Genomic DNA, 56,628 nt, shown 5'->3' with positions numbered 1-56,628 from the left:
TCCCGGAATAATAGAGTTCCGCCTCCTCCAAAGTTACCAATTTACAAATTTAATAAAAAATATACAAAATGACACTTCTAACCTTTATCTCAATTTTAGATAATAGACATGATCTGATCTAAAGGAGGGCAAGTGATGACAAAAAAAGCAAGGTTTCTGCCGCTCGTCTGTGTATTACTGATTTCCGGATGGTTTGCGCCCTCTGCTTCAGCAAGCGCGCAAACCGGATTGAACCTGAATGGCCGTGCAGCTACTTCTTCCGCAGCCTCCGGGGGCATTCTCTCATTAGTCTCTCCCGCTGCACCATACGCCGACACAGACACCTATTATGAAGGTGCTGAAGGAAAAAGCGGAGAGGCGTTAAAAAGCGCGCTGCACCGTATCATTAGCGGACATACGATGCTGTCTTACAGCGAGGTATGGAACGCGCTGAAAGAAACAGATGCAGATCCGGCCAATCCGAATAACGTCATCCTGCTCTATACGAATGAATCCCGTTCGAAAAACCTGAACGGCGGCAATGTCGGGGACTGGAACCGGGAGCATGTCTGGGCGAAATCCCATGGCGATTTTGGTACAAGCAAAGGGCCCGGCACTGATATTCATCACTTGCGTCCAGCAGACGTCCAAGTAAACAGCGCCAGAGGCAACATGGACTTTGACAACGGCGGCAACGAGTATGCGAAAGCGCCCGGAAATTATTATGACGGAGATTCTTGGGAGCCCCGCGATGATGTGAAAGGCGATGTCGCCCGCATGCTGTTTTACATGGCTGTCCGTTACGAAGGAGATGACGGCTACCCTGATCTTGAGCTCAATGATAGGACAGGAAACGGCTCTGCTCCTTATCACGGAAAACAATCCGCCTTGCTTGAATGGAATAGGCAGGACCCTGTTGATGCCCGCGAAAGAAAAAGAAATGAAATCATTTATGAAAAATATCAGCACAACCGAAATCCATTTATCGATCACCCTGAATGGGCAGACGACATTTGGCCGTAAGAAAAAGGTGCTCCCTTCGGGGGAGCACCTTTTCTAATACACAGCCTGTTCCGTTTCAGCATCGAAAAAGACGGCGTGATCCATTTTCACCGCCAGCTGAATTGTATCGCCCGCGGCGATTCGATTGCCGCCATCCAGGCGAACCGTGAGCCGCTCGTTCCCGGCGCTGACATGCACAATCAGCTCAGATCCCAAATTTTCATTCACTTCCACCGTCGCTTTAAACACGGAATCAAACAGCCGGTCATTTCCAGTCATTTGTGCGATGTGCTCCGGCCGTACACCGGCTGTCATCTGTTTTCCGGCATAGCCTTTTTCCTTCAGCCGTTTCGCCTTTTCTTCAGGGATATGAAGCCGGATCGAAGGGTTTGTGAAAAACAGCTCGCCATGGTGCTCTTCAATCATGCCTTTGAAAAAGTTCATTCCGGGAGAGCCAATAAACCCGGCCACGAACAGGTTTGCCGGATAATGATAGATATCATGAGGCTTGGCCACTTGCTGAATTTTACCTTCATTCATGACGACAATCCGATCGCCCATCGTCATCGCTTCAGTCTGATCATGGGTGACATAGATAATGGTTGCTTCCAGCCGCTGGTGAAGCTTGCTGATTTCTGTCCGCATCGTCACTCTCAGCTTCGCATCCAGATTAGAAAGCGGTTCATCCATTAAAAAGACCTTTGGTTCCCGCACAATTGATCTGCCAAGCGCCACCCTTTGCCGCTGGCCGCCGGAAAGTGCCTTCGGTTTTCTCTTCAGCAAATGCTCAATCTCCAAAATGTTTGCAGCTGCATGCACCCGCTCGGCAATTTCTTGTTTCGGCATTTTTCTGAGCTTCAGTCCAAATGCCATGTTATCGAAAACAGTCATATGCGGATACAGCGCATAGTTTTGAAACACCATCGCGATATCACGCTCCTTCGGCGGAAGATCATTGACCCGTTCCCCATCGATAAAGAGGCTTCCTTCCGAAATGCTTTCCAGCCCAGCCACCATCCGCAGGGTTGTCGATTTGCCGCAGCCTGACGGCCCCACCAGCACCAAAAGCTCTTTATCTTTTACATCTAAATCAAAATCCTTCACCGTTAATTGTGAATGATATGATTTTTTGACATGTTCAAATGTTAATGAAGCCATCAGAAAACTCCCCCCGTCTTTTTTTCTCCGTTATTTCGTCACTGGAAACAACTCGGTCTTTCTGTTATTTTTAGAGTAATCGATTCCCATATTTGCTATATTTCTAAAACAAAAAATGCAAATTTGTATTATAACGTCATAATACATTATAATATAAATAATAGCTTAAAAGGAGGCTACCCCTTGTTAAACAACGGAAGTTCAACACCTTTATACATTCAGCTAAAACAAATCATAACAGATGACATTAAAAAGGGCTTGTATTCCCCGGCTGCCAAGCTGCCCACAGAAAACGAGCTTTGCAGCAAGTATAATGTCAGCCGTATTACCGTCAGAAAAGCCATTCTCGATCTGGTCGAAGAAGGCTATCTGATCAGGCAGCAGGGAAAAGGAACGTTCGTTAAAAGCCCTAAATTGAAGAGAGAGCTGATCGCAGTAAACGGCTACTCGGAATTTATGGAATCAACCGGAAAAAAACCGAAGCACCAGGTTCTGTCCCATGAAATCATTCCAGCATCGAAACCGATCGCCGAAAAGCTTCAGATCAATCCCGAGAGCTCTGTCGTTGAATTAAAACGGATTTTATATAACGATGATCAGCCGCTCACCTTTGAGATCACGCATTACCCGCTGGACATGTTTCCTGCCATCAATACGTTTATTGCTGACGGTGTATCTATGCATGATATTTTGAAACAGCAATACCAAGTTGTTCCCACTCACAATACAAAACTATTAAATGTTGTCTATGCCCAGCAGGAGGAAAGCAAATACTTGGATTGCGATATCGGGGATGCGCTGTTTGAAATCGATAAAACCGCATTTACCTCAAACGATCAGCCGATCTACTGCTCACTGTTTTTGATGCACACAAACCGTGTCACATTTACAATCAACAGTCCCTACACATGACAGGCATAAAAAACGAGACACTGCTTATAGTATTCTCGTTTTTTCACTGCTTCCCCCTTCCTCCAGGCGATAGGGATAGCCGTAACCGAATGCCCCGTACACTCCGCATGTTTTCGCAGCTGTTTCCGCTCCTTGGCGCAAAGCGTTCATCATATCCTGCTTTTCACAAAACGCAGTCAAAAATCCCGCGATAAATGAATCTCCCGCTCCGAGTGTGTCTATTATATCAGCTTCCACAATCGGCTGATGATAGATTCGGTCCCCCGCAGACAGGATCGCCCCTTGCCCGCCGCGGGTCATGCAAACGATTTTTGCTCCGTACTCATGTGCCTTTTTGGCAAGCTGGCCGCACTCCGTCTCACTCAGATCGCTTCCTGAAAAGAACGCGTACGTCACATAAGGACAGACCTTTTTCAAATACTCATCCTCTCGATTTGTTGAAAAATCAAAAGAGACCGGGATCAGCCCGCACAGCTGCGGCAAATCGTTCTCAATCCTGCTGTACACACTGGTATGAAGCAGATCATGCCCGCTGATAAAAGATAAGTCCTTTTCCTGAAACGCAAGACGGAGACGCGACTGGATGCCGCCCTTATTCGATCGGACAAAGATCCGGTCCCCCTGTTCATCAAGGGTAACGATTGCCATTCCGTTTTCCCCATGCGCCTGGCGAATAAAATCAGCGTTGACCTTCTCCAATTTCAGCACATTCAGCAGATGAGCCGCGGCTTCGTCATTGCCGACGATTCCGATATAAGAAGACTCATGCCCGAGCCGTTTTGCAAGCACTGCGACATTTAAGGCATTTCCTCCCGGGTAGAATGTTTCTTGATCCTGATAGTAGTCTACAACATTGTCTCCAACAGCAATTAATTTCATTGTGCTTCCTCCTTTATCCTTTTACGCTTCCGCTTGCAATCCCGCGGACAAAATATTTCTGCATAAATAAAAATAGAATAATAATCGGCGCGGCAGAAATCGTTAATCCCGCCAGCAAGACGCCCCAATCCGTCTGCAGCGCATCTCGGAACTGCATCAGCCCCGCTGGAATGGTCCGCAAATTCTCGTCATCTATGAAAATAATCGCAAACATAAACTCATTCCACGTATGGTAAGCTGTCAGAATACCCGACGTCACTAAAATCGGCACACTCATTGGTAAGAAAATTCTGAAAAATACCCCGAAACTCGTACACCCATCTAAATAAGCCGCCTCTTCCAATTCTTTAGAAATAGAAAGAAAATAAGAGCGGATTAAAATGATGGTAAATGGAATCCGATAAGCCGCATAAGGCAAAATCAAAGCCCAATACGTATTGTAAAGCCCCAGCGACTGAATAATGGAATAAAGCGGCACAAGACTGACCTGAGGCGTCAGCATCAAACCGCCAAGACAAAGCACCAAGAAGAACCCTCTTCCTTTAAACTCGAACCTCGAAAGCCCGTACGCCGCCCATGCGCTGATAAAAACAGTAATCACACATGTCAGCGCCGTCACGATCACACTGTTCATAAAATAAGAAGAAATCCCCTGATTCCAGGCGGACACAAAGTTCTCCGGATGCCACGAAGACGGCAGCGACCAGCTGTTCTCAAAAATATCATCCGAGCTTTTAAAGGCGCTCATGACCATCCATAAAAGCGGATAAGCAATCGCGATTAGATAAAGAAACAGAAAAACCCACACAGACGTTTCTCCGATATACCATTTTCGCCTCGGCTTTCTTTTCACCTCGATGTGCCGGTCAGGCACAGGCTCTAATCTAAACGAATCTGTCTTCTTTTGAGGCAGCATCTGTTAATCCTCCTTTCCGGTTTTAAAGAACTTCATTTGCATGAGCGACAAAGCAAGTGTAATGAGTAACACAATAGTGGCAATCGCTGAAGCATAACCCATCATATCCTTTGTAAAGGCACTTTTATATAAGAATGTGCTTAATACCTCAGAAGCGTTTCCCGGTCCGCCGCCTGTCAAAATGTACGGCTCGTTAAACACTGTAAAAGCGCCTGTCAGCGTCATCACCACCGCAACAAAAGACATCTCTTTCGTCTGGGGAATGGTAATGTGAAAAAACTGCTGAATTTTCCCCGCACCGTCAAGCCGCGCTGCTTCATACAGTTCATCCGGTATTTTTTGAATCGACACAATATACAGCATCGCAATATAACCGACAGACTGCCACTGCGACACAAAGATGACAGAAAGCATAGCCGTGCTGTCCTCCCCGAGCCATGCCCTCGTCAGCTGATCCAGCCCGATTGCCTGAAGCAGCTGATTCAAAAGCCCCGTCTCAGGGTTGTAAATAAAATCAAATAAAAGCGCGATAACCGTCATTGAGATGACAACCGGCAAAAAGAAAACGGTACGAAAAAAAGGCGACCATTTTCTGACCAGCTTATCCTCAAGCACCGCCGCCAAAATCAAACCGCCAAACACCTGGCATACAATTGAGATCACTGCGTAGAGCACGTTATTCGTGAGGGCTTGATAAAAGACAGGATCACGAAATAATTCAACATAGTTCTTCAATCCGATAAACGTTTTTTCCGGAGAAAAAGAGCTCCATTGAAACAGACTGAGAAAGACATTCTCAAAAATCGGGATATAAACGAAAAGTAGAAAAACAAGAGCCGGCAGTAAAAACAAATAGGGGATTATTCTATTTTGGTTGACCAAGGATAACTCATCTCCTTTATAAAAAGAAAAGGTGCGTCGCTTCACCTTTTCTTGGATTTATTCAGCTGACGCCTTCACTTGCTTGGCTGCTTTTTGGACGGCTTTCATGACCTGCTCCGGTGTCATGTCGCCGCCAAGCATTTGCTGGACGCTTGTTAAGTACACATCTGCGATTTCAACATCTACATCCATATCGAACCACGGAACCATTGATTTGGCATCTACGATATGCTGAACGGCTTCACGCTGAATGGCTGTAGAATTTTCTTCGGTTGCCGTCCCTTTCACCGCACTGTATTTGCCGACGTCTTTAACGAGCTTTTCACCCATTTTTTTCGACGTCAGAAATTGCAAAAATTCTACTGCTTCCTTCGGATGTTTTGTTTTCGAGGAAATCATAAATCCTTCAGGCGCCCCCGTTAACGCTTCTGAAGATCCTTTTTGCCCGCTGATTTCAGGGAATGAGAACATCCCTAGATTCACTGGCTCGACCAGTTTGATTTCAGCCGTTTCCGCATATATCATCGCCGACTTTCCGCTCTTAAATTGCTGTCTCACATATTCATGGTCGACGGAATTTACATGTTTATTGAAGTAAGGCATCAGTTCCTGCAGCTTTTCAAGTGCTTTCACATAGCCTTCATCGGTAAATTCACCCGTTTTGGCGTTATAATCCTTTTCTCTTGTTTTTTCATCGACCATCCGCTGATTCAGCGTGCCGATATAATGTGAGATTGTCCAAGGCGCTTTTGTTCCGAAACTGATCGGCGTATAGCCATTTTCTTTCAGCTTCTTGGAGACATCGATGAGTTCATCCCAAGTCGCCGGCGGCTCTAGATTGAGCTTTTTAAAAATATCTTTATTATAGAAAAATGATTTAGCGTCCATTTGCCACGGCACGCCATATTGTTTGTTTTCATACGTAAATGGTGTAACTTGCGATTGAACGAGCTGCGATGACCAATCTGTATCATCTTTGTAGTAGGACGAGAGATCAAGTGCTTTATTTCCTCTGATAAATTTAAAAGCAAACTCGTCACTCCATGAGAAGTAAATATCAGGAGGGCTGCTGGTTCCCAGCATAACTTTAATTTTATCTTTATAGGAGTCATTCAAAACCGCTTCAGTTTGAATGTCGATATCCGGATGCTCTTTTTCAAATTCCTTTACAACCTCTTCAAAATACCTTTTTTCCGGCTCCTTCGGCCATCTGTGGAAAAATTTCAATGTCACCTTTCCATCCGCTGAACTGCCCTGGCTCGAACAGCCCGCAATGGTGAGCATACTGACAGCTGCAATGATCAAAAATAAAAACATTTTCTTCAAAGGGTTGGCCTCCTCTGGACATTAGACTATAATGTTATATAACATTATAGTCTAATGCATAATGGTTCCTCTTTTTCAGATCAATACTCAACTTTCCACATGTATCTTCTATGAGATAAAGGATGATTTCTTGCTTCTGCCAAAGCGTCCGCATAGCTTCTCAGCACACGGTTAAGAACGAGCGGAGCAAGGTAGCCTTTTACTGAATCGTCAATTGCAGTGAAGTCGTAAGATGCGGCATCAAGCACAGTCAGCTTTTTGCCATATTTTTTCGAGAAGGTAAGCGCCCGCTCTTCAAGAGGCCTTGTTTCATCTAAACCGAGCAGGATGATAAATGGCACGGATTCATCAATAATTTCAAACGGTCCGTGAAAATATTCTCCGGCATGAATGGCGTGGGAATGAATCCATTGCATTTCCATGAGAATGCAGATGCTGTAGGAGTAAGCGACACCGTAGTTTGCACCGCTTGCCATTGTATAAATGATGCTTTCTTTTTCATGCGCTTTCGCAAATTGCTGTGTGTTTTCAGCTTCCTGCTTAAGGGCTTCATCATACACAGCCTGCAATTGATCTAAACCTTCTATTGCTTGTTCAAATGTCGTATTGTTTTCTAATACCTGCAAAGCGCCGAAAACGATTTGATATAGAACGCCATAGTTCGTATTGATCGCCTGCGCCTCATCCCCCCAGTCATATTGGGCTACATATTGCGCTTCCTGTGCTAAAGGAGACTCCGGCTTATACGTCATTGCAATCGTAAGCGCGCCTTTGCTTCTCGCAAATGCAGCGGCTTTTACCGTTTCCGGGGTATTTCCCGAATGCGAGCACAAAATGACAAGAGACTTTTCACCGAGCTGCACAGGGTTTCGCTGAATAAATTCATTAGAGCTGTAAAGGTCAGAGCTGATTGATTTTGACTCCCTGTCAAACACATATTTACTCGGATACATGATGGCCGAAGACCCTCCGCATGCGACAAAGAATACATGGTCAATGGTTTTTCCTTTCAAATCCTGCAAGAAAGCTTGAACCTCACGATTAACTTTTGCTGTGACCTGACTCAAATCCTTCACTCCTCGTTTTTATTATATAACGTTATATAACATTATATATTGTTATATTAAAGTCCGCAGCTAGGATTGTCAATATCATTTTCTGAAATTTCTCAATAATTTAATCAAGTGATAGACAACAGGCCTACGTGTACAAAAATGCCAAATCAAAAAGCCAGAACTTAACATAAGCTCTGGCTTCACTGCTCAATCCGCAGACTGACTTCTTATTTAAAAAATACCTTGTCTATATTGTACTTCGAGTGCTGTGTATTGATGATGTAGGTTTCGTAAATTTCTCTTTCCATTGGATCTTCGACTACACATACTTCAATTTTATAAACTTCGTCCCTGTGATTTTTGATCGGTGAGACAGTGTCTTCAAAATGTTTCTTAATTCTCTGTCTTAACTTTCTGGCTTTACCGACAAATAGCAGTTCGTCATGAATGTTATAAAACATGAAGATGCCGCCTTTATCCCTAGGTATCTGGTGAAAGTCGATGAATCCGTAAATCGCCTTTATTTTCGGCTCGTTATCATTAGCTGACTGCTGTCGTTCAGTGATGGTGACATTCGGTGCGGGTATATCAATTTTTATCAAAATCAGTTCACGTCCTCTTTTTCATTAAAGATAAATGCTAACACAGACAGGAAAGAAAAGCTAGAACAGCTTTACTATATTTGTTTGTCATGCCTTTCATTATTATGCAAGCGCACAGGCAAGATCATAAGGGCTAAGGTCTATTTCTGTCTGCTTTCCGAGAACTAGCTTTGCGAGCTCTGAACCGAGAAACGGTCCCATCGTTAGTCCCGACGCGCCTAAACCGTTAGCGGCGTAAAGTCCTTGAACATTCGGCACGGCACCCACCACTGGCAGAAACCCCGGTGTAAACGGTCTGAAGCCCACTCTTGTTTCAATGACTGTGCTGTCAGCAAGCCCAGGGGCTGCGGCAAGTGCTTTGCTCAAGACTTCATGCTGTCCCCCTGCTGTCACACGCAGGTCTTTAAGATCGGCCTCATTTTCATGGGTGGCGCCTGCTACAATTCTGCCGTCATCAAAGGACAGAATATACTGGTCATTCGGCGGCATCACCACCGGCCATGATCCGGTATCTGCGCCAGGGATTTCAAAATGCATAATCTGCGCCTTCTGAAAGGACACTTGAAAATGAATGCCCAGAGGCTTCATCAATTCATTGGCCCATGCCCCTCCAGTCACGATCACATTATCTGCCTCAAACTGCTGCTTGTCTGTTTGGACACCGGTGACTCTTCCGTTCTCAAAAAGCAAGGACGCGTTTCCTTTTACAATGACTGCACCATGTTTCTCGGCAGCGTTTAAAAGCGACCGGCATAGCGCCCTCCCGTTCACACGAGCGGCGCCGCTGATATGAACCGATTCATAGCCATCAGCTAAAATCGGAAACAGCTTTTTCGTCTCACTCGCGGACAAGCGGGTAATCTCACCGATCTCCGGCGCGTCCTCCCGTCTCTTATACGCCCGCTCCTCCATCTTATCGAGCTTCACCGCATCAGTGTGAATGCTGATCGCACCGACACGCTTATATCCTGTATCCGTTTCTCCGTCCTCTTCCAACTGTTTGATTAAATCCGCATAGTATCGCGCTCCGCCCTTAGCGAGCTGATACCAATCCTGATTGCGGCGCTGCGACAGCCAAGGGCAGACGATCCCCGCCGCCGCATCCGTAGCTTGTCCCGGTTCCTTCCGGTCTATCACCGTAACCCGGGCTCCTGATTTTGCGAGATGATAAGCCGTCGATGCACCTAGTATGCCTGCGCCGACGATGATGTAAGACTTCATATGCAAACACCTTTTCTTTTATAATATCTATTCATTTTACCAAATAGAGTGCTTTCCTTCGACCTATAGACCCAATGTGGAAAAACCGCGAAGTTCGTCCAATCTCTTCACTCTCCTATTGAATATCCTGTCACTATCAATAGAGAAAGGATGATACCATGAGCGAAAATCGTCATGAAAATGAAGAAAACACAGACCGCAATGCGGCAATTGCCAAAGTTGTAAACAGCGGCAATTCAAGCGTCGTGGTCAACGTGAATTCAGATCAGGATCAGTCACAGGCGCAGTCACAAGACGGAGAAGAATAATGAACGAAAACATCATTCCTATCAACAGACATACTGCGGAAATGCCCAAAAATGGCTCTGTTATCGAAAACAGCGGCAATTCGGAAGTCCATATTGATATTCACATTGACACAATGCCGATTGCCTTTGCCATTTTATGCTCTGCATTAGCCGCAAAACAGATGACAAAAGATGAATTCGACACGGCCTATACTCAATTGCTAGAGATGAAAAAAGTTGATATTCCCTCAGCAGCATCCACCATCAATATTCATCCTAATGATATATCCGAAAGTTGAAATAGCAATCGCAGGCTTAAACATGCCTGCGGTTCTCATCATTTAAAGTATACATCATTGAGTTAATAACCATATCTTAACAAATTATACATATTAAGTAACAGGAACTAACCTTTCTTTATCCAAATTGTAAGGTGTAAGGAAAAATAAAAAAGGAGTGTTACAAATGAAATGTAAAAAAGCGATTATTTCTGCACTTTCAGTTTCAGCTTTGGCTTTAAGCTTAGGCGGTGTGGCCTCTGCTGAAGAAATGTCAGCTACTCCAACACCTTCAATTCAAAATGTATCAAACAGCCCTATTAAAGTCATGGATGCCTTTTACCAAATGAAAGTAAACAGTTACTTAAATATTGCTAGAGAAGGAGCCACTAGCTATGTTGTCACTTCCGGTCGTGATTATATCTCTGTAAGTCAAAGCGGAATGGTATACAGCAAGTCAATTCCTGGTTCTGCTCAAGTTACGATCTATAAGGGAACAAGCGTACTAGGAGTTGTCACGATTAGTGTTCGTCTGTAAACAAACAAAACCCGGCGGTATTCCGCCGGGTTTTATTTTTACATTAACCGATTGAACCTTCCATTTCGAACTTAATCAAACGGTTCATTTCAACTGCGTATTCCATTGGAAGCTCTTTTGTGAATGGCTCGATGAAGCCCATTACGATCATTTCAGTCGCTTCTTCTTCGGAAATGCCGCGGCTCATCAAGTAGAAGAGCTGTTCTTCAGATACTTTAGACACTTTCGCTTCGTGCTCCAATGAAATGTTATCATTTAAGATTTCATTGTAAGGAATTGTATCTGATGTTGATTTGTTATCCATAATGAGCGTATCACACTCGATGTTGGAACGGGCGCCTTCCGCTTTACGTCCGAAGTGGACAATTCCGCGGTAGGTTACTTTCCCGCCTTGTTTAGAGATCGATTTTGATACGATTGTGGAAGATGTGTTTGGCGCAAGGTGAATCATTTTCGCACCCGCATCCTGATGCTGGCCTTTACCCGCAAGAGCGATAGAAAGCGTCATACCGCGCGCGCCTTCGCCTTTTAGGATACAAGCCGGATATTTCATTGTCAGTTTAGATCCGATGTTGCCATCGATCCATTCCATAGTTGCGTTTTCTTCACAGATCGTACGCTTTGTTACAAGGTTGTAAACGTTGTTCGCCCAGTTTTGGATCGTTGTATAACGGCAGTAGCCGCCTTTTTTCACGATGATTTCAACAACCGCACTGTGAAGAGAGTTTGTTGTGTAAACAGGTGCCGTACAGCCCTCAACGTAATGCACGCTTGCTTCTTCGTCAACGATGATCAGTGTACGTTCGAACTGACCCATGTTTTCAGAGTTGATACGGAAGTAAGCTTGAAGCGGTGTTTCAACCTTCACGCCTTTTGGCACATAGATGAAAGATCCGCCGGACCAAACAGCTGAGTTCAGCGCCGCAAACTTGTTATCAGTCGGCGGAATCACTTTTGCCCAGTGCTCACGGAAAATATCTTCATTTTCTTTCAGCGCGCTGTCTGTGTCTTTAAAGACGATGCCTTGCGCTTCAAGATCTTCTTTCATGTTGTGGTATACAACCTCTGATTCGTACTGAGCAGAAACACCCGCAAGGTATTTTTGTTCAGCTTCAGGAATACCGAGCTTGTCGAAAGTTTGCTTAATTTCTTCAGGAACTTCATCCCAAGAACGCTCTGAACGCTCAGACGGTTTTACGTAGTACGTAATTTCGTCAAAGTTCAGTGAGTTTAGATCTCCGCCCCATTGAGGCATTGGCATGTTGTAGAAATGTTCAAGTGATTTCAAGCGGAAATCAAGCATCCATTGAGGCTCTTCTTTCATGCGAGAAATTTCTTCTACGATTTCTTTTGTCAATCCGCGCTCTGAACGGAAAATGGAAACGTCCTTGTCGTGAAAACCATATTTGTATTCACCAATATCAGGCATTTTTTTAGCCATCCATTTTCACTCCAATCCTTTTAATTGCCGCCTTCTTCTTTAGCGACTCCTTTTTCAAGTGCCTTCCATGACAGGGTTGCACATTTAATACGGGCCGGGAATTTTGAAACGCCTTGAAGGGCTTCAATATCACCCAGATCTATAGAATCATCATATTCTTTCCCTTGCATCATATCCGAGAAAATCTTAGACATAGAAAGGGCTGTTTCAATATCTTTCCCTTTAATCGCCTGAGTCATCATCGAAGCGGATGCCATTGAAATGGAACAGCCTTCCCCTTCAAATTTCGCATCTTCCACGATGTCTCCGTCAAGCTTCATTGTCAGCCTGATTCGGTCGCCGCATGTCGGATTGTTCATATCCACGACGATGCTGTCATTCAAAACCCCTTTGTTGCGCGGGTTTTTGTAATGATCCATAATCACCTGTCTGTACAATGTATCTAAGTTTGCATTAAAAGACATTTGTAAAATACTCCTTTGTCTTTTGAAGAGCTTCCACAAGCTTATCAATCTCTTCCTCTGTATTATACAGATAAAAGCTTGCTCTCGCAGTAGCAGTTACATCCAGCCATTTCATCAGCGGCTGGGCGCAATGGTGACCCGCTCTGACAGCGATCCCTTCCGCATCAAGTACGGTTGCCACATCGTGCGGATGAACATCATCAAGGTTAAATGTGATCAGCCCGGCACGCTCTTCTGGTCCGTAAACCGTCACGCCGTCAAGCTGACGGAAGCGTTCAAGCGCATAAGCTGCAAGCTTGTGCTCGTGGCGGGAAATCTCATCAAGGCCGATTTCTTCGAGAAAATCAATTGCGGCACCGAGACCGATTGCTCCAGCAATAATCGGAGTACCCGCTTCGAATTTCCACGGAAGCTCTTTCCAAGTTGATTCATAAAGCCCGACAAAGTCGATCATTTCACCGCCGAATTCGGCAGGCTCCATGTTTTCCAGCAGGGCTTTCTTTCCGTACAGCACGCCTACTCCGGTAGGACCGCACATTTTGTGGGAAGAAAGCGCAAAGAAGTCGCAATCGAGATCCTGCACGTCAATTTTCATGTGAGGCGTGCTTTGTGCACCGTCCACCACAATGACAGCCCCGTTGTCATGAGCGATGTTCGCCATTTCTTTTATCGGGTTGATCGTGCCGAGAACATTAGACACATGAGATACCGCAACAATCTTCGTATTGCTCGTGACTGTTGCTCTGACGTCATCTAATGAAATCGTGCCGTCTTCCTGCAGCGGAATATATTTTAATGTGGCGCCAGTCGCTTTGACAGCCTGCTGCCACGGAATGATATTCGCATGATGCTCCATATAGGTGATGACCACTTCATCACCCGGTTTCAGGTTGGCGCGCGCATAGCTTAACGCCACCATATTCAGTGATGTGGTCGTGCCTTTTGTGAAAATAATCTCAGCCATTGACTTCGCGTTAATAAACTTGCGGACTTTTTCACGCGCTCCTTCATAACCGTCTGTCGCTCTGGTTCCAAGCGTATGGACGCCCCGGTGAACATTGGAATTGTATTGGTTATAATACTTATCCAGTGTTTCAATGACAGCACGCGGCTTCTGGGAAGTCGCCGCGCTGTCGAGATAAACGAGATCATGTCCGTTCACTTGCTGATGAAGGATCGGGAACTGTTCACGAATATCTGTGATATTCATTACTTCACTTTCCTTTCGATAACAGAAACCAATTGTTTCTTAACGCCTTCAATCGGAAGTTCGTTAACTACCGGCGCAAGGAATCCGTAGATGACTAAGCGTTCTGCTTCTTCTTTCGCAATACCGCGGCTCATCAGGTAGTAAAGCTGAATAGGGTCCACACGGCCGACAGATGCCGCATGTCCTGCAGTTACATCGTCTTCTTCAATTAAAAGAATAGGGTTTGCATCTCCGCGCGCTTTTTCGCTGAGCATCAGCACACGGGATTCCTGTTCCGCATTTGCTTTAGAAGCGCCATGTTCGATTTTGCCGATTCCGTTAAAGATAGAAGAAGCGGAATCCTTCATCACACCGTGCTTCAAGATATATCCTTCAGAAGCTTTACCGAAATGAATGATTTGTGTCGTGAAGTTTTCTGTTTGCTCTCCTCTTCCAACAACAACCGTTTTCGTGTCGCCGTAGGTGCCGTCACCGTAAAGGTTTGTTGTGTTTTCGGAAATGGTGTCGCCATCGTTCATGAGGCCGAGAGCCCACTCGATTTTGCTGTCGCGGCCGCGTGCAGCACCGCGGCGGTTGACGTAAGTTGTCACGCCGGAAGACAGATTATCCACCGCACCGTATGTCACACTGGCATTATCACCTGTGATAACCTCACTGATAATATTGAATACAGCATCTTTCGGGTTGACCGTGCTGATGTAGTTTTCTACATACGTTACTGAGCTATGGTCTTCCGCCACAATCAATACGTGGTTGAATAGAGCTGTATCGTTGCTTTCGTGGACATAAACAGCCTGAACCGGCGTCTCCACCTGAACATTTTTCGGAACATAGAGGAATGCCCCTCCGTTAACAAGAGCTGCGTGAAGTGCAGTTAATTTATGCTCATCAACTTTCACGCCGTCTTTCATAAAGTATTTCTCCACTAAGTCGCTGTGCTCGCGTGCAGCAGTCAAAATATCAGTAAAGATAACGCCTTTGTCTTTCAATTCCTGAGAAAGAGAAAGGTATGCAGGCGTCTGATCACGCTGTACATATAACGTTTTATCTTCGTTTTCGACATCGATCAGCGCTTTTGCTTCATCAGTCAAATCTTCTAATGAAGAAAGCGGCTCATTATCAACTGTATGCTTCGCGAAGTTCGTGAAGTTCCAGTTTGTGATTTTTGTTTTGTCAGGCTTCGGCATCGGCAGATCCTCAGCTTGTTCAAGAGCCTGTAAGCGCAGGTTTTTCAGCCAGGCAGGTTCTTGATGCTTTTCGGAAAAGCTTTTGAGATACTCCTGATCTACGGATAGTTTTGTATCTAGTGTCATATTAATCCCCCTAACGCTTACGCTTCTTGGCCTACAGTTTCGTCTTCAATGCCAAGTTCTTTTTTAATCCAGTCATAACCTTCTGCTTCAAGACGCTGTGCAAGCTCTGCACCGCCGGATTTTACAACGCGGCCTTGCATCATAACGTGAACCACATCAGGAGTGATGTAGTTTAACAGACGCTGATAGTGAGTGATCATCAGGCAGCCGAAGCTTTCGCTGCGCATTTTGTTGATCCCTTTTGATACAACTTTCAAAGCGTCAATATCAAGACCTGAGTCGATTTCATCAAGGATGGCGATTTTCGGTTCAATCATCATCAGCTGAAGGATTTCGTTGCGTTTTTTCTCCCCGCCTGAGAAGCCTTCGTTGAGGTAGCGCTGAGCCATTTCAGGGTCCATTTCTAAGAACTCCATGTTTTCGTCCATTTTGCGGATGAATTTCATAAGAGAAATTTCGTCGCCTTCTTCTCTGCGCGCGTTGATCGCAGAACGAAGGAAGTCGGCATTTGTCACACCGCTGATTTCACTTGGGTACTGCATTGCAAGGAACAAACCTGCCTGCGCACGCTCGTCCACTTCCATTTCCAGTACATCTTTGCCGTCAAGCGTGATGCTGCCCTTCGTTACTTCATATTTAGGATGCCCCATAATAGCAGCTGACAGAGTTGATTTACCAGTACCGTTCGGTCCCATTACGGCGTGGAACTCTCCGCCTTTTATTTCAAGGTTTACACCTTTTAAGATCTCTTTCCCTTCGATTTCAACGTGAAGATCTTTGATCGTTAATGTTGAAGCAGCCATATCTATACCTCCAAAAATATATAATCATTATTCTCATTTTATTCTCATTCTAATTTTATAACAAATGAAAAGTAAATACAACTTTTTATCGTGCCTTGCACATTTCTCAAGTTTAACAAAGTTCAGCACTTTATTAAAGCAATTGAAAAAGAAAAAGAGTGGATTCCCACCCTTTTTTTAAAGACCGATTTTCTCATTAAGCTCCGCAGAATACCGCTTGCATTTTTTATATTCAAGCTCTCTCTGCCGCTCAACTTCCATTCTTGTATCCAGCCGGCGTCCGTATTCCTCGTACCCGATCCCATGCGACAGCTGCATCGCTTTTTCCATTTCTGACGTATAATCGAGGTCCAGTCTGTCCTGGCTGCTGCAAATAATGAATCAATCCCTTCATTTATTTACTGCTATTGTATCAGCTCTGCGACTGACGCTGCAAAATGGATATGGCTTGATATAACAACGGATGAGACGAAAGGACCCTTTGAGTTGAAATGAGAATCGTTTTTCGGAATATTCCTTCTTCTAATGCGTAGTGTTTCCAAATTCCTCTATGCACTGCTGGACAACTGTCACACCTTGGCTTAGGGCAGCTCCGCCTCCGAATGCCGCCGCCACACTGACCGCTTCAAGAATGTTTTCCTCCGTCGCTCCTTGGTCAAGACAGCCTTTTGTGTGATAGATCATGCAGTATTCGTCCTGAGCATTGATAGCGATCCCCAGTGCAATCAGCTGTTTTTCTCTTTCTGTTAGTGAATTAGCTGCAAAGCATTGTTCGGTGAATTCGTTAAACTTTCTTCCCATCATCGGCATCTTCTGTTCAAATGTGCCTAAACTTTGTTTATATTGTTTTAGCGCGTCCTGCATGCTTCCTCTATCTTGATTCAAAGAAAATCCCTCCATCTGTTTAACATTCCTTTTTATTATGAACAGCTTTAAGGAAAATACCCAAAAAACCCCGGATTTCTCATCCGGGGTTTCAGCGGGTCAGCAAACCCTCGCATTCGTTGTCAGACCTGCGCGTTGGTGCTCAATACGTAGTGGAACAACGGCTAAATTCTCAGGTGTCCTGCCTAAACACCGTTGTCATCACATCCTGTGAAAACCCGGTCCAATGCTCGGTCTTCCTAGACTTCAAGGGTGTTCAATCACGCCGAAAAGATGACAAAGCCCTAAAACCAATATCGTTTTAGGGCTTTGTCAATAATTGAACCCCGGATTTCTCATCCGGGGTTTCAGTCTTATTCAGATACAGGAAGCACAGCTCCGTCATATTTTTTATCGATGAAGTCTTTGATTTTTTTAGAGTGAAGAACTTCCATCAGCGCTTTGATTTTCGCAGAATCCTCTTCGCCATCTCTCACTGCAATGATATTGGCGTAAGGGTTATCTTTTGTTGATTCCACTTCAATCGCGTCTTTTTTAGGATTCAATTTATTTTGGATCGCGTAGTTCACATTGATAAAGGCCGCGTCTCCTTCTTTGTTTTCATATGCTTTTGCCGTTAATTCAGGCGCTACTTTTTTGAACTGAAGGTTTTTCGGGTTTTTCTTAATGTCTTTCAGTGTTGCATCGACTGTCTCCACTTTGGAATCAAGTGTAATTAATCCTGCATTCTCAAGCATTGCAAGCATACGGCCTTGTTCAGCGACGTTATTTGTCAGGATAATTGTCGCATCGTCGGGAAGATCTTTTAATGATTTGTATTTTTTAGAATAAATACCGAATGGCTCTAAGTGAATCGCACCGGCATTCGCAAGTTTATAATCTTTGTTTTCTTTCATTTCTTGCTCAAGGTAAGGAATGTGCTGGAAGAAGTTCGCATCCACTTCTTTATCAGCCAAGGCTTTGTTGTACATTTTGTAATCACTAAGCACTTTCACTTTCAGTGTGTAGCCTTTTTCTTTTAACAATGGTTCAGCTTCTTTTAAAATTTCTGCATGCGGTGTTTTTGTAGCTGCAACAACAATTTCTTTCTTGCCGGATTCAGCGTTATTAGAACCGCAGGCAGCCATAACTCCTGCAAATACAAGCAGTAATGCACCTAAAAATAGCTTTTTCAATGTAAATCCTCCCTTATCGTTTGTCTATTATATTTGTTATGACATCACCGATCATTTGAATAATGAAAACGATGATTAAAATAAATACAGTAGCAACGAAGGTAACATCAGTATTATTAGACTGATATCCTTCTACATATGCAAGGTTTCCAAGGCCTCCTGAACCGATGGCGCCTGCAATTGCCGTTGAGCCGATCAAAGCGATGGCCGTAACCGTGATCCCAGAAATAAGGGCCGGCATGGATTCCGGAAGCAGCACTTTGAAAATAATCGTTGATGTTTTGGCTCCCATTGATTTCGCAGCTTCGATGACGCCTTTATCCACCTCGCGCAGCGCAATTTCAGCAAGCCGCGCGTAAAACGGGGCTGAGCCGATGACTAACGCCGGCAGTGCCGCGTTCGGCCCTAAGATGGTGCCGACTAAAAACTTCGTAAAACCTAGTAATAAAATAATTAAAATGAGGAACGGAATAGACCTGAATACATTGACAATGGCCGCAATCACAGTGTTGACCGCTTTGTTCTGCCAGAGGCTCCCTTTGCTTGTGAGAAAGAGCAGCAGACCGAGGATCACCCCGATGACAAAGGCAAAAACCAAAGAGATCAGCGTCATATAAAGCGTCTCGTATGTCGCGTTCCATAATTCAGTTACATCAACGTTCGGGAAGTATTTTTCAAACATTCGTGATCACCTCTGCTTTCACCTGTTTGTCATTAATAAACCGGATCACGTTTTGCACTTCTTCCTCGTCACCGTCAATATGGATGAACAATGAACCGTATGCTCCGTCCTTCGTCTGCGAGATTTTCCCTTGCAGAATATTGACACTGACATTGAAGTTTCTGATCATCTCTGTAATCAGAGGCTGTTCAGCCGCTTCGCCGACAAATGTGAGCTGAACCGTTGTTCCTGACGCTTTTTCGTCAAAAAGATGCTGAAGCGTTTCTTTTGTTTCTTCAGGCTCAGTCACCTGCTGGACAAATCGTTTTGTCATTTCTTCCTTCGGATTCTTGAAGACATCGAGAACTTCTCCTTCTTCAACAACCTTTCCGTTTTCCATGACAGCGACTCTGTTGCAAATTTTGCGGATGACATGCATTTCGTGTGTGATCAGCACAATCGTCAAACCGAGTCTTTCATTAATATCGGACAAAAGATCCAAGATTGAATCAGTTGTTTGCGGATCTAAAGCTGATGTCGCTTCATCACAAAGGAGAACCTTTGGATTGTTTGCGAGCGCTCTGGCGATTCCGACCCGCTGCTTTTGTCCGCCGCTCAGCTGGGACGGGTAAGATTTTTCTTTTCCTTCTAAACCTACCAGTTTAATCAATTCATTGGCACGCTTGATCCGCTCGCTTTTTTTCACCCCGGCAATTTCTAAAGGAAACATGATGTTATCTCTGACAGTTCGCGACCAGAGCAAATTGAAATGCTGGAAAATCATACTGATTTCATGGCGTGCTTTTCTTAAGTTGCGTCCGTTTACTTCATTAATCTTTGTTCCCGCCACTTCCACGATTCCTGAGCTCGGTTTCTCAAGTCCGTTCAGCAGACGGATTAAGGAACTTTTACCAGCCCCGCTATATCCTATAATTCCAAAAATCTCACCTTTTTTTATGGAAAGCGAGACATTTTGGACAGCATTGACATCTCCATGTTTCGACTTATACACTTTTGAAACATCCTGAAGATTGATCAAAGCGATCACCTGCCTTAACACTATTCTAAGAAATCTTCCGGTTTTTTCTGCAAAAGAAAAGCCTTTCTGCACACTTGAGCAGAAAGGCTTATATAAAACTCGCCTTTCTCTCATCTTTCAAAGCTGAACGCTTCGTGTGAATTGGCACCATTTCAACAGTGTTGATGGTTGCCGGGCTTCATAGGGCACTTCCCTCCACCTCTCTTGATAAGAGAAATATATAGTCTTTTTCGTCCGGAAATTCTTAATGTAGAATAGCATGGCGAATGATAAAATGTCAATAAAATAAATAATGTCAACTTTTACTATTATAATAATTTACTATTTTTCAATTCTTTAGAATCCTCTGAAAAAAACCATTAGTCAGCCACAGAATGGCTTCCAGCTTTAACAGCGCTCTGAATGAACCCTTTACCTTTAGGCTTCCGCTCTGGATCAGGTGCTGAAGGGAAATGTCTCCATGCAAAAGATCAATGATTTCTGTTTGGTTTCCATAAAAGGTCAGGTTGGACGTGTGGGGCGGAGAAATCTTTTTCATTTCCCCTTGTTCGTTTATTGAGACGGTTAAGGCTTCTGTTTCTCCTTGGAAGGTAATGAGCAATGTTGAAGTGTTCAAAAGGGGTTTTAAAAACAGATGCTGGTAATCATCTTCTAAAACTTCCGCTTTCTCCATTTGTACAACCTCCTATTTGTTGGTCATACATACACATTTCTCTCTTCAGCGCAAGAACCCCTTTATAAAACGAACGACAATTTCATTGGAATGCGCCGAGAAAAATGTCATAAATGAGATGCAGAAGATGATTTTTGTTTGATCAGCTCATATAAGTAAGAAACGGAATGAAACGCATACCCTCTTTCAATTACTTTCCCGCCCTTAAACAGCAGAAAACAAGGGACGCTTTCAATTTGATATGCTTTAGCAAACGCCGGTGAATAGTTGAGATTATTTTTATAGAAGGCGACAGACGGAAGCATTTCTTCGACAACTGTCAGCATTTTGCTTGCCAGCTGGCAGGTCCCGCATAACGGAGTATATAAATATAGGAGATACACATCATCAGTAATGTGTTCAAGTTCTTGTTCTTGGAGTTCTTTCATGCTATAACACCTCAGGTCTTTCTTTCAAGAAAAATCGTATGGACATTCAGATTTGCGCTCAGCAAAACAGATGCTATATGGTGTCTGGGCGCCGCCTCCACTTCCTTATAGGCTCTGTCGATATGTAAATGGTAGGCTTCATTAAATTCCCTTTTCAGCTGTTTTCTCAATTTCTCGCCTGATTCATCGGCATCAACCAAAATATAGACGTCCTTCTCGTAAAGCTCGTCTGCCAATTCCTCCAGCTTCAGCTGGCTGATTGTTCCGTTTGTGCAGATAATGCGCACTGGCTCATCCAGGACGCTTTCAACCTTTTCTTTATCTGATTTCCCTTCAACAATCATGACTTTTTCCAGCTCGTCCATGTTCATCTGCTTCACCTGCCGCGTCAAATTTGAAACGTTCAGATTGTAAAAGAAGGCAGTGAAATTCACCGCCAACATTAACACCAGCCGCTTTCGTAGTCACAATCCACATATTTCTGATCGTCTCCTGAAACCACGTCGGCTGTCTTATAAAACTTTTCATTTTCGTAGGTAAAACCGGACTTAAGCTCATATTCATTCATGCCTGTCATTTGGCCGATCATCTCATCTTCATGATATAACGAGAGCCGGCCATTTTGAAAGCGGCCTGTCACATCATTGGTGACATCGAGCTTTTGTTTGCTGAAAGCCATATTGGACACCTCCCATAGCGTTAGCGTATCCAATTGCCTTCTCAGCTATCCGGTTTTAGTCTTGTTGTGTCATCTCTTCGTATTGCTCTGCTGTCATTAGTTTTTCAATTTCAGACGCGTCAGACGGTTCAACGACGATCATCCATGCTTTTTCATACGGAGATTCGTTGACGAACTCCGGGCTGTCATCAAGATCTTCGTTTACTTCCACTACAGTTCCGTTAATCGGTGCGTAAAGCTCAGATACCGTTTTTACGGATTCTACACTTCCGAAAGGCTCGTCCGCTTTGATTTCAGCGCCGACTTCAGGAAGCTCAACAAACACGATATCTCCGAGCTCGGATTGGGCAAAATGGGTAATGCCGATTTTGGCTTTTTCTCCTTCAACTTTTACCCACTCGTGTTCTTCTGAGTAACGCAAATCTTTAGGTATGCTCAATTGAATCCCTCCATTTTTTACAGCACTACAATAAGAAGATACCACACTTTTCGAAAAAAATTTACATCATGACCAGTTTTCTTCAAATTGATCTTCTTTAAAGCCGACTGTCACTTTTTCGCCGTCTGTTGTGAGCGGGCGCTTGATCAGCATTCCGTCCGAAGCCAGCAGTTCAAGCTGTTCGTCTTCTGACATGTGATACAGTTTTTCCTTCAGATTCAGTTCACGGTATTTCATGCCGCTTGTGTTGAAGAATTTCTTTAAATCCAGCCCGCTTTTTTCATAAAGCGATTTTAGCTCCTCTTTGCTTGGAGGCTGTTCTGCAATATGTATTTCGTTGATTTCTTTTCCGTGCTCTTCAAGCCATTTCTTCGCTTTGCGGCACGTTCCGCATTTAGGGTACCAGTAAAAAGTTAACGACATCTTCTTCCCCCTCAATAAAATAATCGAGGTTATTTTAACACAGTTTGTTTTAAAAACCTAAAACAGTGCTTCATAAAAAAAGAGCTCCGGATGAGCGGAGCTCCTTGGGACTCAGACAATATATTTTTCTGCCTCGAACACACCCGCTGCCGCTTCACGTTTTTTCCGAATGACATTTTTAGGCGTCACGCGTGTCAGCTTGCGGAGAGCCGAGAGCATCATACGGAGAGAATCTCCTTCTTCCATTGCAAGTAAAGATTCTTTCGCATGGGCTTCAATTTCGTTAAAGGCTTCTTGAACGAAAATTTCTGTGTACAGCAGCTTTTGCGCTGCTTTATCGCTTCCTTGCGCGGCAATGGCCTTTTCCGTTCTGAGCACGGCTGATTCCATTGCATATACATTGCTGACAATATCAGCAACGTTTACGAGAATTTCTTGTTCACGATCGATCGCTTTTCCGTATTTTTGCGCGGCAAGACCCGCGGCGAACAGGGCGATTTTTTTGGCTTGCTTGACAATATATTTCTCTTGCTCTAATACGCCGGTGCCCGGCTCCTCAGGCATAAGCATCATGAGTTCTTCTTGAAGCGCCTGTGCCTTTTCAAAAAGAGGTAGCTCGCCTTTCATCGCTTTCTTCAGAAACGTGCTTGGCACGATTAACCGGTTGATTTCATTTGTTCCTTCGAAAATCCGGTTGATCCTGGAATCCCGATAGGCTCTTTCCACCTCATACTCCTGCATAAATCCGTAGCCGCCGTGGATTTGCACGCCTTCATCGACAATATAATCAAGCGTTTCAGAGCCAAACACCTTGTTGAGAGAGCATTCAATGGCGTATTCGGCAATGGACTTCGCAATTTGTCTTCCGTCCTTTAGGTCTTCAGCTGTGAACTGGCTCATATTGTCTTCAAACAGCCCAACGGTTCTGTACACAGAGCTTTCCATCGCATACAGTCTTGATGCCATCGTCGCGATTTTTTCCTGGGTCAGCGAAAAGCCTGCGATCGGCGTTTTAAATTGGCGGCGCTGATTTGCGTAAGCTGCAGACAGCTCGATCACCCGTTTTGACGCGCCGATCGTTCCTACTGCCAGCTTGTAGCGGCCGATATTTAAAATATTAAAAGCGATGACATGCCCTTTGCCGATTTCTCCAAGAAGGTTTTCCTTCGGCACCTCAGCCTGATCCAAAATGAGGGTTCTTGTCGAGGACCCTTTAATTCCCATTTTCTTTTCTTCAGGTCCGGTTGATACGCCCGGAAAATCTTTTTCTACAATAAAAGCGGAAAACTTTTCGCCGTCCACTTTGGCGTAAACGACAAAGACATCGGCAAAAGCTGAGTTGGTAATCCACTGTTTTTCCCCGGTTAATACGTAATGCGTTCCTGCTTCATTCAGCACCGCTGTCGTTTTTGCGCCTAACGCATCAGATCCGGAACCCGGCTCAGTCAGTGCGTACGCAGCGATCTTTTCCCCTGAAGCCAGATCAGGGAGATATTTTTTCTTTTGCTCTTCCGTTCCGAAGAATACGATCGGCAAGGAACCGATGCCGACATGTGCACCGTAAGAAAGTGAAAAGCTTCCCGCACGCGAAAATTTTTCAGTGATCAGCGCCGAGCTGATTTTATCAAGGCCCAGCCCGCCGTATTCCTCGGGAACATCGGCTCCGAGAAGCCCCAGTTCTCCCGCTTTCTTCAAAAGCCGGACGGAATGTTCAAATTGATGGTTCTCAATTTCATCTATATGCGGCAGAACGTCCTGCTCAATGTAATCCTCCGTTGTTTTCGCAATCATTTTATGCTCGTCAGTGAAATCCTCCGGTGTATACATCTGATCATATGTGACATCCTCGATTAAGAAACCGCCGCCTTTTAGTACTTCAGCCGTTTTTTTCGTCATTTATTTTTCCCCCTTTAGCATAATTCAAATACACCGGCTGCTCCCATCCCGCCGCCGATACACATTGTGACGACACCAAATTGCTCGTTTCTTCGTTTCATTTCGTGAATCAGCGAGAGAGTAAGCTTTGTGCCCGTACAGCCAAGCGGGTGTCCGAGTGCGATAGCGCCCCCGTTGACATTCACTTTCTCCTCATCAATCCCCAGCTCCCTGATGACTTGGATGGCTTGTGATGCAAAAGCTTCGTTCAGTTCGAACAGCCCGATGTCCTGCAGTTGAAGCCCGGCAAGCTTCAGTGCGCGCGGAATGGCTTCCACGGGCCCGATGCCCATGACTTCCGGCGGCACCCCGCCAACTGCAAAGGAACGGAATTTGACAAGCGGCGCCAAACCAAGCGCATCCACTTTTTCGCGATCCATCAGCATGACAGCCGCCGCCCCGTCACTTGTTTGCGAGGAATTTCCGGCAGTAACTGTCCCGTCAATGGAAAAGGCCGGGCGTAATGTGCTTAAAATGTCTGTGGTCGTTTGCGGACGGACACCTTCATCCTGAGAAAAAACAGTATGTTTTTCCTGCGGCTTATGGTTTTCGCCGATTTCTGTCACCTTGACTTCGACTGGGACAATTTCATCTTTAAATTTCCCCTCTGCAAGGGCTTTGGCAGCTTTCTGGTGGCTGCGCACGGCAAAAGCATCCTGATCTTCACGGGAAACGCCGTATTTTTTCGCAACCTGTTCTGCCGTGTGTCCCATGCTCATGTAATACTCCGGCGCTTTCTCGGCTAATGCGAGGTTCGGACGGGTCACATGCCCCATCATCGGAACCTGTGACATAGATTCCGCTCCGCCTGCAATGGCCGTATCGTAGGCGCCAAGCATAATTTTTTCTGCCGCATATGCGATGGACTGAAGACCTGAGGAACAGTAGCGGTTGACCGTAATCGCCGGCACCGTATATGGCAGACCCGCAAGCGCGCCGATATTTCTCGCCATATTGAGCCCCTGTTCTGCTTCAGGTGTTGCACAGCCAATAATTAAATCGTCAATATTGCCCTCATAGCCGCCTGCTCGTTTCAGCGTTTCTTTCACGCAAATGGCTCCCAAATCATCCGGGCGAACGGTGGCCAATGAACCTTTTTTCGCTTTCCCTACCGGTGTTCTTGCTCCTGCCACAATGACTGCCTCTTTCATAAACTCCCTCCTAGTTCCGTAAAGGTTTGCCTTTCACCAGCATATGCTGCATTCTCGCTTGAGATTTCGCCTCGCCTGCCAGACTTAAAAACGCTTCTCTCTCAATTTCCAATAAATACTCTTCATCCACCTCTGTTCCGAACGGCACTTTTCCGCCGGCAATCACAAAAGCGAGTTTTTTAGCAATTTTCATATCATGCTCAGATAGGTAGCCGGACAGCTTCATTTGCTCTGCACCGAGCAGAAGCGCAGCATAACCTGTTTCCCCCGCCACCTTGACCTTTTCTTTTACAGGCGGCCGCCAGCCCGTATCGTATAAAGAGGCGGCTAACTGCTTTGCATCGTACAGGAGGTGATCCTGGTTAGTGCTGATACGGTCAGTCTCTTTTAAAATGTTCAGTTCCCGAGCCTCTTGGGCGGAAGTTGACACTTTAGCCATCGCGATCGTTTCAAATGTTTTCATGGCCGCATTCATCGGATCAAGACCGCGGCGAAGATGATTGATGTACAGCTCTTTATTGCCCCCTCCGCCAGGGATAAGGCCGACTCCTGATTCTACAAGTCCCATATAGGCTTCGCTTGCCGCTTGTATTCGTGCAGCAGGGAGACACACTTCCGTCCCTCCGCCGAGCGTCATGCCAAATGGAGCTGCAACAACAGGTTTCGCGCTGTATTTGATGTTCATCATTGTCTCTTGAAAATGCCGTATCACCAAATCAACTTCCATAAAGTTGTCATCCTGTACTTCCATTAAGATCATGGCGAGATTGGCGCCCACACAGAAATTTTTGCCTTGATTGCCGATGACAAGCCCTTTGTAATTCCGCTCTGTTTCTTCCAAAGCTCTGTTGATCATTTGAATGATGTCGAACCCGATGGCATTGCTTTTCGAGTGAAACTCGAGAAGTGCCACATCGTCTCCAAGGTCAATCAGGCTGGCTCCGCTGTTTTTGGCAATGACGCCGTTTGTTTCTTTGACCGATTGTAAATGGATTCGTTTCTTGTTTTCTTTTACAGCTCTGTATTCGCCGCTTTCGTAATAAAGCACTGTTCCGTTTTCTCTGATGTAGAAGGTCTCATTCCCTTTGTCCAGCATATCTTTTATCCAGCCGGGAATCTCCGCTCCAAGCTGTTCAAGCTTTTCCGCCGACTGTCTGAGACCGATTGCGTCCCAGATTTCGAATGGCCCCAGTTCCCAGCCGAATCCCCATTTCATGGCTTGGTCAATTGCATGAATATCGTCGGCAATTTCTCCGAGCAGCTGGGCTGAGTAAAGCAGCGTTTGCGACGTGATATTCCACAGCAGCTGGCCAGCCCTGTCTTCCGAATAAATAAGCGCTTTCATTTTGGCTTTTGTCTCTTTAGCTTGCTTTGCCGCTTCAAGAGCCGGCGTTTTCATCTTTGTCCGTTCTCCGTAAGTAAGCGTCATCGGGTCTAGCTCATAAATCGTTTTTCCTTCTTTTTTATAAAAGCCTTGACCGGATTTGCTTCCGATCCAGCCTTTTTGCAGCATGTCATTCATGAAGTCAGGCAGGCGAAACACTTCTTTTTCGTCTCCCTCTGCTTTGTCATATACGTTTCGGGCGACGTGGGCAAACGTATCAAGGCCGACAACATCCAGCGTTCTGAAGGTTGCGCTCTTCGGTCTGCCGATCAGCGGGCCTGTGATGGAATCGACTTCTCCGACCTGATAGCCGCCTTTCAGCATTTCTTGAACTGTAATGAGAAGTCCGTACGTCCCGATTCGGTTTGCGATAAAATTTGGTGTGTCCTTAGCTGTAACCACACCTTTGCCGAGAACATTTTCACCGAAGGATGTCATAAACGCCAGGATGTCAGGATCAGTTTCCTTAATCGGAATGATCTCCAGCAGCTTTAAATATCGCGCCGGGTTAAAAAAGTGTGTTCCGAGAAAATGAGCTTTAAAATCATCAGACCTGCCTTCAGCCATTGCCTGCACTGAGATGCCGGACGTGTTGCTCGAGACGATGCTGCCCGGTTTCCGATGCTCATCCACGAGAGAGAAAATCTTCTTTTTGACCTCGAGATTTTCAACAACGACCTCAATAATCCAATCAGCTTCCTTCAGCTTCTCAACATCATCTTCTAGATTGCCGGGAGTAATATAAGCGGTATTTTGTGCTGACGTAAGAGGGGCGGGCTTTTGTTTCAGCAGCTTTTTCACCGCAGATCTGCTCAGCCTGCTGCGCACCTCCGGACTTTCCTTCGTCAGCCCCTTTTTCTCCTCTTCCTTTGTTAAATCGTTCGGCACAATATCAAGCAGCAGAACCGGAATTCCGATGTTAGCCAAATGCGCAGCAATACCGGAACCCATAACCCCCGATCCTAAAACGGCTGCTTTTTGAATGTGTTTGTGCATGAGACATCCCCCTTGAACGTTGAATGAATAATCATTCATTTTTTGGTCAAAAAAAAATGGATACCCGTTTCTTCTTTCATCATAAAAGATTTTTGTTTCGACTTCAATAGCTAATTTGTTATTTTTTTGTATGAAGCAGATAGAAGACGGGAAACTTAAACCCGGAGGTGAAGGGAATGGTGCGAGAGAAAAAGAACCCGTCTTCAGCAGCAGTAAGCGCGGCGAGCGTGAAAGGAGATGCCGGTCCGACACAGCATTACGGCGGCGGAAAACGGACAAGCCAAAATCAGCAGTATAAGAAACATAACATGGAACAATAACAATGCAGCTGCGGTTCGCGGCTGCTTTCACTTTTTGAAAATCCCTTTTAACACAAAAGCCGCATTTGCGGGTCTCTCGGCGATTCTTCTCATAAAGTAGCTAAACCAGTCGGTTCCATACGGGACATATACACGCATCTTGTACCCTTCCTTCGCGAGTTCCTTCTGCCGCTCCGGCCTAATCCCGTAAAGCATTTGAAACTCGAATTGTGACAGCGGGATTTGATGCTCGGCAACGAGTTTCTTCGTAAGCGCAATGATGTCATCATCATGTGTAGCGACGGCAGTATAGTTCCCGCTCAGCAGATGAAGTTTAATCAAGCTCTGAAAGTGAAGGTCTGTTCCTTTTTTATCAGGGAATGCAACGGCCGCAGATTCTTTGTAAGCGCCTTTGACAAGTCTGAGATTCGGCTTCAGATCGTGCAGCTTTCGGATATCTTCTGCAGCCCGGTAAAGATACGCCTGTATCACCGTACCCAGCATGTCAAATTCCTGCTTGCACTGCCTGTAGATGGCAAGCGTCTGTTCATAATGTGAGTAGTCCTCCATATCAATCGTCACAGCCACGTCATTTTCCTTCGCAGCAGATAAAATGTCACGCAAATGTGAAACGGCCAGCTCCTCTGAAATATCGAGCCCCAGTGACGTCAGCTTAAGGGAAAGCTCGGAATCTAACCGGTGTTCGGCAATCGCTTGAATCGCCTTCTTGCATTCCTCTGCGACTCGACTTGCTTCTTTTTGTGTAGCCGCATACTCGCCTAAATAATCGATGGTTGTGCACAATCCGGATTGATTCAGCTTTTTAATGGCCCGAACAGCCGATTCAATCGTGTCCCCCGCGACAAATCTCCGCGCCCCCAGCCGTGATCCGTATGCTTTGGCAAGCTTGGTGAGCGTTTTATTTTGAGATATGAATAAAAACATATGTCTCAACATCCAATTCCCTCCTGACGATACAGCCTTCTTCAAAACACCTGTATATAACTCCCATACTGAAGGAAACATAAAACGAATAGAACGCAAAGGAGGATTACAATGAACAATCAGCAGCAATCTCAAATGCCGCCCTCTGTTATTTCGACAAAGGATCATTTGTATCTGAATGACATGCTGAACTGGAATCTGCTCGCAATGAAAAAAGCGCATTTTATGGCGCAGCAGTGCCAGGATCAAACATTAAAACAAGAACTAGACCGCGTCGGACATATGCATCATGATCACTATCAAAGAATATTAAAGCACCTGCAGCCAGGCCAGCAGCAGTCCGGCTATATCCAATAAGGAGGCGCCAAAATGAATCAGCAAAATCAGAAAATCGGCAACCCGCAAACACCTGTGCCGACTACATCAGAAATGAATGACAGAGATGTCGTCAATGAACTTTTGACAACGGAAAAATACATGACCACTGCGTATTGCACTGCTCTGCACGAGTTCAGCCATGAATCTCTCTATCAGGATATTCAATCCATTTTTGATGAGTCACAAAAAGCGCAAAGAAAACTGTATGATCTCATGTTCCAATATGGATGGTATACTGTTGAAGCAGAGGACGCCCAAAAGCTGCAGCAATCCTATCAAAAGTTCCAGCAAACCATTCAGCAGCAGTCTCCTTATCAGCAATAAAGTTCCATCAATCAGATCCGCAAAAAGGGTATGATGTGCTTTACTGGCATCTATCCTTTTTTTGTGTGTAAAATTAGTTGACTTTTTATTAACGCTTATTTATATTTAATAAGCATTAACTATTTCAATACATTAAATATAAACATGAGTTATATTAAAGAGGAGAAATGAAGATGAAGAGTGCGGATCAGTTAATGTCTGATATTCAATTATCGCTTCAGGCGCTCTTTCAAAAGATACAGCCTGAAATGCTGGATAGCATGGAGAAACAGGGGATTACCCCCGCGCAGCTGTTTGTGCTCGCAAGCTTAAAAAAGAATGGCAGCCTTAAAATTTCTGAAATTGCCGAACGGATGGAGGTCAAGCCAAGCGCGGTAACGTTAATGGCAGACCGCCTTGAACAAAAAAGTCTGATCGTCAGAAAACACAATACCCAAGACAGGCGAGTCATTAATATCAGCCTTACCGATGAAGGAGACAGAAAGTTCGAGGACGTTTTGGCGGGCAGAAAAGCCATAATGGCACGATACCTTTCCTACCTGACGGAAGAGGAACTGCTGCAGGCAGCGCATATGACGAAAAAGCTGGCACAAGCTGCTGCCGAAACCAATGAAAAGTAAAATAGGAAAAGAGGAAACGGATGAAATGAGTAATGAAGGAAAACAATCAAAACGGACTTTATTAATAACAGGCTTAATCATTGCCATGTTTTTCTCAGCCCTTGACGGTACCATTGTCGGAACTGCCATGCCGAAAATCGTCGGAGATCTTGGCGGTTTAAGCATGATGACCTGGCTGACTACGGCGTATTTGTTAACATCAACAACGGTCGTGCCGATTGCCGGTAAATTAGCCGACTTATTGGGGCGCCGGATCGTCTATGTATCAGGGTTGCTTATTTTTATGGCTGCTTCAGCTCTGTGCGGAATGGCCAACAATATGACAGAATTGATTATTTTCCGCGGTTTGCAGGGAATTGGCGGAGGTATTATGATGCCGATGGCCATGATTGTCATTGGTGACTTATTTACAGGGAAACAGCGTGCCAAATTCCAAGGGGTCTTTGGAGCCATTTACGGGCTTGCCTCTGTTATCGGGCCGCAAATCGGCGGCTGGATCGTTGATTCATTAAACTGGAAATGGGTTTTTTACATTAACCTTCCTGTTGGAATTATCGCGGTTATTTTTATTGCCAGAGGATTGCAGGGCCGTAAGCAGACCGGTCCGATCAACTTTGATATCGCCGGTATTTTTACAATGATTGTCGGGGTTGTCAGCCTTCTTCTTGCCCTAAGCTTCGGCGGGAAAGATTACGCATGGGGTTCATGGCAGATTCTCGGCTTGTTCGCACTCGCACTGATCGGAATTGTGAGCTTTATTATTGTTGAATCGAAAGCGAAAGAACCGATCCTTCCAATGTATCTATTTAAAAATAGAACATTTACGTTTTTGAACCTGATCGGCTTTTTTATGAGTATCGGAATGTTTGGCGCGATTACGTTTGTTCCTTTCTTTATGCAGGGAATTGTCGGTGTAAGCGCGTCTGAATCAGGCACCATTATGACACCGATGATGATCTCAATGATCATCACAAGCATTATCGGCGGCCAGCTTGTTTACAAAATAGGAATTAAACCGCAAATCATAACAGGCATGCTGATTATGGCTGGCGGATTCCTTCTGTTAACCACCTTGGATTTAGACACGAGCAAACTTGTCGCAACATCCTATATGGCCATTATCGGTCTTGGAATGGGTCTTGTGATGCCGATTCTGACGCTGGCTTTACAGGAAAGCTTTTCGAAAGAGGAGCTTGGGGTCGTCACCTCTTCCAGCCAATTCTTCCGTTCTATCGGGGGCACATTCGGCATTACCATGCTGGGCGCTGTAATGAATGCCAGATCCGGAAGCTTGCTGACTGATAAACTGGTTCCATATTTAGATTCGCTTCCGGCACAGGCAAGCTCATTTGCCGCCCAGCTAAAGGGTATGATTGATACAAATCCGCAAGGGCTGCTGCAATCACTGTTCAGCCCGGACGCAATTAAACAAATCCCTGCGGCTTTCTCATCCCATATTATGCCGATATTAAAAACATCGTTGATGGATTCGCTCCACAGTGTTTTTTATGCAGGCCTCATCTTTATCGCAGTCGGAGCTGTATTTACCTTATTCTTAAAACCTATTAAGCTTTCGAATAAGAAAACGGATGAACAAAAGGAAAAAGCGGCAAAAGCCGTTGAATCCCCTTCTCATTAATAGCTCACCCCGCGGACATAACCGCGGGGGCTTTTTTATTCGATCATCTGGGCCCTTCCATTTCCGAAGGACCAATCCTCATCCTGATTTCCGGCCAGTATGATAAACACATCTTCTTTTCTTACACCGAGCTCCGAATGAATCCGGCTTGCCACTGAATGGTAAAACGATTTCTTCTGTTCTGTTGTTCTTGAATCTTTCAATGTAAAATGGATGTAAATCAGTTCATCTGTGCGCTCTACCTGTAAATTAGACGGATCATAAAAAAATTCGCTTTTTTGGTATTGCCGGATCACTTGAAAGTAATCATCAGCCGGTACATTGATTTCTGCGATCATAGACTGGTGAATGGCTCTGCTCAGTTTTTGAAGCCATTCTTTGCTTCTCCCCGCTCGTAAATGAATCTGTATAAATGGCATCTCTCACGCGCTCCTTTCTTTACATCGTCTGGCCGCTGTCAATCGTGATGATTTGTCCTGTCAGGGATTCCTGTTCAAGCACGGAACAAATCAGCCGTGCCACATCACTCGCTTCAGCAATTCGCTGCAACAGCAAAGTGCCGCTCATGTTTTTCATTTTTTCTTCACGCCCCGCCCACCATCTTGTCGCGACAGCTCCGGGTGCGACACCGCACACTCTGATTTCTGGCGCCAAAGCGTGTGCCAATGATTTTGTCAGGCCGTGCACCGCTGCTTTTGACACAGCGTAAGGCATAGAAGAGCCCGCCCCGGTTGACCCCGCGATACTGCCGATATTAACGATCGCCCCAGCCTTGCTTTTTTTCATGAAAGGAGCCGCTGCTCTCGCGCAAAAAAACATTCCTTTGACATTGACCGCATATAACTCGTCCCATACGTCCTCTGTCGCGGCGTCGAGATCATCCATTGGAATATGCCGAGTAATACTTGCGTTGTTGATTAAAACGTCAATTGTGCCGTATTGCTTTACTATCGCTTGAACCATGTCCTGCACATCACTGCTTTTGGATACATCGGCTTGGATAGCAACGGCCTGCCCGCCCTCGCTTTTGATGATTTCTGCTGTTTCCTCCGCCTCAGCTTGCGAGCGTGAATAATTCACCGCAACAATCGCTCCGCGTTTCGCAAATTCAATGCATGCTGCTCTTCCTATTCCCGTGCCGCCCCCAGTGACGAGAGCTGTTTTGTTTTTAAGATCCATTGCCGCCACTCCTTGTTATTTGCATATATTTTGAAATCTAAACTGCTGATTCTATTGTAATGGAGGTTTGGTGTTACGTATAATGATTGTTAAAGATACTCGATATCATTTAGATTGATATCAAAAGAACGGGGGATTCAACATGGAAAGCGGAGATCTGCGTGTGTTTCAAATGGTAGCCCGTGAAGGCACAATTACGAAAGCCGCACTGCAGCTTGGCTACGTGCAATCAAATGTGACGGCCAGAATTCAGCAATTGGAAGCTGAGCTCGGCACCACCCTTTTTTTGCGCCATAATCGAGGGATGACACTCTCTTCTAGCGGAAAGCTTCTGCTGGATTATACGGATAAAATTATCGGGCTGCTGGATGAGGCGTCCAAAGCGCTCTCTTCCTCAACTGAGCCGAGCGGACAGCTGATGATCGGTTCCACTCAGACAGCCGCCGCAGTCAGGCTTCCAAAACTGCTTGCTTCGTATTATGAAGAGTATCCAAACGTACAGCTGTCTTTAACAACAGGGCATACACAATTTTTAATCGATAAAGTTCTTCGGTATGAACTCGATGGAGCGTTTATCGGCTGTGAATGCAATCATCCTGAGCTTCAGTCCCTCCCCGCATTTGAGGAGGAGCCCGTAGTCGTGTCCGCTGCATCTGTATCCTGTGCAGAAGAAGCGATCACAAAGCCGATTCTCGTTTACAGCACAGGCTGTTCGTACCGAGATACCCTTGAAAAATGGCTGCACTCCGTCGGCGTCACACAGCCGGTGATTATGGAGTTCGGCACACTTGAAGCGATTGTAGGCGGGGTAACAGCGGGCCTTGGCATCTCATTGCTGCCGCGGACTGTTGTACAAAAACACGAGTCTGAAGGTTCGATCCGATTGTACACGCTCCCTGAACCTCTCAGACAGATGAAAACGGAGTTTATTTTCCGGAAGGATTCGTTTATCAGCAGCGCGCTGCGTACCTTTATGGATTCCTTCGCACCAAATGAAACAGCCACATAACAAAAAGCAGTCTGCCGTTCATGAGCGGCAGACTGCTTTTTTAGCCTATTCTTTGTTTCGATGCTCTTCGTTTAACTGTTTGATATGCTGTATGATGTCTTTCATGCCCTGCTTTGCGTCAGGATATGTAGTATTCCAATGCTTGGCGAGCGGAGGCATGCTTTTGGCGATATGCGTGTACAAGATCCACTGCTTCACTTCTTCTTTTAATTCATGATTTGACTCCCCAAGGAGCAGCTCGGTATATTTTTCAAGCAATCCATCCAGCTGTTCTTGCAGTTTTTGTTCCATTTATACATCTTCCTTTCAAAAAAACAGCAAGGAGCTTTCTCATTGATGAAAGCTCCTTTAGCCGTGTTATTTATCCATGTGATGTGAAAGCCGCTTCCCGGACAATGCATCTGCCCCGGCCATGAGGAATGCAAAGAGGCGTTCCGAACAGCGGGTCCTGTGTGACCTGACAGTTCATAGAAAACACATTTTGCACCAGATCACAAGTAATGACCTCTTCCGGACGGCCTTCAGCGTAAATCTGTTTATCTTTAATAGCCACAAGGTGATGTGCGTAGCGGCAAGCTAAATTCAAATCATGGAGCACCATGACGATCGTCCGCTGTTCCTTCTCATTCAGCTCAAACAGCAAATCAAGAATTTCAATTTGATGCGTCATATCCAAATACGTTGTCGGTTCATCCAGAAGTATAATATCCGTTTCCTGGGCAAGCGTCATCGCAATCCAAGCCCGCTGGCGCTGTCCGCCTGATAAGGAATCGACGGCGCGGTCAGCCATATCTTCCAGCTTTGTGGCTTTAAGCGCTCTCTCAACAGCTGCCTCATCCTCTTTTGACCACTGTTTCAGCCAGTTTTGATAAGGATATCTTCCCTGCTTTACAAGCTGATGCACCGTCAGTCCCTCCGGAGCAGAAGGCCCCTGTGGCAGAATGGCAAGCTCCTTTGCGACTTCCTTTGTCGGAAGCTTGGCGATCGCTCTTCCTTCCAATAGCACAGAACCGCCTCTCGGCTTCATCAGCCGCGCCAACGAACGTAAAAGTGTCGATTTTCCGCAGCCGTTGCTGCCGATAAATACGGTAATTTCACCTTTTGGAATCGTTAAATTCAGTTCATCAATAATAACGGCATCCCCGTACCCTAAGCTCAGCGTTTCTGTAGAAATTGCACTCATACCCTTAACCGCTCCTTTTTGCTGGCTTTTTAGCAGCTCTATGTATCGCACGTTTTATATAGACATGCATGTAAGTAAATTGTCATCAATGCAAGTGATACAATATTCAGTCTCTGATATGGTCATATATCCCTCATTGTAGCAGAAAACATTGACTTTGAAAATCATTTTCAATTAGTTTTCTGGTCAAAAATGGCGGTTATGGGTTTTTCAGCACATGATTATTTTTTAATTTCTCTGACAGCGCCGTTCTTAAGCTTCAGTTTTAAGTCGATATGATCATAGTGGCTGTCAAGGTTAAAAGCCGCCAGCACACTGTGAATCACTTCCTTTTCAGCCATTTGATCTGTCACGGATAGCTCGCTCAGAATCATTTTCATCTCATCCAGCGCTTCTTCTCCCTCTTGATTGATGCCTGAGAGCTTATCTTGTATTTCTGCTGTTTCATGAGTTCCGTTTTTTTCATATATCCCTTCATAGCGATTATGCTCACCGTCACCATAGCTGACGCGAAGCGAGAAATTGCTGTAAGGAACAGATTTCATATGAGTAACTGCCGTATTTTCTCCTTCTGCTTGCTGCTGTTCTTCATTGAGACGGCAGCCCGCAATCAGAACAACTGCGAGACAAACGGCCCCCGCCGCTCTGATCAAATGCATAATGGTTCCCCCCTGTAGAATTCTCTTTCTTTTAGGTATGTCCAAGGGATGGAATCCTCATTCAGAGAAAAGAACAGAAAAAGCCGGGCTTCAGCGCCCGGCTTTCCTTTATGATTCAGTCATTTGCAAAAAGGCTTCGGCGTCCTGCACTGCCAGCTTGATGGCATTTTCCCAAAAGTCTCTCTTCGTGATGTCTGCGCCTAAATGCTTCATCGCTAAATCTTCTACGGTCATGGATGCCGTATCACGCAATAGCGCTATATATTTCTCTTCAAACGTGTTTTTTTCTTCAAGCGCCAGAGCATAAATACCGAGAGAAAACAGATAGCCGAACGTATAAGGGTAATTATAAAACGGCACTCTCGTAATATGAAAGTGGAGCTTTGACGCCCAGAATAGCGGATGATACTCGCCTAAAGCGCCGCAGAACGCTTCTTTTTGCGCTTCTTCCATCAGCTCGTTTAAACGGTCCGCCGGCACAATTCCCCGCTTTCGTTCCTCGTAAAACCTCGTTTCAAATAAAAACCTCGCATGGATATTCATAAAGAAAGCAACGCTTCTTTGCACTTTATCCTCCAGAAGCACAAGCTTTTCTTCCTTTGTCTCCGCCTGATTGACAGTCGCGTCTGCCACAATCATTTCCGCAAAAGTTGAAGCAGTTTCCGCTACGTTCATGGCGTAGGATCGATTTAACAGCCTTACATTGAGCATCGCTTCCTGATGAAAGGCATGCCCGAGTTCATGGGCAAGCGTTGAGACGTTCGAGGCACTGCCGGAAAACGTCATGAAGATACGGGATTCCCCGCTGTCCGGAAAGCTCGTGCAAAAGCCGCCGACTCTTTTTCCGCTTCTGTCCTCGGCTTCAATCCAGCGGTCACGGAACGCCTTTTCTGTAAAAGCGGACAACTTTCGGCCAAACGTGGAAAATTGGCTGACAATTAAGTTTGCGGCTTCATCGTATGAATATTCCTTCCCGGCAGACCCAATCGGTGCCTCAACGTCATACCAATCGAGCTTTTCGAGACCGAGCATGGATGCTTTCCGGTTGAGAAAATGAACGAACGGCTGCTTATTTTCAGTAATGACCTGCCACATCGTATCCAGCGTTTCTTTTTTCATCCGGTTGATTTGCAGCGGCTCCTTCAGAACGTCCTCCCATCCCCTCGCTTTGTAGGTTTCCAGCCGGAACCCCGCCAAATGATTCAGCGTGCTGCTGAAAATATCCTGTTCCCGCTCCCAAGCTTGATTGGTGCGTTCAAAAACGGTTCTCCTGACATCACGGTCCTGAGAAGACATCATGTTTTCCGCCTGTCCGACAGATAATTGTTTTTCCTCAAACGGAATGGTCATTTTTCCGACAACGATATGATATAAATCATCCCAGGCATGATAACCGTCAACCGCAAGGCTTCCAATCAGTTTTTCTTTGTCAGGGCTGAGCTTTTCCGCAACCCGTTCTCTTCTTTCATTTAATATGTATGATACCTCTCGCAGTCCAGGTGTTTTGAGCAATACTTCCCACACGTCTTGATCAATCTCCACAAGTTTATGATCCAATGTGACAAGGGAGGACTGAAAATCTGCGACTAGCTGATGCATGAATGATTTATGTTCATTCGCCTTCTGATCGCTAATATTCTGTGCCTGAAGACAAGAGACAAAAGCACCGGCCTGCTGCAGCTTTACCGAATTTTGTTCAAATGCATCAAGCAATGCGGTCAGCCTCCCAGCATCATCAAGTGTTTCTGGCACCTCAAATGCATCTGTCATGTCTTGAAATGCACGCAGGCTTTGTGACAGCTTTTCAATATATCCCTTGAATTCTTCTGACTGGCTCCCGCCTTTAAAAAACGAATCCAGATCCCATGTTTTGTCTACCCCTTGCAATCCCATGACTCAAAACCCCTTTCCATATTTGATTTTATTATAGAACAATTCTGAATTATTGTATAAAAATTTCTTTTATGGCGTCATTCTCTATGCATCATTGTACAATAGCTGTAGCGCCAAACAGGAGGATATGGAAAATGAATAAAAAAATAGCTATCGTAACAGGAGCGTCTAGCGGTTTCGGTCTGCTGGCAGCAGTCAAACTGGCTCAGTCATTTTTCGTCATTGCCACAGCAAGGCAGCCCGAGAAAGCGGAACAGCTGCGCGGTTTAGCAGCAAAACATCATGTAGCTGACTCCATTCACATCACCGCTCTCGATGTCACTGATGAACACTCGATCGAAGCCTTTGGAAAAACCATAAGTGCGTATGCCCCAATTGATTTACTCGTCAACAACGCGGGTACAGCTTACGGAGGATTTATCGAGGATGTGCCGATGGAGCATTTCAGAAAGCAATTTGAAACGAACGTTTTCGGATTAATCAATGTCACAAAAACCGTCCTTCCTTACATACGAAAGCATAGCGGGGCAAAGATTATAAACGTAAGCAGTATCAGCGGGTTAACCGGATTTCCCGCATTGTCGCCTTACGCCTCTTCCAAGTATGCATTGGAGGGGTTTTCAGAAAGCCTGCGTCTGGAGCTGCTTCCTTTCGGCATTGAAACCGCTCTGATCGAGCCAGGCTCATACAAAACATCGATCTGGTCAACATCGTTATCGAATCACATGACTGTGCCGGCTGACGATTCAGCTTATCATCAATACTATAAAAAGATCCTTTCTTATGTTGAAAAAAATGCCGATGAAAGCGGAGATCCCCAAGAGGTTGCCGATCTCATTTATCAATTAGCGATGAAACAGCATTTAAAGAAATTGCGTTATCCGATCGGGAAAGGCGTCAAGCTCACCCTGTTATTCCGAGCGCTTTTTCCTTGGTCCGCATGGGAGTCTATCCTGAAGAAAAAACTATTCAGTTGATATAAATTATAATTATTATAATTTAGTATTGATTTTTAATTAATACGTAGTATAATTAAATTAACAGATCACAAGGAGGACGTAAGATTATGAAAACCGAAAACGCAAAAACAAACCTGACATTAGTTGAGAATTCAATGAACACCCAATTATCAAACTGGTTTCTTCTATACTCCAAGCTGCACCGTTTTCATTGGTATGTAAAAGGACCTCACTTCTTTACATTGCATGAAAAATTTGAAGAACTGTATGACCACGCGGCGGAAACTGTGGATACGATTGCTGAGCGCCTGCTGGCTATCGGAGGACAGCCTGTTGCCACTTTGAAAGAATACACTGAGCAAGCATCTATCACAGACGGCGGAAACGAAACGTCAGCTTCAGAAATGGTCCAAGCTTTGGTGAACGACTACAAACAAATCAGCAGCGAGTCTAAATTCGTCATCGGCCTTGCGGAAGAAAATCAAGACAATGCGACAGCAGACTTGTTTGTCGGATTAATCGATGAAGTCGAAAAACAAGTGTGGATGCTTTCCTCTTATTTAGGCTAAAAAAAAGCTGAACCCTCTTCGGGTTCAGCTTTTTTGCTATTTAGCTGCTGAGGCTTTCTGTCTGCTTGGTCAGTGTCACGTTCAGGTTTTTCGTTTTTCCGTTTCGTATCACTTGAATTGTTGTTTTATCTCCGACTTTTAAATCTTTATATAGGATTTGACGGATATCCGCACTGCTTTGGATATCTTTTCCGTTTAATTTGACAATAACATCCTCAGATTTCATTCCTGCTTTAGCCGCTGGTGAATTAGATTGAACTTCTTTGACATAGACACCTTTGCTCAATTGATCGCCAAACAGGCCGAGTGTGTTTTCCTGGTACGTTTCAGGAACTTGTGACATATCAATCATTTGCACGCCTAAGAATGGACGATCCACTTTTCCGTTTTCAAGAAGCTGGTCAACAATTGGCTCTACATCATTGCTTGGAATCGCAAAACCGAGTGACTCAACCCCGTTTTCACTTACTTTCAAACTGTTGATACCGATCACTTGGCCGTTTGAATTGATTAACGGGCCGCCGCTGTTCCCCGGATTGATTGCCGCGTCTGTTTGCAGCACATTCATCTCAACCGTACCTTGAGTCGTATCGACATCAATCGTCCGGTTAAGTCCGCTTATGATCCCTTGTGTCACTGTTCCGGAGAATTGCTGGCCGAGCGGGTTACCGATGGCGATGACTTTTTCACCTGTGCGCAGCTGCGAAGAATCCCCGAAGCTCGCCACTTTTTTGACGTTCTTATTGCTGATTTCCAAAACAGCCAAATCTGTAATTGTATCGCTTCCCACAAGCTTGGCTGTCTCCGTTTTACCATTGTACAGGGTAACAGTCAGCTTATTCGCTCCTTCCACTACGTGGTTGTTTGTAATGATATACGCTTTGTTATTGTCTTTTTTGAAAATGACCCCTGACCCCGTTCCGCTTTCACTTTCTGAGCCGGAGCTGCCTTCTGTGCCGAATGTGTTATTTTGAGAGGTTTGGATATTTGAGATTCCGACAATTGTCGGCTCTAAGTCCTCTACCATATCAGCCACGTTGGTCGCGTTTGTCACAGGTGTCGTTGTAAAATTGTCTGATTGCACCTGTTTATTTGCGGAAGCCGTCTCGGTCGTCTGATTATGGTCAGACGGCAAATAAGGCGCGATGCCAAGCATCAGTCCGCCGCCGATGATCCCGCCTAAAATCGGGCTCAGCCATGCGGCTCTCCGCTTCTTTTCTTTTTTTACAGCTGTTTCTTTCTTTTCCATTTCTAAAGCGGAAGCCGTTTCTTTTCGTCCCGCTTCATCAGAATGAGGCTGATCAAGCAGTTCTTGTTCAGGATGCTCAATCAGCTTCTGGTTTTCTGTATGTGAAGGTTCTGTGTGTTGTTCCCCGTTCTGGTCATCACGTCTGTAATCCATATGCATACACTCCTTATTCGGTTTTCGTTTATCGTTACATATTCATCGCATGTACAAGTTCAATTGTCCCAATAATGAGGAGAAAAGCAAAGCACCAAAATAGAATATGTTTGATCATCCTACATCTTCCCCGCTCTTTTCTTTTCCTTTCTTCCCTTATACACATCATAAACAAACATTGTGGGATAAAAATGAAAAGAATATGTGAAATTATGAAAATTGCCTGCCGTATGTTAAAACTAGTTTATAATGACGTTGAAAGGATGTGAAGAGCCTTGTCATATACCATTTATCTAGTTGAGGATGAGGATAATCTGAATGAATTGCTGACGAAGTATTTAGAGAATGAGGGCTGGAACATTACATCTTTTACGAAAGGCGAAGACGCCAGAAAAAAAATGACGCCGTCTCCCCACCTGTGGATTCTCGATATCATGCTGCCGGATACTGACGGCTATACATTAATAAAAGAAATCAAAGAGAAAGACCCTGACGTGCCGGTCATTTTTATTTCCGCACGAGACGCCGATATTGACAGAGTGCTTGGGTTAGAGCTTGGAAGCAATGACTACATTTCAAAACCATTTCTCCCGCGGGAACTGATTATACGTGTGCAAAAGCTATTGCAGCTTGTCTATAAGGAAGCGCCGGCTGCACAAAAAAACGAAACCGCCGTCTCCTCCTATCGGGTCGCAGAAGACGCCCGTGAGGTCTATGATGAAAACGGCAATTTGATTAATTTAACGTCGAAGGAATTTGATCTCCTCCTCTTATTTATCCATCATAAAGGACATCCATATTCCCGTGAGGATATTCTCGTCAAAGTATGGGGACATGATTACTTTGGAACTGACCGCGTTGTTGATGATCTTGTCCGGAGGCTGCGTAAAAAGATGCCTGAACTCAAAGTGGAGACCATTTACGGGTTTGGCTACAGGATGATGACATCATGAAAAACAAGCCGCTCTCGTTTCAAATATGGGTTGTCATCTCCGGCATCCTGTTAGCCATATCAATTTTATTGCTTGTTTTATTTTCAAACACGCTGCGTGATTTTTTCACCAATGAAACGTACACCACCATTGAAAATGAACAGCATGTTCTGACTGAGTACCGCCTGCCTGGTTCAATCGAAAGGCGCTATTACAGTGAGGAAGCCACGGCGCCGACGACCGTGCGCTCTGTACAGCACGTGCTTCTGCCCGAAAATGAAGCGGCTTCGTCAGACAAGGATTTGAGAATCCTGTCGTCCGCATTTATCCATAAGGTATACCAGCTGGCTGATAAACAGGATGCCAAAAAGAAACGGTACAGCGCTGAAATCAATGGCGAAAAAGTGTTTTTTGTCATTAAGAAGGGACTTTCCGTCAACGGGCAATCCGCCATGATGCTGTCCTATGCACTTGATTCTTATCGGGACGATCTGGCCTTCACCCTGTTCAAACAGCTGCTGTTTATTATAGCGGTTGTCATTTTATTAAGCTGGATTCCGGCGATTTGGCTTGCGAAATATTTATCAAGGCCTCTCGTTTCGTTTGAAAAGCACGTCAAACGGATTTCAGAACAGGATTGGGATGATCCTGTCATAGTGGATCGGAAAGATGAAATCGGCAAATTGGGCCATACTATTGAAGAGATGCGCCAAAAGCTCGTGCAAAAGGATGAAACAGAAAGAACCCTTTTACAAAATATTTCTCATGATTTAAAAACACCGGTTATGGTGATCAGGGGATATACCCAATCCATTAAAGATGGGATTTTTCCTAAAGGAGATCTTGAAAATACAGTAGATGTCATTGAAGGCGAAGCCCTTAAGCTGGAGAAAAAAATAAAAGACTTATTATATTTAACAAAGCTCGATTACTTATCTAAGCAAAAAGTACAACATGAAACATTCAGTATTATGGAAGTGACAGAAGAAGTCATTGAAAGACTGAAATGGGCGCGAAAAGAATTATCATGGGGAATTGATGTAGAAGAAGACATTCTCATGCCGGGTGATCCCGAGCAATGGAACAAGCTTCTGGAGAACATACTGGAAAATCAAATCCGCTATGCCGCAACAAAGATTGAAATCATCATGAAACAAGATGATCGGAATATCTTTATCACCATTAAAAATGACGGACCGCATATTGAAGATGAGATGCTTTCCAGCCTCTATGAGCCTTTTAATAAAGGGAAGAAAGGCGAATTCGGCATTGGTCTCAGCATCGTAAAACGTATTTTAACTCTTCATAAGGCGTCTATCTCAATTGAAAATGACAAAACGGGTGTAACATACCGCATAGCAGTGCCAAAATAGACTGTAGATGTTTTTGCAGTCTATTTTTTATGTGAAAGAGTAGCCGTTAAAATCTCTGTAATTTGTTTTGAGCGGCTGTTTGCATTGATGAACCCATTTTTTCTCTGACAACGTCTGCTTCGGATATTTGACTTTTTCCACTTTAATTCCTCTGTTTCGCAAGCGGCTGATCATTTCGTCCAATTCTCTCATTTCAGATTCACCCTTTCGCTTGAGCTTTGACCGTTCGGTCATCTCAATTTATAATATAAATAATACATGATAAAAAAACAAGTTACAATAAGGTTAAATTTATAACGTACGGTATGACTATATGGTCATATCCTATGTAGGCCTCAGGCTCCGAAAGGGTGGAACCATTTGAAGGAAAAAGAGAAGCTGATTTTTGAAACAGCCATTAAACTGTTTGCCCAAAAAGGATATAACTCAACATCGGTTCAGGAAATTGCCAAAGCATGCAAAATTTCTAAAGGCGCTTTTTATATTTATTTTCCTTCTAAAGAAGCGCTGCTTTTGTCTATGCTGAATTACTATTATGATAAAACGTTTACCCGTATTTTAAATATTAAAACGAAAGGCGACAGTCCCAGAACAGCTTACCGCAAGCAGCTTACCGTGTTCTATGAAAACATCCTTGAACACAAAGACTTTATTACAATGCAGATGAAGGAAGGTTCTCTGCCTTATACGGATGAAGTAGAGCAATACGCGAAAAAAATCCGACAGACTTCCCTTCAATTTCACATTGACAGTCTGTTAAACATATATGGAGAGAAAGCAGAACCTTATACAGCGGAGCTTTGTTTTCTAATAGAAGGAATCAGCCAGATTTACCTGGAATGCATGATTTTGCTCGGGTATACTGTGAAGCCGGATCAATTAGCAGATATCGTTATTAACCGAATTGATGATATGGTCAAAGGCATGTCTGAACGAAACGATGAGCCTTTCATTACATTAGAAGAAGCAAGCTCTTTATTCGGGCCCCTGTCTCACGGACGGCCTGACCCGCTGACTGAATCGATTGTGAAAAGCCTTCGTGAAAAAATAAAAAGCTTGAACACAAACTCCTCTTTTGAATTATCGGAGAGCTTGGACATACTTGAAGCAGAAATGAAGAAAAAAACACCGAAGCTGGTGATCATAAAAGGAATGATCCATAATCTGATGGAGTCGGAAGCTCTCGCAGAAGATGCCGAGCAGCTTACATATCTCTTGAAACAGCAATATATTTAGAAGAACGGCTGCTTTACAAGCAGCCGTTTTTTCTCTATTACGCCTTTGGTTTTACCATATCTTCCGGTTTCACCATTTCGTTAAATTGTTCCTCTGTCAGCAATTCAAGCTTCAAAGCCGCTTCTTTCAGCGTTAATCCCTCTTTATGGGCAAGCTTGGCAATTTTTGCGGCGTTTTCATATCCGATATGCGGATTCAGCGCCGTAACCAGCATTAAAGAATTCGACAAGTTTTCCTGAATCGTTTCTTTATTTGGCTCGATACCGACAGCACACTTATCATGGAAGGAGTTCATTCCGTCACTCAGCAGCTGCACGGATTGCAGGAAGTTGTAAATGATCACAGGTTTAAATACGTTTAGTTCAAAGTTCCCCTGACTTGCGGCAAAGCCGATTGTCGCATCGTTCCCCATAATTTGCGCTGCGATCATCGTCAGTGCTTCACTTTGTGTCGGGTTCACTTTTCCAGGCATAATGGAGCTGCCAGGCTCATTTTCAGGAATGACAATCTCTCCGATGCCGCAGCGAGGTCCGCTCGCAAGCCATCTGACATCGTTTGCGATTTTCATTAAATCAGCGGCAAGAGCTTTTAAAGCGCCGTGTGCATATGTGATTTCGTCATGGCTTGTCAGCGCGTGGAATTTATTCGACGAGCTGTTAAACGTTTGACCTGTCAGTTTCGTGATCTCCTCTGAAACAAGCTCTCCAAATTCCGGGTGAGCATTGATTCCTGTTCCGACAGCTGTACCTCCGATTGCAAGCGCACGCATTTTGTCTGTCGCTTCTAAAATCATTTCCTTCGAACGATCGAGCATGTGCACCCATCCGCTGATTTCCTGTCCAAGAGTCAGAGGTGTGGCATCCTGAAGATGCGTACGTCCGATTTTCACAATATCATTGTATGCTTTCGCTTTTTCGTCTAACGTATTGCGAAGCTGATCAAGCGCAGGCACAAGCTGTTCATAGACAGATAAAACGGCAGCAACGTGCATCGCTGTCGGGAACGTATCGTTTGAGCTTTGGCTGCGGTTAACGTCATCGTTTGGATGAATCGTTTGATCAGAGTTCTTTTCTTTTAATAACGCAGTCGCGCGATTGGCCACCACTTCGTTCATGTTCATGTTGCTTTGTGTGCCGCTTCCGGTCTGCCATACAACAAGCGGGAAGTTATCATCGTATTTACCTTTGAGCACATCATCACAAACTGCTGCAATGGCTTCCGCTTTTTCCGCATCTAGATTGCCCAGGCGTTTATTAGCGATCGCCGTGCTGCGTTTCAATATTGCAAACGCCTTCACAACACGCATCGGCATTTTTTCAGAACCAATCTTGAAGTTCTCCTTGCTTCGCTGTGTTTGGGCGCCCCAAAATTTATCAACAGGAACTTTTACTTCTCCCATGGTGTCTCTTTCAATTCTGTAGTCCATTTTATGTATCCCTCCATAACGGTTGCTTCAATAGATCAAATTCGCCAGTGATATAAAAAATCCTTTTTATTTTTCGATCTTGGCAGATTTTAATTTTAATTCAAGATATACGCGGGAGTCCTTTGAATATTTGTACTTCGGATTCGTTCGTCCGTACTCCCTTGATGTATAAGAGACATCGTAATGCTTTTCAAATGATTTAATGAGCTGTTCTATTTCTTCTTGTTTTCCTGCAAGTCTTACCTGTGCCACTTCATATCCTCCGCTTTCATAAAAAAACTTCTGCCATAAAATACTGTAACACAGTATATCATTTTTTTAACAGGAAAAGATAACCTCTACTAAGGTTTTGGACAAGAGGTGACCTCGTTGGAACAAACAGAATTTAAGGAATATATACACGATAATTTAGCATTGGTGCTTCCAAAATTAAAAGAAAACGATGATCTGGTGAAAAATAAAAAAATGCTGGCGAACGGACTTGTTTTTTACTATCTCTACTTTAGTGAATTGAATGACCAGCAGAAGGTTTTAGAATCGATCAAAACCTTAATCAAGGACGAGGAGACGCTGACGCTTGAGCAGGTCAAAAAACGCCTCGACCAAATTGACGCAAGGCCGGTAGAAACGGCAGAAAAAACGGTTAAGGAGATTCTCAGCGGCAATTGTGCGGTGTTTGTTAATGGACTCAATAAAGTCTATATCCTGTCCACAGGAAAGAAACAAACAAGAAGCCTGGCAGAGCCGACGACTGAAAAAGTGGTTCGCGGACCAAAGGTTGCGTTTGTGGAGGATATCGACACAAATCTTGCTCTGATTAGGCAAAGGACCTCTCATCCGAAACTCATTACCAAAAAAATCATGATTGGCGATAACAAACTGAAGCCGGCGGCGATGATGTACATTGAAGGCAAAGCAAAAAAGTCCGTTGTGAAAGAAGTAAAAGCGCGGCTTAACAATATCAAACTGGAGGATATCCAGGACAGCGGAACGCTAGAAGAACTTATTGAAGATAATAAATACTCGCCATTTCCGCAAATTCAAAATACGGAAAGGCCCGATAAAGTGTCGTCCGCCCTGTTCAACGGCCGGGTTGCGATTTTGGTGGACAGTTCCCCATTTGTGCTTTTGGTGCCGGTTTCACTCGGTATACTGATGCAATCTCCGGATGATTACTACGAACGCTGGATCTCGGCATCCCTTATCCGGTCGCTGCGTTTTGCTTCTATATTTATCACCTTGTTTTTGTCATCAATTTATATCGCACTCGTGTCATTCCATCAAGGGCTCTTGCCGACCGCGCTCGCCGTCACAATTTCAGCAAACAGGGAAAACGTGCCGTTCCCGCCGATATTTGAAGCCCTGCTGATGGAAGTAACCATCGAGCTGCTGAGGGAAGCCGGGCTGCGTCTCCCCAATCCGCTCGGGCAAACGATCGGCCTCGTCGGGGGCGTAGTCATCGGACAGGCAGCGGTAGAAGCGAATCTGGTCAGTTCGATTATGGTTATTGTCGTCAGTGTCATTGCCCTAGCATCCTTTACCGTTCCCCAATACGGAATGGGGCTGTCTTTCCGGGTGCTGCGTTTTATTTCGATGTTTTCCGCCGCAATACTCGGGCTGTACGGGATTATTTTATTTATGCTGGTCATTTATACGCACCTTACGAGACAAACGAGCTTTGGATCTCCGTATTTTTCGCCAAATGGATTTTTCAGCCTGAAAAATACAGAGGATTCCATTATCCGTCTCCCAATTAAAAACAAACCAAAAGAGGCGAATAATCCAAATGAGCCAAAAACAGACTCCACTCAAACTTAATACCTTTCAAGGTATTTCTGTTGTTGCAAATACAATGCTCGGTGCCGGTCTTTTAACATTGCCCCGAGCGCTGACCAGTAGGGGTAATACTCCTGACGGCTGGATCTCGCTGATATTAGAAGGTGTCATTTTTATTTTTTTCATTTATTTAAACACGCTCATTCAGAAAAAACATCAATATCCCTCACTGTTTGAGTATTTGCGGGAAGGCCTTGGGAAATGGATTGGCAGCATCATCGGGCTTTTGATCTCCTGCTATTTTATCGGCGTGGCCAGTTTTGAAACCAGGGCGATGGCTGAAATGGTGAAGTTTTTCCTGCTGGAGAGAACGCCGATTCAGGTCATTATTATAACGTTTATCTGCTGCGGCATCTATTTAATCGTTGGGGGGCTAAGTGATGTTTCGCGGCTGTTTCCCTTTTATTTAACGGTTACGATTATTATTTTGCTGATTGTGTTTGGGATCAGTTTTAAAATTTTTGACATCAATAACTTGCGCCCTGTTTTAGGTGAAGGCTTGGGCCCCATTGCGAACTCCCTTACTGTTGTTTCGATCTCATTTTTAGGAATGGAAGTGATGCTGTTTCTTCCTGAACATATGAAAAAAAAGAAATACACATTCAGATACGCGGCTATTGGCTTTCTGATTCCGATTATTTTATATATCCTGACGTATATCATCGTTGTCGGGGCTTTGACAGCTCCTGAGGTAAAAACGCTGATCTGGCCGACCATTTCTCTCTTTCAGTCTTTTGAGCTGAAAGGCATATTCATTGAACGGTTTGAATCGTTTTTACTGATCGTCTGGATTATTCAGTTTTTCACAACGTTTGTCATTTACGGGTATTTTGCCGCTAACGGGCTGAAGAAGACGTTTGGATTATCGACTAAAAAAAGCATGGTGCTCATCGGTGCGGCTGTCTATTATTTTTCTTTATGGCCGGATGACTCCAATCAGGTCATGATGTACAGCGATTATCTGGGGTACATTTTCGTCTGCCTGTTTCTGCTTCCCTTCATTCTGTTTTTCATTGTAGCTCTCAAAAGGAGGATTACAGCAAAATGAAAATCCGGATTTTAAGTATGTTCATATGTATCCTATTGCTGACCGGATGCTGGGACAGCCGGAATATTGAGGAATTAAGCCTGATCATTGGTGTTGGCTTAGACAAGCCGGATGATAAAAATTTAGAACTGACACAGCAGATTCTCGTTCCGAAAAAAATCAGCTCCAAAGAAGGCTCTTCATCTGACCCGACACAGCTTGCTATCACAAAGGGTGAAACGGTCCATCAAATGATGAGAACATCTGCATTAAAGCATAACCCTACGTTTTCACAGCATTTGCGTCTCATTCTGATTTCCAAGAGCGTGATTGCGGATCATATTGGAATGGACGCGATCATTAACCAGTTTGTCAGAGACAACGGAACAAGGAGGAGTTCATACGTCTTTGTCACCGATGACAGAACTAAGGATATATTTAAAATGAATGATCAAGGCGAACCCGCATCCAATGTGATTTACGATCTGACAGAGAATAATGCGGTCACGATCAGAATGATGGAGCCTGTTACATTGGGGGAGATCTCAGAACACTTGACCTCTGACGATTCGTTCCTCATCCCTCATGTCGGTAAGGAAAACGGCAAACTCGCGATAAACGGGGCCACTATCATCAAAGATAAATTATGGAACCGGAATTTAACACCGGTTGAAGTTCAAAATATCAACTTATTTACAGGCACTGTCGAAGGTGGCGTCATTGATATGAGGCATAATGGCAATCTTTTTTCTTACGAAGTGTACTCCAGCAATCGTAAGATCAAGACATCCTACAAGGACGGAAAGTTTACATTCACCGTCACACGCAATATTGAAGGGCGTTTATCCGAGGACTGGAATCCTGATGAAGATTCGTTTAAGGATTCATATATCAAAGATATTGAAAGAACAGTCGAAAAACGATTAGAAGAAACAGTAACAGCATTTATTACAGACAAACTGCAGAAAGATATCAAAGCAGATGTCACCGGGCTGGGAAACGAGGTCAGAATTCATTATCCTCAAAAGTGGAAAAAGATAGCCAGAAAATGGGATGATCATTATTTCAGCGATGCGGAAATAGACTACCAGGTCAATGTGGTCGTCAGAGACTTCGGAACGAAGGGCGCGTCCAAATAACGGACGCCTATTTTACGAGGTGATTGCGGTGTGCGTAGACGGCTGCCTGTGTCCGGTCGCTGACATCCAGCTTTGATAAAATATTGGTGATGTGGGTTTTGACTGTTTTGATCGTGATAAACAGCTCCTCGCCAATTTCTTTATTTGTTTTTCCTTCTGCAATCAAACAGAGAATCTCAAGCTCCCGTTTCGTGAGGGATTCATGCGGGAGCGCGTTTTCGCCGGAGTGGCGCAGCCGGGATAATACTTTCCCCGCCACTTTTGATTCAAGCTTTGGCTCTCCCTTGCTTGCGGCACGGATCGCATCAGCGATTTCGGCCGCTTTTGACGTTTTTAATAAGTAGCTGAGCGCTCCCGCTTCAATGACCGGGTACACTTTGTCATCATCAATGAAGCTTGTGAGCACAATAATTTTCGGATCGGAAAGCTTCTGGCAAATTTGCTTTGTCGCTTCAATGCCGTCCATGCCTTCCATGACAAGATCCATTAAAATCACATCAGGCTTTAATTCAACAGCAAGCTGTACACCCTCGCTGCCATCAGATGCTTCACCGATGACATCAATATCGGGCTGTGCTTCCAAAAATGCGGCGAGCCCCATTCTGACCATTTCATGATCATCAATCAACAATACTCGAATCACGTTCGTTCTCTCCTTTTTCTTCCGGGAAAATCGGAACCTTTACTTCGATTTGTGTGCCTTTTCCTTCAACCGAAATTACCTCGGCAACTCCGCCGATTTCGCTTGCACGTTCTTTCATCGAATTCAATCCGTAGGATGACGCTTTTACCTGGCCCATCTTGAATCCTTTTCCGTTATCAATGACCTTCAGCCGCAGCTGATTGTTCTTTGCGCCGAGGATGACGGATACTTTTGAGGCTTTTGAATGCCTGAATACATTCGAAAGGGCCTCCTGTACGATCCTGAATAAATGATCCTCTACTCCTTTGGAAATCGGTGTATCCTGTATGTCCCACTCGATATCAAGCGGCTGTTTTTTCCGGAACTCGTCCAAAAGCTCCGTAAGACCCTCCTTCAGCCCTTTCCCTTCGAGCGTCACTGGCCTTAAATGGAGCAGCAGCGCCCTCATTTCATTTTGGGCTTCTCCCGCCATGTGCTCTACCATCTTGATCCGTTTCACAGTTTTATCATCCGTATCTTTTACGTGTTCTAATACGGCGGAGGTCATCATGGATATCGCAAAGAGCTGCTGGCTGACAGCATCGTGCAGGTCTCTTGCCAATCGCTGGCGTTCTTCTGTAATGACTGATTTCTTCATTTGCACCTGCCATTCAGCCCGTTCATTTGAAAGCTTTTGGAGGGAAGCGACTTGAAGTTCAACCCGCTTCGCCATTTCGTTCAGCTGATCGGCTGCAAGCCCGATTTCATCGTCCCCGAGCGGCGGTATTCGATAAGCGAAGTTACCGTTTTCAAATGTTAAAATCGATTCGATCAATGTATCGACCCTTGTTTTCAGCCGGTTGCCGTACATGTAGCCTGACGCAAAACCAATCGTAAGGCTGATCAGCACCAAAATCAAGATAAACGGAATCCCGAACCAGCTTGACGACAGCAGCACAAACGGATCGAGCCGATAGTAAACCATCATAAAAGAAATCAAGCAGACAAAAAGGAGCAGACTGATTCCCGTTGTCATGCGAATGGCGCGCCACTGGAGACTGGCAAGCAGTTTTTTTCTCATACGTATTTCACATCCACATCACCGATAAATAGGGAGACGGATACCTTTACCCGGCGTTTGGACTCGCTGAAATCAGAAGACGCGGCGTATACCTTTGTGCCTAATCCGCTTTTCTTCGAGCCGATCAGATTAATGTCGCCGATAAAAACGGACGAGCTGACAGCCACTTCAAGGTCTGATGGAACATAAATATCAACGTTTCCGATCACTCCGCTGATGACAATCGTGCTCTCTCCCTCCGGAATCATCGCTTTTGACAAGTCGATTTTCACATCGCCGATAAAACCCGATACATTTAAATCATTCAGATCAAACGGCTGCTTCATCATCAGCAGCTCGCCGATAAAAAAGCTTCGCATGTCAGGGTGTTTCACATCTTTAGGAGGCTCGGACTGTTTTTCTTTTTTCGTTAAGTCGATAGGCTTCTCATTCGGTTCAAAAATTGGCTTTCCTTTCACAAGCCGGTAGCCTGCGTAGATTAAAAATGCGGCAAACGCGTAGCCAAATAAGTTAAAGGTGATGCTGAACAGATTTTTCAAAAATAAGAAAGCGGCAAAGATATACATGACGGACCCAAGCCAGTCACGGGAGTATTTTTTTAAAAAATAGCCGGCAATCAGAAAAAAGAGCGGCCAAAACAGCAGATCGCCTATTCCGATAATTTGCAAAAACATACTGATGCCAAATAAAGCAATCATAAGTCCAAGAAGCTGTTTTTTTGTCATTCTGGTTGTTCCGCCTCCTTTCGTCTGCCAGATGCTACTGTATCGCTACATCCCCGCTGTCTGTTTTAATATCGACTAGATGCTGGCCGCTTCCATGTGAGCCTGTGATTTGATGATGATCTTTATGTGCTGTATCAGCAAATGGATACGCCGAACTGACGCTTCCGCTCTCTGAAGCCGCATTGACTTTGAAACTGCCGTTTTCGGGAAGCTCCAGATTCACATCACCGCTCGTTAATGTGACAGCTGAAGAGCCTGCTACCTTTTCTAAATCCGCACGAAAGTCTCCTGATGTCATCCGTACATCAAGTGAGCCTGAAACACCGTCCAAGTTTGCGTCGCCTGAAGTTAAGCGGATGCCGGCTGTTTTAGCGTGTGTATTTGATATCGACACATCCCCGGAAGAGCCCTTCATCTTCAGCTCCTGAAGGCGGATACCCGTTACGTCCATATTTCCGCTTGCAGATGCTGCGTTCAGCTCGGAAAGCGTGAGATGTTTGTTACCGGCTACAGACACGTCGCCGCTTGATGTTCTCACAACCAAACCGCCTTTGTACGTGTATGGAATGCGGACGACAAGAGAAGAGCGATGAAATCCATTCAAAAATTGAAATTCTTTTTCCTTTGCCGTCAGCTCCAGCTTTCTTCTCTTTTCAGCCACAAACAATTTCCCGGAGTCACCTGAGATGGTTGCTGATATGTCATTACGCTCTTCCGCTATGATCTTCACATTCTTGTGATCCGATTCAATGATTACGCTTTCGATCTCATGCGGTGAAGCACTGGCTGAATCAGCTTCAGTGCCGTTTATGAATGAAAGACCTTCAGCAAGCACGTCTTTGATTACAACTGCGGAAAAAATAAGAATACCGGCAATGATCAGCAGTTTGCCCAGCATTTTTTTCATTTGTTTTCATCCTTCTCATTCATTCTATTATAAAGGAAAAGCCTGTGAATTGATACGCGCGGAAGGGAAGGACTTGACGAAAACCCTTCCCTGTCCCGCTTATTCATTTGCTGCATGTGAAGTTTGATCTGATTTTTTCAATGAGAGTTCCCGCATCTTTTCGATTTCAGCTTCTACTTCACCTGCAAATTCACTTCGGCTCGATTCTGTGCCGGCTTCCGCTGATTTCGAATAATCAGCGCGGATTTCCATTTCCTCAATTCGGTTTTCAATCCGCAGAAATTCACGATACGCGCTTTCACTGTCAATTTTGTCGAATGTCGCGTTCATATGCTCTTTTGCTTTTGCGGCGTTTGCCCGGGCAATCAGCGCCTGTTTTTTATCCTTTACGTCCTGAAGCCTTGTTTCAAGTGTGGCCAGCTGTTCTTTCAGCTCAGCCAGCTGGCTGCTTGCCTGTTCATAGGAAGCTTTGTGCTCTGCTGCCTTTCCCTCTAAATACTTCATTTCTGTCAGCGCTTTTTTCGCAAGCTCTTCTTCACCGGCATCAAAAGCGAGCTGAGCTTGATTCTTACGCTTTCCAGCCACTTCATTTGCTTCTTCATATTTTTTCTTAAATTGAAAGGCAATCGTATGCTGTTTGACGATCGTTTGTTTTGCTTTTGCAATATCGCTTTCCATATCACGAACGTATTGATTCAGCATCACCTTAGGGTTCTCCAGTTTATCCAAGCCTTCATGAACTGACGCAACAAACATATCTCTCATTCTTTTTAATACCATACCGTTATTCCTCCTCATATCATGTGTTATTTTTTCTTTAAGAAATTTTCCCATTCGTCATCAAAATGAGACTGGTAGCCGGCAGAAGCTGGCTCAGGATCAAAGCCTGACACATCGCTTTCCGCGGATCCGTTTTTCATCAGTTTCCAGCCGTAATACACCATAGCGGCTGCGAGTGCAATTCCGACGAGAAACGGCAGTGAGCAAATGAGCATCATCGCCCCGATTCCGCCCAAGATGATACCTGTAATGGTTTTGCCCGCTGCGAATCTTTTGATTCCCGCGTATGTCAGCAAGCCTCCGATCACAAGCGGAATCATAAATCCGAAGCTGCCTCCCCCAAAAAAGACGGAGATTCCAAATACAATTAATAAGAATCCGCCTATCGTTTTCTTGTTGATCTTCATGCAGATCCTCCTTTCGTTTTCCTTGTCTTCATCTTATACAAAACAGAAGATGAGCAAAACGAATCAGAGATTGATTTTTGGATAAGACCAGAGTCGTAGACAGCACCGGACCCAGCGGCATAAAAAAAAGCCATGCACGAGGCATGGCTTCTTCAAAAACCTTTACAGATGAACACTTGCTTCCCTTTCTTTTACCAAATCGGATTGTTCTGCTTTGGCCAGCTTTGTAAACAGAAGGATTCCGATTCCCGCGATAATTTCCACAACTCCCCCGGCAGCGATCACCTTTCCTGAACCAAAAGCATTTGCGGCATATCCGCAAATGACAGCGCCGGCCGGAATCGAAATATTTGAGATCATATGTATGACGGCATAAACTTGCGGCTGGTCCTCGCTATCGACAGATGTCTGTATAATCGTATACTCAGGAACGTTGATCGCACTGACTGCAGCGCCAAATGTAAAGGCGGCGAAAAAGACGAGCGGCAAAAAGGTATTCATTCCGGTAATAAAGAAAGCGAATCCTTCAATAATGCCTGCCGTTACGAAAAGCAGTCCGTACTTGTTTACTTTTACTTTTGTCAGTACAAATCCCAATAAAAACGCGCCTATTGCGGTGGTTGCTTTTAATAGCGAATATACAATCGGCTGTCCGTTTAAATCCTCCGCAACATACACAGCGGAGAGCGCTTCCCAAGGGGCTGCCGCGAAATTCATAAAAATACAATAGATAGCGAGCGGATATAAGATTTGGTGTTTTCTGACAAGGACAAAACCGCGTTTCAGTCTGCCAAAATATGTACCTCTCTGTGCAACGGCCGCTGATTCCGATTTTGTTTCAACAGCAGTGTATTTGATAAAGAGAACAAGAAAACCAGAAATAAGATAAAGTGCGAGAGCCATAAGCATTGTATATGAAGGACTGATAAACGTAAGGAGAGCGCCGCATAGTGTCACAGCTCCAAGCCGGACAATTTGGGCGGACGACTGCAGCACAGCATTTGCTTTTTGAATGCCCTTTTCATCTACAATTTGAGGGATTAAAGCAATGGAAGCAGGATTGTAGGCAGCGCCAGTAGCTGAATGCACAATCATAAGAGTCATAACAAACCACAGCGGAGAGAATCCGCCGAAATGGCAGAGCGGAATGATTAAAACAACCGCGGCTCTTGTCAGGTCTGAAAAGTACATCCAGAATTTCAATGTATTCTGCTTCATGAAAGGACCCGTCACAGGTGCTAAAACGGCTTCCGGCAAAAAGGTGACAGCAATCAATAAAGCAGTTCCGATCGCACCTTCACCGTCAAAAATCAAAAACCATAATATCGAATTAAATGCGAACATATCGCCGGAAATCTTGACTATTCTTGAGAAAAAAAGAAAGTTGAAATTTCTCTTCCAGACGCTATCACTTTCAATGAGTCTCACCATCTATCAGAGCCCCCCACTGCCTATTTTTTACATCATTTTGTTACAATATCTCATTTTTCCATTTTTCAGTCAATAATTCATAAGGTTCATTTTTTGTCGTAAAAAGGGAAATTGACAAAATGAAAAAAATAAAAAGCCGGCATGTATTGAAAATGCCAGCTTTCATTAATGTGTTTTTATGATCCGCTGCTGTTTCGATCGCGAAACGGGACTGACCCCATAAGATGAGACAAATAAAAAACACCTTCAAGTTTGAAAACGGATGATTGTTAGCCGAAATTAGACTTGGAGGTGTTTTTTCTATGGGGACAAGAGTGAGTTATCCGGTTGAAGTTAAGCAGAAGGCTGTAGAAATGAGATTGGCAGGCGTGCCTATGAAAGAGATCATGGAGAAATTAAAAATTAAGAATAAGACACAGATTCAGACATGGGTTAGATGGCATAAGGCTGGGGATACACATCGATTTGAACAGCCTGTTGGTAAGCAATACACTTACGGAAAAGGTCCGGAGTA

63 protein-coding genes, 2 pseudogenes and 1 riboswitch are annotated in these 56,628 nt (G+C 44.7%); of the genes and pseudogenes, 20 read left to right on the top strand and 45 right to left on the bottom strand.

From position 1 onward, the window contains the following. Positions 1-135: 135 nt before the first annotated feature. Positions 136-1,002, top strand: a complete 867-nt coding sequence (locus tag MTN95_RS09665; protein ID WP_095714017.1) for an endonuclease I family protein — start codon at positions 136-138, stop codon at positions 1,000-1,002. Between the two features lie 33 nt (positions 1,003-1,035). Here MTN95_RS09665 and MTN95_RS09660 read toward each other — a convergent pair whose 3' ends face one another. Next, complete coding sequence (locus MTN95_RS09660) at positions 1,036-2,139, bottom strand: ABC transporter ATP-binding protein (protein WP_248337976.1); 1,104 nt, start codon at positions 2,137-2,139, stop codon at positions 1,036-1,038. Between the two features lie 183 nt (positions 2,140-2,322). Between MTN95_RS09660 and frlR the strand changes: the two genes are divergently transcribed. Continuing rightward, positions 2,323-3,051: a transcriptional regulator FrlR gene (frlR, locus tag MTN95_RS09655; protein WP_142391628.1), complete on the top strand. Its 729-nt coding sequence runs from the start codon at positions 2,323-2,325 to the stop codon at positions 3,049-3,051. 24 nt (positions 3,052-3,075) lie between these two features. Here the strand turns inward: frlR and MTN95_RS09650 are convergent, their stop codons facing one another. The 7 genes from MTN95_RS09650 to MTN95_RS09620 all read right to left on the bottom strand — a co-directional run bounded on the left by MTN95_RS09650 (position 3,076) and on the right by MTN95_RS09620 (position 9,932). Beyond that, a complete protein-coding gene (locus MTN95_RS09650) occupies positions 3,076-3,930 on the bottom strand; it encodes a fructoselysine 6-kinase (protein WP_202853787.1) in 855 nt (284 codons plus the stop codon). A gap of 13 nt (positions 3,931-3,943) precedes the next feature. After that, the gene (locus MTN95_RS09645) at positions 3,944-4,846 is read right to left on the bottom strand and encodes a carbohydrate ABC transporter permease (protein ID WP_059334818.1); all 903 of its coding nucleotides are present in this window, start codon (positions 4,844-4,846) and stop codon (positions 3,944-3,946) included. 3 nt (positions 4,847-4,849) lie between these two features. Further along, positions 4,850-5,728: a carbohydrate ABC transporter permease gene (locus MTN95_RS09640; RefSeq protein WP_105953837.1), complete on the bottom strand. Its 879-nt coding sequence runs from the start codon at positions 5,726-5,728 to the stop codon at positions 4,850-4,852. 57 nt (positions 5,729-5,785) lie between these two features. Further along, positions 5,786-7,054, bottom strand: a complete 1,269-nt coding sequence (locus MTN95_RS09635) for an ABC transporter substrate-binding protein (protein ID WP_248337974.1) — start codon at positions 7,052-7,054, stop codon at positions 5,786-5,788. Positions 7,055-7,134: 80 nt separating this feature from the next. Beyond that, entirely contained in the window at positions 7,135-8,121 is a 987-nt protein-coding gene (frlB, locus tag MTN95_RS09630; protein WP_127696501.1) for a fructosamine deglycase FrlB, read from the bottom strand. Positions 8,122-8,336: 215 nt separating this feature from the next. Continuing rightward, positions 8,337-8,711: a nucleotide excision repair endonuclease gene (locus tag MTN95_RS09625; protein ID WP_010331777.1), complete on the bottom strand. Its 375-nt coding sequence runs from the start codon at positions 8,709-8,711 to the stop codon at positions 8,337-8,339. A 102-nt stretch (positions 8,712-8,813) separates the two neighbouring features. Continuing rightward, entirely contained in the window at positions 8,814-9,932 is a 1,119-nt protein-coding gene (locus tag MTN95_RS09620; RefSeq protein WP_248337972.1) for an NAD(P)/FAD-dependent oxidoreductase, read from the bottom strand. A gap of 158 nt (positions 9,933-10,090) precedes the next feature. Between MTN95_RS09620 and MTN95_RS09615 the strand changes: the two genes are divergently transcribed. The 3 genes from MTN95_RS09615 to MTN95_RS09605 all read left to right on the top strand — a co-directional run bounded on the left by MTN95_RS09615 (position 10,091) and on the right by MTN95_RS09605 (position 11,035). Then, positions 10,091-10,240: a spore protein gene (locus MTN95_RS09615; RefSeq protein ID WP_248337968.1), complete on the top strand. Its 150-nt coding sequence runs from the start codon at positions 10,091-10,093 to the stop codon at positions 10,238-10,240. Next, positions 10,240-10,518 (top strand): hypothetical protein, encoded by a 279-nt coding sequence (locus MTN95_RS09610; RefSeq protein ID WP_105953843.1) that lies wholly within the window; start codon positions 10,240-10,242, stop codon positions 10,516-10,518. Before MTN95_RS09615 ends, MTN95_RS09610 begins: the two co-directional genes overlap by 1 nt. Before the next feature lie 166 nt (positions 10,519-10,684). After that, the gene (locus tag MTN95_RS09605; protein WP_248337966.1) at positions 10,685-11,035 is read left to right on the top strand and encodes a BLB8/JUQZ-1 family protein; all 351 of its coding nucleotides are present in this window, start codon (positions 10,685-10,687) and stop codon (positions 11,033-11,035) included. A 43-nt stretch (positions 11,036-11,078) separates the two neighbouring features. Here the strand turns inward: MTN95_RS09605 and sufB are convergent, their stop codons facing one another. The 19 genes from sufB to MTN95_RS09510 form a co-directional block, all read right to left on the bottom strand. Then, positions 11,079-12,476, bottom strand: a complete 1,398-nt coding sequence (sufB, locus tag MTN95_RS09600; protein ID WP_024713611.1) for a Fe-S cluster assembly protein SufB — start codon at positions 12,474-12,476, stop codon at positions 11,079-11,081. Positions 12,477-12,496: 20 nt separating this feature from the next. Next, complete coding sequence (gene sufU / locus MTN95_RS09595; RefSeq protein WP_003222809.1) at positions 12,497-12,940, bottom strand: Fe-S cluster assembly sulfur transfer protein SufU; 444 nt, start codon at positions 12,938-12,940, stop codon at positions 12,497-12,499. Continuing rightward, a complete protein-coding gene (gene sufS / locus MTN95_RS09590; protein ID WP_105953845.1) occupies positions 12,930-14,150 on the bottom strand; it encodes a cysteine desulfurase SufS in 1,221 nt (406 codons plus the stop codon). The genes sufU and sufS overlap by 11 nt, the downstream gene beginning before the upstream one ends. Next, the gene (sufD, locus tag MTN95_RS09585; protein WP_248337964.1) at positions 14,150-15,463 is read right to left on the bottom strand and encodes a Fe-S cluster assembly protein SufD; all 1,314 of its coding nucleotides are present in this window, start codon (positions 15,461-15,463) and stop codon (positions 14,150-14,152) included. Before sufD ends, sufS begins: the two co-directional genes overlap by 1 nt. A 17-nt stretch (positions 15,464-15,480) precedes the next feature. Next, positions 15,481-16,266, bottom strand: coding sequence for a Fe-S cluster assembly ATPase SufC (sufC, locus tag MTN95_RS09580; RefSeq protein ID WP_010331788.1), 786 nt, complete (start codon positions 16,264-16,266; stop codon positions 15,481-15,483). 177 nt (positions 16,267-16,443) lie between these two features. Further along, positions 16,444-16,596 carry a YuzK family famiily protein gene (locus MTN95_RS09575; protein ID WP_010331789.1) on the bottom strand — a complete coding sequence of 51 codons (153 nt, stop codon included), beginning with the start codon at positions 16,594-16,596 and terminating at the stop codon, positions 16,444-16,446. Positions 16,597-16,788: 192 nt separating this feature from the next. Beyond that, positions 16,789-17,166: a carboxymuconolactone decarboxylase family protein gene (locus tag MTN95_RS09570; RefSeq protein ID WP_038954281.1), complete on the bottom strand. Its 378-nt coding sequence runs from the start codon at positions 17,164-17,166 to the stop codon at positions 16,789-16,791. 338 nt (positions 17,167-17,504) lie between these two features. After that, positions 17,505-18,326 carry a methionine ABC transporter substrate-binding lipoprotein MetQ gene (gene metQ, locus MTN95_RS09565; RefSeq protein WP_105953847.1) on the bottom strand — a complete coding sequence of 274 codons (822 nt, stop codon included), beginning with the start codon at positions 18,324-18,326 and terminating at the stop codon, positions 17,505-17,507. 13 nt (positions 18,327-18,339) lie between these two features. After that, positions 18,340-19,008: a methionine ABC transporter permease MetP gene (gene metP / locus MTN95_RS09560; RefSeq protein WP_010331792.1), complete on the bottom strand. Its 669-nt coding sequence runs from the start codon at positions 19,006-19,008 to the stop codon at positions 18,340-18,342. Continuing rightward, entirely contained in the window at positions 19,001-20,026 is a 1,026-nt protein-coding gene (metN, locus tag MTN95_RS09555; protein ID WP_105954121.1) for a methionine ABC transporter ATP-binding protein MetN, read from the bottom strand. The genes metP and metN overlap by 8 nt, the downstream gene beginning before the upstream one ends. Positions 20,027-20,133: 107 nt before the next feature. After that, a riboswitch (SAM riboswitch) is annotated at positions 20,134-20,240 on the bottom strand. 114 nt (positions 20,241-20,354) lie between these two features. Beyond that, on the bottom strand, positions 20,355-20,699 hold the full coding sequence (locus tag MTN95_RS09550) for an SCP2 sterol-binding domain-containing protein (RefSeq protein ID WP_024122772.1): 345 nt from the start codon (positions 20,697-20,699) through the stop codon (positions 20,355-20,357). Positions 20,700-20,806: 107 nt separating this feature from the next. After that, complete coding sequence (locus MTN95_RS09545) at positions 20,807-21,127, bottom strand: thioredoxin family protein (protein ID WP_248337962.1); 321 nt, start codon at positions 21,125-21,127, stop codon at positions 20,807-20,809. Between the two features lie 11 nt (positions 21,128-21,138). Continuing rightward, the gene (locus tag MTN95_RS09540; protein WP_227598907.1) at positions 21,139-21,492 is read right to left on the bottom strand and encodes a toprim domain-containing protein; all 354 of its coding nucleotides are present in this window, start codon (positions 21,490-21,492) and stop codon (positions 21,139-21,141) included. A gap of 77 nt (positions 21,493-21,569) precedes the next feature. Next, on the bottom strand, positions 21,570-21,806 hold the full coding sequence (locus tag MTN95_RS09535) for a YusG family protein (protein WP_010331799.1): 237 nt from the start codon (positions 21,804-21,806) through the stop codon (positions 21,570-21,572). Positions 21,807-21,861: 55 nt separating this feature from the next. Then, a complete protein-coding gene (gcvH, locus tag MTN95_RS09530) occupies positions 21,862-22,245 on the bottom strand; it encodes a glycine cleavage system protein GcvH (RefSeq protein WP_010331800.1) in 384 nt (127 codons plus the stop codon). A gap of 66 nt (positions 22,246-22,311) precedes the next feature. Next, positions 22,312-22,668 (bottom strand): arsenate reductase family protein, encoded by a 357-nt coding sequence (locus MTN95_RS09525; protein ID WP_024122775.1) that lies wholly within the window; start codon positions 22,666-22,668, stop codon positions 22,312-22,314. 111 nt (positions 22,669-22,779) lie between these two features. After that, the gene (gene fadE / locus MTN95_RS09520) at positions 22,780-24,564 is read right to left on the bottom strand and encodes an acyl-CoA dehydrogenase FadE (protein ID WP_044159046.1); all 1,785 of its coding nucleotides are present in this window, start codon (positions 24,562-24,564) and stop codon (positions 22,780-22,782) included. Between the two features lie 14 nt (positions 24,565-24,578). Continuing rightward, the gene (locus MTN95_RS09515; RefSeq protein ID WP_248337959.1) at positions 24,579-25,754 is read right to left on the bottom strand and encodes an acetyl-CoA C-acetyltransferase; all 1,176 of its coding nucleotides are present in this window, start codon (positions 25,752-25,754) and stop codon (positions 24,579-24,581) included. Between the two features lie 10 nt (positions 25,755-25,764). Further along, the gene (locus MTN95_RS09510; RefSeq protein WP_248337957.1) at positions 25,765-28,134 is read right to left on the bottom strand and encodes a 3-hydroxyacyl-CoA dehydrogenase/enoyl-CoA hydratase family protein; all 2,370 of its coding nucleotides are present in this window, start codon (positions 28,132-28,134) and stop codon (positions 25,765-25,767) included. 176 nt (positions 28,135-28,310) lie between these two features. On the opposite strand from MTN95_RS09510, the gene MTN95_RS09505 reads away from it, so the two are divergent. Then, entirely contained in the window at positions 28,311-28,454 is a 144-nt protein-coding gene (locus MTN95_RS09505; protein ID WP_010331806.1) for a YuzL family protein, read from the top strand. Between the two features lie 27 nt (positions 28,455-28,481). Here MTN95_RS09505 and MTN95_RS09500 read toward each other — a convergent pair whose 3' ends face one another. After that, a complete protein-coding gene (locus MTN95_RS09500) occupies positions 28,482-29,390 on the bottom strand; it encodes a proline dehydrogenase family protein (protein WP_248337955.1) in 909 nt (302 codons plus the stop codon). Between the two features lie 99 nt (positions 29,391-29,489). On the opposite strand from MTN95_RS09500, the gene MTN95_RS09495 reads away from it, so the two are divergent. From MTN95_RS09495 to mdtP, 4 genes are all read left to right on the top strand, one after another. Further along, positions 29,490-29,735 (top strand): hypothetical protein, encoded by a 246-nt coding sequence (locus MTN95_RS09495; RefSeq protein ID WP_010331808.1) that lies wholly within the window; start codon positions 29,490-29,492, stop codon positions 29,733-29,735. Between the two features lie 12 nt (positions 29,736-29,747). Beyond that, positions 29,748-30,080 (top strand): spore coat protein, encoded by a 333-nt coding sequence (locus MTN95_RS09490; protein ID WP_202853710.1) that lies wholly within the window; start codon positions 29,748-29,750, stop codon positions 30,078-30,080. A gap of 173 nt (positions 30,081-30,253) precedes the next feature. Further along, positions 30,254-30,700, top strand: a complete 447-nt coding sequence (locus MTN95_RS09485) for a MarR family transcriptional regulator (RefSeq protein ID WP_044159054.1) — start codon at positions 30,254-30,256, stop codon at positions 30,698-30,700. 25 nt (positions 30,701-30,725) lie between these two features. Then, the gene (gene mdtP / locus MTN95_RS09480; RefSeq protein WP_105954122.1) at positions 30,726-32,339 is read left to right on the top strand and encodes a multidrug efflux MFS transporter MdtP; all 1,614 of its coding nucleotides are present in this window, start codon (positions 30,726-30,728) and stop codon (positions 32,337-32,339) included. Positions 32,340-32,374: 35 nt separating this feature from the next. Here the strand turns inward: mdtP and MTN95_RS09475 are convergent, their stop codons facing one another. Both MTN95_RS09475 and MTN95_RS09470 read right to left on the bottom strand, forming a co-directional pair. After that, complete coding sequence (locus MTN95_RS09475; RefSeq protein WP_248337952.1) at positions 32,375-32,758, bottom strand: tautomerase family protein; 384 nt, start codon at positions 32,756-32,758, stop codon at positions 32,375-32,377. Between the two features lie 19 nt (positions 32,759-32,777). Then, positions 32,778-33,518: an SDR family NAD(P)-dependent oxidoreductase gene (locus MTN95_RS09470; protein WP_248337950.1), complete on the bottom strand. Its 741-nt coding sequence runs from the start codon at positions 33,516-33,518 to the stop codon at positions 32,778-32,780. 142 nt (positions 33,519-33,660) lie between these two features. Between MTN95_RS09470 and MTN95_RS09465 the strand changes: the two genes are divergently transcribed. After that, a complete protein-coding gene (locus tag MTN95_RS09465) occupies positions 33,661-34,527 on the top strand; it encodes a LysR family transcriptional regulator (protein ID WP_248337948.1) in 867 nt (288 codons plus the stop codon). Between the two features lie 45 nt (positions 34,528-34,572). Here the strand turns inward: MTN95_RS09465 and MTN95_RS09460 are convergent. The 4 genes and pseudogenes from MTN95_RS09460 to MTN95_RS09445 form a co-directional block, all read right to left on the bottom strand. Continuing rightward, positions 34,573-34,861 (bottom strand): annotated as a pseudogene (locus MTN95_RS09460) (YusU family protein). A gap of 27 nt (positions 34,862-34,888) precedes the next feature. Further along, positions 34,889-35,710: an ABC transporter ATP-binding protein gene (locus MTN95_RS09455; protein ID WP_024122786.1), complete on the bottom strand. Its 822-nt coding sequence runs from the start codon at positions 35,708-35,710 to the stop codon at positions 34,889-34,891. A 221-nt stretch (positions 35,711-35,931) separates the two neighbouring features. Next, complete coding sequence (locus MTN95_RS09450; protein ID WP_095714038.1) at positions 35,932-36,369, bottom strand: YusW family protein; 438 nt, start codon at positions 36,367-36,369, stop codon at positions 35,932-35,934. A 108-nt stretch (positions 36,370-36,477) separates the two neighbouring features. Beyond that, positions 36,478-38,262 carry a M3 family oligoendopeptidase gene (locus tag MTN95_RS09445; protein ID WP_248337946.1) on the bottom strand — a complete coding sequence of 595 codons (1,785 nt, stop codon included), beginning with the start codon at positions 38,260-38,262 and terminating at the stop codon, positions 36,478-36,480. A gap of 134 nt (positions 38,263-38,396) precedes the next feature. Between MTN95_RS09445 and MTN95_RS09440 the strand changes: the two genes are divergently transcribed. Continuing rightward, complete coding sequence (locus MTN95_RS09440) at positions 38,397-39,239, top strand: oxidoreductase (RefSeq protein WP_227598718.1); 843 nt, start codon at positions 38,397-38,399, stop codon at positions 39,237-39,239. Between the two features lie 89 nt (positions 39,240-39,328). Further along, complete coding sequence (mrgA, locus tag MTN95_RS09435; protein WP_024122790.1) at positions 39,329-39,790, top strand: Dps family protein; 462 nt, start codon at positions 39,329-39,331, stop codon at positions 39,788-39,790. Positions 39,791-39,830: 40 nt separating this feature from the next. On the opposite strand, the gene MTN95_RS09430 is transcribed toward mrgA, so the two are convergent. Next, positions 39,831-41,192, bottom strand: a complete 1,362-nt coding sequence (locus MTN95_RS09430) for a S1C family serine protease (protein WP_248337944.1) — start codon at positions 41,190-41,192, stop codon at positions 39,831-39,833. 275 nt (positions 41,193-41,467) lie between these two features. Here MTN95_RS09430 and cssR point away from each other — a divergent pair, with 275 nt between their 5' ends. Continuing rightward, positions 41,468-42,145, top strand: a complete 678-nt coding sequence (cssR, locus tag MTN95_RS09425) for a two-component system response regulator CssR (protein WP_105953858.1) — start codon at positions 41,468-41,470, stop codon at positions 42,143-42,145. Then, positions 42,142-43,497, top strand: coding sequence for a two-component system sensor histidine kinase CssS (cssS, locus tag MTN95_RS09420; protein WP_105991596.1), 1,356 nt, complete (start codon positions 42,142-42,144; stop codon positions 43,495-43,497). Before cssR ends, cssS begins: the two co-directional genes overlap by 4 nt. Positions 43,498-43,524: 27 nt before the next feature. Here the strand turns inward: cssS and spxO are convergent, their stop codons facing one another. Further along, positions 43,525-43,689, bottom strand: coding sequence for an anti-adapter protein SpxO (spxO, locus tag MTN95_RS09415; protein ID WP_003221681.1), 165 nt, complete (start codon positions 43,687-43,689; stop codon positions 43,525-43,527). A 168-nt stretch (positions 43,690-43,857) separates the two neighbouring features. Between spxO and MTN95_RS09410 the strand changes: the two genes are divergently transcribed. Next, positions 43,858-44,733, top strand: coding sequence for a TetR/AcrR family transcriptional regulator (locus MTN95_RS09410; protein WP_248337942.1), 876 nt, complete (start codon positions 43,858-43,860; stop codon positions 44,731-44,733). A gap of 37 nt (positions 44,734-44,770) precedes the next feature. Here MTN95_RS09410 and fumC read toward each other — a convergent pair whose 3' ends face one another. Both fumC and MTN95_RS09400 read right to left on the bottom strand, forming a co-directional pair. Continuing rightward, on the bottom strand, positions 44,771-46,159 hold the full coding sequence (gene fumC, locus MTN95_RS09405; protein ID WP_248337940.1) for a class II fumarate hydratase: 1,389 nt from the start codon (positions 46,157-46,159) through the stop codon (positions 44,771-44,773). 66 nt (positions 46,160-46,225) lie between these two features. Continuing rightward, positions 46,226-46,411: a YvzF family protein gene (locus tag MTN95_RS09400; protein WP_010331829.1), complete on the bottom strand. Its 186-nt coding sequence runs from the start codon at positions 46,409-46,411 to the stop codon at positions 46,226-46,228. 117 nt (positions 46,412-46,528) lie between these two features. On the opposite strand from MTN95_RS09400, the gene gerAA reads away from it, so the two are divergent. The 3 genes from gerAA to gerAC are packed head-to-tail and all read left to right on the top strand — an operon-like array spanning position 46,529 to position 50,161. Next, a complete protein-coding gene (gerAA, locus tag MTN95_RS09395) occupies positions 46,529-47,977 on the top strand; it encodes a spore germination receptor protein GerAA (RefSeq protein WP_105991595.1) in 1,449 nt (482 codons plus the stop codon). Beyond that, a complete protein-coding gene (gene gerAB, locus MTN95_RS09390) occupies positions 47,946-49,043 on the top strand; it encodes a spore germination receptor protein GerAB (protein WP_202853393.1) in 1,098 nt (365 codons plus the stop codon). The genes gerAA and gerAB overlap by 32 nt, the downstream gene beginning before the upstream one ends. Continuing rightward, positions 49,040-50,161, top strand: a complete 1,122-nt coding sequence (gene gerAC / locus MTN95_RS09385) for a spore germination receptor protein GerAC (protein ID WP_248337938.1) — start codon at positions 49,040-49,042, stop codon at positions 50,159-50,161. Before gerAB ends, gerAC begins: the two co-directional genes overlap by 4 nt. 7 nt (positions 50,162-50,168) lie before the next feature. Here the strand turns inward: gerAC and liaR are convergent, their stop codons facing one another. From liaR to MTN95_RS09350, 7 genes are all read right to left on the bottom strand, one after another. Next, on the bottom strand, positions 50,169-50,804 hold the full coding sequence (gene liaR / locus MTN95_RS09380; protein WP_024122798.1) for a two-component system response regulator LiaR: 636 nt from the start codon (positions 50,802-50,804) through the stop codon (positions 50,169-50,171). Beyond that, entirely contained in the window at positions 50,782-51,864 is a 1,083-nt protein-coding gene (gene liaS / locus MTN95_RS09375; RefSeq protein ID WP_106295659.1) for a two-component system sensor histidine kinase LiaS, read from the bottom strand. Before liaS ends, liaR begins: the two co-directional genes overlap by 23 nt. Further along, on the bottom strand, positions 51,861-52,589 hold the full coding sequence (liaF, locus tag MTN95_RS09370) for a LiaRS two-component regulatory system accessory protein LiaF (protein ID WP_044159076.1): 729 nt from the start codon (positions 52,587-52,589) through the stop codon (positions 51,861-51,863). Before liaF ends, liaS begins: the two co-directional genes overlap by 4 nt. Before the next feature lie 34 nt (positions 52,590-52,623). Then, positions 52,624-53,496, bottom strand: a complete 873-nt coding sequence (liaG, locus tag MTN95_RS09365) for a LiaG family protein (RefSeq protein WP_105991590.1) — start codon at positions 53,494-53,496, stop codon at positions 52,624-52,626. A 99-nt stretch (positions 53,497-53,595) separates the two neighbouring features. Next, positions 53,596-54,276, bottom strand: a complete 681-nt coding sequence (gene liaH, locus MTN95_RS09360) for a stress responsive protein LiaH (protein WP_024122802.1) — start codon at positions 54,274-54,276, stop codon at positions 53,596-53,598. A 26-nt stretch (positions 54,277-54,302) separates the two neighbouring features. After that, positions 54,303-54,683 carry a cell envelope stress-induced membrane anchor protein LiaI gene (liaI, locus tag MTN95_RS09355; protein ID WP_095714047.1) on the bottom strand — a complete coding sequence of 127 codons (381 nt, stop codon included), beginning with the start codon at positions 54,681-54,683 and terminating at the stop codon, positions 54,303-54,305. A gap of 162 nt (positions 54,684-54,845) precedes the next feature. After that, positions 54,846-56,114: an MFS transporter gene (locus MTN95_RS09350; RefSeq protein ID WP_248337935.1), complete on the bottom strand. Its 1,269-nt coding sequence runs from the start codon at positions 56,112-56,114 to the stop codon at positions 54,846-54,848. 302 nt (positions 56,115-56,416) lie between these two features. Here MTN95_RS09350 and MTN95_RS09345 point away from each other — a divergent pair. Further along, positions 56,417-56,628 (top strand): annotated as a pseudogene (locus tag MTN95_RS09345) (IS3 family transposase); the annotation flags it as partial.

The sequence above is a fragment of the Bacillus sp. 2CMS4F genome (assembly GCF_023161785.1).
GTDB classification, from domain to species: domain Bacteria; phylum Bacillota; class Bacilli; order Bacillales; family Bacillaceae; genus Bacillus; species Bacillus halotolerans.
The sequence above is the reverse complement of the archived record's forward strand: the minus strand, read 5'-3'. Positions and strand labels throughout refer to the sequence as shown.

Bases quoted from the DNA above. Each gene is read 5' to 3' on its own strand.
- MTN95_RS09665 (WP_095714017.1), top strand. From the start codon at position 136: ATGACAAAAAAAGCAAGGTTTCTGCCGCTCGTCTGTGTATTACTGATT.
- MTN95_RS09660 (WP_248337976.1), bottom strand. From the start codon at position 2,139: ATGGCTTCATTAACATTTGAACATGTCAAAAAATCATATCATTCACAA.
- MTN95_RS09650 (WP_202853787.1), bottom strand. From the start codon at position 3,930: ATGAAATTAATTGCTGTTGGAGACAATGTTGTAGACTACTATCAGGAT.
- MTN95_RS09645 (WP_059334818.1), bottom strand. From the start codon at position 4,846: ATGCTGCCTCAAAAGAAGACAGATTCGTTTAGATTAGAGCCTGTGCCT.
- MTN95_RS09620 (WP_248337972.1), bottom strand. From the start codon at position 9,932: ATGAAGTCTTACATCATCGTCGGCGCAGGCATACTAGGTGCATCGACG.
- MTN95_RS09615 (WP_248337968.1), top strand. From the start codon at position 10,091: ATGAGCGAAAATCGTCATGAAAATGAAGAAAACACAGACCGCAATGCG.
- MTN95_RS09610 (WP_105953843.1), top strand. From the start codon at position 10,240: ATGAACGAAAACATCATTCCTATCAACAGACATACTGCGGAAATGCCC.
- MTN95_RS09605 (WP_248337966.1), top strand. From the start codon at position 10,685: ATGAAATGTAAAAAAGCGATTATTTCTGCACTTTCAGTTTCAGCTTTG.
- sufB (WP_024713611.1), bottom strand. From the start codon at position 12,476: ATGGCTAAAAAAATGCCTGATATTGGTGAATACAAATATGGTTTTCAC.
- sufU (WP_003222809.1), bottom strand. From the start codon at position 12,940: ATGTCTTTTAATGCAAACTTAGATACATTGTACAGACAGGTGATTATG.
- sufS (WP_105953845.1), bottom strand. From the start codon at position 14,150: ATGAATATCACAGATATTCGTGAACAGTTCCCGATCCTTCATCAGCAA.
- sufD (WP_248337964.1), bottom strand. From the start codon at position 15,463: ATGACACTAGATACAAAACTATCCGTAGATCAGGAGTATCTCAAAAGC.
- sufC (WP_010331788.1), bottom strand. From the start codon at position 16,266: ATGGCTGCTTCAACATTAACGATCAAAGATCTTCACGTTGAAATCGAA.
- MTN95_RS09575 (WP_010331789.1), bottom strand. From the start codon at position 16,596: ATGGAAAAAGCGATGCAGCTGTCGCATGGGATCGGGTACGAGGAATAC.
- MTN95_RS09570 (WP_038954281.1), bottom strand. From the start codon at position 17,166: ATGGAGGGATTTTCTTTGAATCAAGATAGAGGAAGCATGCAGGACGCG.
- metP (WP_010331792.1), bottom strand. From the start codon at position 19,008: ATGTTTGAAAAATACTTCCCGAACGTTGATGTAACTGAATTATGGAAC.
- MTN95_RS09550 (WP_024122772.1), bottom strand. From the start codon at position 20,699: ATGGAGAAAGCGGAAGTTTTAGAAGATGATTACCAGCATCTGTTTTTA.
- MTN95_RS09545 (WP_248337962.1), bottom strand. From the start codon at position 21,127: ATGAAAGAACTCCAAGAACAAGAACTTGAACACATTACTGATGATGTG.
- MTN95_RS09540 (WP_227598907.1), bottom strand. From the start codon at position 21,492: ATGGACGAGCTGGAAAAAGTCATGATTGTTGAAGGGAAATCAGATAAA.
- MTN95_RS09535 (WP_010331799.1), bottom strand. From the start codon at position 21,806: ATGGCTTTCAGCAAACAAAAGCTCGATGTCACCAATGATGTGACAGGC.
- MTN95_RS09525 (WP_024122775.1), bottom strand. From the start codon at position 22,668: ATGTCGTTAACTTTTTACTGGTACCCTAAATGCGGAACGTGCCGCAAA.
- fadE (WP_044159046.1), bottom strand. From the start codon at position 24,564: ATGACGAAAAAAACGGCTGAAGTACTAAAAGGCGGCGGTTTCTTAATC.
- MTN95_RS09515 (WP_248337959.1), bottom strand. From the start codon at position 25,754: ATGAAAGAGGCAGTCATTGTGGCAGGAGCAAGAACACCGGTAGGGAAA.
- MTN95_RS09510 (WP_248337957.1), bottom strand. From the start codon at position 28,134: ATGCACAAACACATTCAAAAAGCAGCCGTTTTAGGATCGGGGGTTATG.
- MTN95_RS09505 (WP_010331806.1), top strand. From the start codon at position 28,311: ATGGTGCGAGAGAAAAAGAACCCGTCTTCAGCAGCAGTAAGCGCGGCG.
- MTN95_RS09500 (WP_248337955.1), bottom strand. From the start codon at position 29,390: ATGTTGAGACATATGTTTTTATTCATATCTCAAAATAAAACGCTCACC.
- MTN95_RS09495 (WP_010331808.1), top strand. From the start codon at position 29,490: ATGAACAATCAGCAGCAATCTCAAATGCCGCCCTCTGTTATTTCGACA.
- MTN95_RS09490 (WP_202853710.1), top strand. From the start codon at position 29,748: ATGAATCAGCAAAATCAGAAAATCGGCAACCCGCAAACACCTGTGCCG.
- MTN95_RS09485 (WP_044159054.1), top strand. From the start codon at position 30,254: ATGAAGAGTGCGGATCAGTTAATGTCTGATATTCAATTATCGCTTCAG.
- mdtP (WP_105954122.1), top strand. From the start codon at position 30,726: ATGAGTAATGAAGGAAAACAATCAAAACGGACTTTATTAATAACAGGC.
- MTN95_RS09475 (WP_248337952.1), bottom strand. From the start codon at position 32,758: ATGCCATTTATACAGATTCATTTACGAGCGGGGAGAAGCAAAGAATGG.
- MTN95_RS09470 (WP_248337950.1), bottom strand. From the start codon at position 33,518: ATGGATCTTAAAAACAAAACAGCTCTCGTCACTGGGGGCGGCACGGGA.
- MTN95_RS09465 (WP_248337948.1), top strand. From the start codon at position 33,661: ATGGAAAGCGGAGATCTGCGTGTGTTTCAAATGGTAGCCCGTGAAGGC.
- MTN95_RS09455 (WP_024122786.1), bottom strand. From the start codon at position 35,710: ATGAGTGCAATTTCTACAGAAACGCTGAGCTTAGGGTACGGGGATGCC.
- MTN95_RS09450 (WP_095714038.1), bottom strand. From the start codon at position 36,369: ATGCATTTGATCAGAGCGGCGGGGGCCGTTTGTCTCGCAGTTGTTCTG.
- MTN95_RS09445 (WP_248337946.1), bottom strand. From the start codon at position 38,262: ATGGGATTGCAAGGGGTAGACAAAACATGGGATCTGGATTCGTTTTTT.
- MTN95_RS09440 (WP_227598718.1), top strand. From the start codon at position 38,397: ATGAATAAAAAAATAGCTATCGTAACAGGAGCGTCTAGCGGTTTCGGT.
- mrgA (WP_024122790.1), top strand. From the start codon at position 39,329: ATGAAAACCGAAAACGCAAAAACAAACCTGACATTAGTTGAGAATTCA.
- MTN95_RS09430 (WP_248337944.1), bottom strand. From the start codon at position 41,192: ATGGATTACAGACGTGATGACCAGAACGGGGAACAACACACAGAACCT.
- cssS (WP_105991596.1), top strand. From the start codon at position 42,142: ATGAAAAACAAGCCGCTCTCGTTTCAAATATGGGTTGTCATCTCCGGC.
- spxO (WP_003221681.1), bottom strand. From the start codon at position 43,689: ATGAGAGAATTGGACGAAATGATCAGCCGCTTGCGAAACAGAGGAATT.
- fumC (WP_248337940.1), bottom strand. From the start codon at position 46,159: ATGGACTACAGAATTGAAAGAGACACCATGGGAGAAGTAAAAGTTCCT.
- gerAB (WP_202853393.1), top strand. From the start codon at position 47,946: ATGAGCCAAAAACAGACTCCACTCAAACTTAATACCTTTCAAGGTATT.
- gerAC (WP_248337938.1), top strand. From the start codon at position 49,040: ATGAAAATCCGGATTTTAAGTATGTTCATATGTATCCTATTGCTGACC.
- liaS (WP_106295659.1), bottom strand. From the start codon at position 51,864: ATGAGAAAAAAACTGCTTGCCAGTCTCCAGTGGCGCGCCATTCGCATG.
- liaF (WP_044159076.1), bottom strand. From the start codon at position 52,589: ATGACAAAAAAACAGCTTCTTGGACTTATGATTGCTTTATTTGGCATC.
- liaG (WP_105991590.1), bottom strand. From the start codon at position 53,496: ATGAAAAAAATGCTGGGCAAACTGCTGATCATTGCCGGTATTCTTATT.
- liaH (WP_024122802.1), bottom strand. From the start codon at position 54,276: ATGGTATTAAAAAGAATGAGAGATATGTTTGTTGCGTCAGTTCATGAA.
- liaI (WP_095714047.1), bottom strand. From the start codon at position 54,683: ATGAAGATCAACAAGAAAACGATAGGCGGATTCTTATTAATTGTATTT.
- MTN95_RS09350 (WP_248337935.1), bottom strand. From the start codon at position 56,114: ATGGTGAGACTCATTGAAAGTGATAGCGTCTGGAAGAGAAATTTCAAC.